Below are 57671 nucleotides of genomic sequence, written 5' to 3'. Positions count from 1 at the left end.
AACCGTGCTCCCTCAAGGTTTTATTGATGTTTTAGCGTTGTTCGCTTAATTTTTAACCAGTCGTAATTGTATTTGCTTGAAAATCAACCGATTTGGTTCATATTAACACGTGTTAAGCGACATAGCTTGCTTGCTTTTTGACCGTATTTATTGGTATTTTACGACATGCTTAAATGTAGTGGGATCATCAATGAATTCGAAGTCTACAAAGAGGTTTTTAAGATCGCTTTTGGGGTCGGTAATAAACACAGCTGTTCCAAGACAGTTTGGTGCTACTAATTGCTCACAACCTTTTTTAAATAAGTCGAATGTTAATACATTAATAACGTCATCCATTTGATTATTTTCAGTTGACGTACCCAGCTCATCAAAATCCATCCAAAGGCGCTGAGCAAGTTGATTTGTATTTGTATCAAAGCTGCTAAATTGCTTTTTTAGAGACGCTTTAAAACTATCGAAAATGGGTTCGAATTCACCAATGTTGCGAACGAATTCTTGCAGCACATCCGTTATTGCCATATACAAATCATGACTAGAATGCGTAGGCGATTGAATATAAACAGCTAAGCCGGGACGTTTATTTACCGGGAAGTAACCACAACCAAGCAGATAACCCAAGTTTCGTTTATTTCTCAATTCATCGAAGAAAATAGGTGACAGAAGCTTCTCGATAGCGATATACAAACCATGGTTTACGGTGTTATTTGACGGAGATTGAAAATATAAAACAATGGCATGTTCTTGCTGTAATTGGCTATGTTGTATACATAATTTCCGATCCGCTATTTGAGCAATATTCCTGCTTGATTTCAACACTTTATCTATACCCTTAACGCACTCAATTACGCTAGCATGAAAGGCTTCAATTTGCGCCATAGTCCAATTGCCAACCGCTAAGCCTTCAATATGTATTTTTTTAAAGTAAGCAATAGCCTGTAAATGTAATTCAGATAACGACAACGTTTCAACTTCTGCCAATATGGACTCTTGGCTAAATGTATTTTCTCGCAATAAAATATTCAGGTTAGCAAAGAGCTGGTTGACGGGTTTGTTTAGTAATGTGTTTTTTAAACTTGAAGCGAGCTTTTCTTTTACGGCAGAAAATATTGCAGACCTTATGTTGAGTTGTTGTATAAAACCCAGTATCTCCTCACATAAGACGAGTTGCTGGTCAGAAAATCCACTAGTATGCAGGGTCATGCCACCCTGATGGCCATATAGTCTGAAGTATATTCCGGCCATTTCAGCACCACTGTATACTTCATTTAGCTCCTCGTTCAAACATGCAATCCACAGTCTTTTGATAGCAACATTACGCGCACTTCCAATCATATTTGGGTTTTCTAAAGAAAGATAACAATCGCCTTTTGGTGTTTTAAATCGATGATTTTGCGAAAACTTTAATAAAAAATCAAAATTCTTAAATGTTTTTATCTCGGTTGTTCGTAGTTCTTGTTTTACCAACCCAAAGTTACCGCTCATAAAGGGATTTTTAGGAGGCAGTTGAAGTGACAATAATGTATTTTTTTTGATCTCGAAATTTAACTTCCGCAAACTGAATGGCACTTTATATTGCGTTGTTTGTGCATCACAAAATGCGTATGGATTGATACAAAATACGCGTAAATTTTGAAGTGTGAAATAAGCAAGAAATTGCTCAAAAACGGCGGTATCAAAATTATCCATAACAACATCATATTCCAGTGCTTGTTGTAATGTCAGCTTATGCAATTTGGATGAAAGCATAACTGCCACGTCAATACCCGATGGCAGCATCGCATACTCGACTTGCAAGGCTAATTGCTGTGCTTTTTCTTCAAATCGCCATTTTTCGATACCGTTTCGTCTCAAATAGTCAAACCATTGCATAATCAATTGCATGATTTCTTTGGTGTTTGCTAACCCATGTTCCGTTAATTGCAAGTTAATATTGATGTCTTGAAAGTTGTCACCTTTGATGCCGTCGCTAGCGCTCAAATCATGAATAAACCCCATACGTTTTAAGTCGTGTTGTAGAGTATTTTCTGAAGCATCTTCAATCAAATGTGTGACCAATAAAATCGGCTTACTACGATAGTAATGAGAAACATTAGGTAGGCAAAATGTGAGCATCAAATTTTGTGCGGATTTGTAAGGTTTAACCTCAATCAAACATCCTTTTTGCTGCGGTAAATACAGACTTGGATATTTTTTGGGGATAGTAGTGACAATGCTTGGTTTGAAATTACCAAGCTTTGATTCGATGAAAGTCATGAGCTCAACGTTTGCCAATGTTTGAGGCAAAACGAAGCATGCTTTTATCTTTTTTGTATTAAAATAGCACTGATGATGCTTGCGCAACTTCTGTTGTAATTCTGCTTTTGTAAATTGAGTAAATATTGCTTTGTTACCCACGCTAAATCGACTAAAGGGATGGTTAGGATTACAAGTCTGTTTATGCACGTCATAAAGGCGACGGACATCGTCCTGCTTCCTCATCAAAAACTCAGCGTCGATAGCATCAATTTCTTGAGAAATCCCATCTATGCTCAACATAGGTTGTGTCAGCATATCAATCAATACGGCTAACGCTTGTGAAAACTGATTTACTGGGCAATCAAAATGAAAATTACAAGACTCTGCAGAGGTCCAAGCATTAACGAAGCCACCGTGCATGTTAAGGAATTGATTTAAGAAGTTTCCATCAGGGTAGTTTTGACTGCCAGCAAAAAGCATATGTTCCATAAGATGGGACAGGCCTTGGCATTCATCAGGATCACTAAAGTGGCCCATCTCAACTGATATTGAAACCGACGCTTTTTGTGCCTCAGGGCATGTTATTAGCGCGTACTCGAGACCATTTTCAAGTTTTCTTGTTGAATAATCTCGATTTTCTATTCTTGATAGGAGCAATGATTTTCCTCTTAAGTGGCAAACTAATAAAACCTGTAATTAGAATAGTTGTAAAGGAATTTCCACTATTGTGGTTAAATTGATACTAGAACACTATTGTGGACAGGGCTGATAAAGTGTTAGCGTCCCGTCGCGAAAAAACTTCATTAAAAAGATAACTATTTCATGATTATATTTGTAATGCGTCATGGTGAGGCCGAGCCTTATAAACAAGATGATCAGTCCAGACATCTTACAAGGTTTGGGGTTTCACAATCCGAGCATGCGGCAAAATGGATGGCCAAGCAACTAAATGTGCATAGCCCTTTGAAGCAAGTGGATCTGGCGTTGGTGAGCCCATATGTTAGGACGATTGAAACTTTGGCGACTGTTGAGCAGTTTATGTCAATTGGGAAGACCATCCAAACTTCTGCGGTTACCCCTGATGGCAATGCCAATCAGGTTCAAGATCTAATCGATGGTGAGTTGTTGCAAGACAACAATATTAAATGCTTATTAGTGATCAGTCACATGCCGCTGGTGAGTTTATTGAGTGATGTTGTTTGCCATGGATTTAACGCGCGTATTTTCGATACTGCTGATGTTCTTATGATTAATTACGATTTTAAGCGCTCATCAGGCAGTCAGTTAGGATTTTATCAAAGCCTAACTTAACCCTACTGAACGCATTGACTCGTTATTATTATTTTTTGCGAGTTTCCTGTCGAACATTCATTTAGTATTTCCTAATATTACCGATACATACTTATTGGTTATTAATTGAAGATTCTAAATTGTTCACATGTCAAAAAAGTCATTACCATTAACGTTATATCAGACTCTTGAGAAGCATGCTCAAGAGTCTGATATTAGCGATGATGAAGAACTCAAGGACATACTAGACAAATTAGCTTCCCTTAATAAAAAGGTCGAAGCATTTAAACAACGTGCGCGGGAAATGCGAGTAGAAAAGGCTCCGAATGTATTTCTTCTAAAATCACGCAATCCAAATAACACATTATGACTAGCCCGCTTTATTATTGCTTCGTTGCTGCATCTACTTCGATAGGAGAGGTGTAAAAAAGTGGTAAAATTCTAACTGTTTTTATCATATTGCCACTAATATCGACTATTTCCACAGGGTAACCAGCCAGTCGCACACTGATGTTATTTTCAGGTATCGCCTCTAAATACTCTACAATTAAACCGTTGAGCGTTTTTGGACCCTCTGTTGGAAAATACCAATCCATCTCTTTGTTCAATTCTCTGATGTTAGCACTGCCGTCAACCAAGTAGCTTCCGTCTGGTTGCTCTAACGCTTCTTTGCTATAGTCTGGGAGCATAGACGTTGTAAAATCACCAATAATCTCTTCCAATATGTCTTCTAATGTGACCAGCCCTTGAATATCACCATATTCATCAACTACTAAGCCAATCCGTTCTTTGACCGCTTGAAATTTATACATTAATGTATGCAGCGATGTGGAGTCAGGTGTGTAATAAATCTCTTTTACCGCACGTAGTATGGTCGCTTTGGTGAATTGGTCCTTAGATAATAATCTGAGTGCATCGCGAACATGAATAAAACCAACCGCATCATCAATGCTGTCGCGGTATAGTAAAACACGGGTATGCTGTGAATGAGTCAGTTGCTTTTGAATATCTTTCCAATCGTCATTGATATCAATTGCATAGATATCGCTTCGCGCTACCATGATATCTTCTGCCGTGACTTTCTCTAAGTCTAAAATACTCACTAACATATCTTGGTGTTTCTTAGGGATTAGGTTTCCGGCTTCGTACACAACGGTTCGTAATTCCTCACGACTCAATGAATCTCCGTTTTCGCCTCTTGGGTTAATCCGCAAAATAGCTAGAATAACATTAGTAAACCCGTTGACGAGTTTTACAAAGGGTGTAAATAAAAATAATAAAGGTAATAAGATCAGTGAACTAGGATATGCGATTTTTTCAGGATACATTGCAGCTAAGGTTTTTGGCGTTACTTCTGCAAAGACGAGCATGACCAGTGTTAAACCAAATGTAGTTACTATCGTACCGTAAAATTCACCAAAATAACGAGAGGCAATAATACCGGCGATAAGAGAAGCCGCGATATTTGCTAAGTTATTGCCGATCAAAATAAGTCCAATTAACTTGTCCGGTCGATCGATTAATTTTTGAACACGCAGTGCTCTGGGGTCACCCTCATTGGCCAAGTGTTTTAACTTGTATCTGTTAATTGTCATCATGCCTGTTTCAGAGCTTGAAAAATAGGCCGAAACGACAATAAGAACAGCAAGAATGGTAAAGAGAGTTTGGGTGGAAATAGCGTCCAACTATGAGTTTCCTCGTTATAATTTGTGCATAAATAAAAAGTGATTGTTATGTGACTAGTATCTACTATTCAAAAGCGAGTATCTAGTATTAAAAAGCGCGTGGTTAGCGATTGCGTTTTAGCGATATTATAAAATAATCTCGCGAACTAATCGACTGCCGAAGTAGGCGAGTGTTAATAAGGTAACACCTACCAAATTGAATGTGACTAATACACGAGTTTTAAGCCCTGAGAAGTGATGCAGGACCAAGGCCAAGACATAGACGAAAAAGCCAAGACTCGACAAAATAGTTTTGTGGGCAGAGCCATCAGCAAGCATATTTGGTACGAATATAAACCCTGAAACTAACGTAATGGCGAGTAAAACGGTGCCTATTATCATTAATTTCGTTAGGATATTCTCAACACTAAGTAGCGGAGGTAGTTGATTGTTCGCCAATGAAATCTGTTTGTGCTTTAACTGATAGTTAATAAAGCCAAGCTGCAAAGCATACAGAAAACTGATACTCAGCACGCCAAATGCAAATAAACTCAATATAATGTGGATAATGAGGCCAAAACTCATGTCGATATGAATACCCGTGCTTTGGGGAATAAGTATTTGTAAAGTGATGAATAATGCTGAAAATAAACTGACGACGGGTAAGAACACTAAATTTTTAATGTAAGCATTGGCCACCACCATGGTGACAGTGACCAACCATGCGAGTAAAACAGCAACTTGGGTAATGCTCAATTGCTCAGATTGATTATTAAGGGTTGATACTAAGATAAAGCCTAAGTGCCCAATAATTGCGGCGTAGAGTAAATAATGTGGCAATTTACTTACTTTATTATGCGGCGAGAAAAACGCCTTCGACATCACTATTCCTGCCGATAAATATAGGCATAGCGTGGGTGCATAAACAATAAAACTATAATCCATCATTGACCTTAATTAAACTCCTCGCAAGTTTATAACAAAACAGTATCGATATACGCAACATAATTATTGTATACTCTAGGGTAATTACAGAGAAATCAAATTATTAATATGTTTCAGAATTTATCAGACAGATTAGGCCAAACCCTTAAAAACATCAGTGGTAAAGGCAGAATAACCGAAGACAACATTAAAGATACCTTGCGTGAAGTGCGCATGGCCTTGCTTGAGGCGGATGTTGCACTGCCCGTCATTAAAGACTTCGTGGCACGCATAAAAGAACGTTCGGTCGGTATCGAGGTATCTAAAAGTCTCAATCCAGGTCAAATGCTGATTAAAATTGTTCAAGGTGAACTTGAAGCAATTATGGGCTCAGAGAACGAAGGTTTAAATCTCGCGGCAACACCGCCGGCAGTGATTTTGATGGCCGGTTTGCAAGGTGTAGGTAAAACCACCACTGTCGGTAAGCTTTCTAAATATTTGAAAGAACGCGAAAAGAAAAAAGTAATGGTAGTTAGTGCCGATGTTTATAGACCGGCGGCTATAAAACAACTTCAAACCTTGGCGGAAGAAGTTGATGTCGAGTTCTTCCCTTCTTCGGCGCTACAAAGACCCATTGATATTGTTGAAGGTGCGATAGCACAAGCAAAATTAAAGTTCATTGACGTGTTAATTGTGGATACTGCAGGTCGCCTTGCTGTTGATACTGAAATGATGAACGAACTTCAATTGCTACACAAAGCGGTGCAGCCTGTTGAAACACTGTTTGTGGTTGATGCTATGACGGGTCAAGATGCCGCCAATACAGCAAAAGCATTTAACGAAGCGCTGCCATTAACCGGTGTTATTTTAACTAAAGCCGATGGTGATGCGCGCGGCGGTGCTGCATTATCAGTTAAACACATTACGGGTAAACCAATTAAGTTCTTAGGTATGGGTGAAAAGCTAGATGCCTTAGAACCGTTTCATCCACAACGTATCGCCAGTCGTATACTGGGCATGGGCGATGTTCTGAGCCTAATTGAGGACGTTGAACGCAAAGTCGATAAAGATAAGGCGCAACAACTCGCTCAGAAAATGAAGAAGGGTAAAGGGTTCGATCTACAGGATTTTAAAGAGCAGTTAGAACAGATGCGAAACATGGGCGGTATGATGTCGTTGATGGATAAAATGCCAGGCATGGGCAATATGACGGCGAAAATCAAAGACCAAGCGAACGATAAACAGTTCACCCAAATGGAAGCTATTATAAATTCCATGACTCCATCAGAGCGTCAGCGCCCGGATGTTATCAAAGGGTCAAGGAAGCGTCGAATTGCTTCTGGTTCAGGCACCCAAATTCAAGACGTAAATAAATTGCTTAAGCAATTTATGCAGATGCAAAAAATGATGAAGAAAATGTCGGGCGGCGGTATGAAGAAAATGATGCGCGGCATGGGAGGAATGATGCCTCCCGGCGGTGCAGGTGGTGCGGGCGGTATGGGCGGTGGCTTCGGTCCTCGCTAAACGCCATTAATACAAGCACTAAACGGGTCTAATAGGCCTCTTTGCTCAATTTGCCTTTAGAGTGACAAAGCCCTTGCAAAATGAGCCGTGGGGCGTATAATTCCGCAACCTTTTTTCCAGCGTAGCGGGAATTAGGGTATGTTAACGGTAACGCTACAATGAGTTTGAGGCATATATGGTTACTATTCGCTTACAGCGTGGTGGCGCAAAGAAGCGTCCATTTTATCAAGTAGTTGTTGCAGACAGTCGTCGTGCACGCAACGGTAAATTCATCGAAAACTTGGGTTTCTTCAATCCAACTGCACAAGGTCAAGCTGAACGTTTACGTTTAGACCTAGCGCGTGTTGAGTATTGGGTAGGCGTAGGGGCAGGTGTTTCTGACCGTGTAGCTCGCTTGGTAAAAGATTCAAAAGTTGCTGCTTAGTAGCGCTTTTGTATTAGTCATTTGAGGTAAAGATGAGTTCAGCGTCTGACACAATTATTGTTGGCAAAATCGGTGCTCCTTACGGTGTTAAAGGTTGGGTCAAAATAAACAGCTTTACACAAGTGACAAAAGATATATTTGGTTATGCCCCTTGGCGGTTAAACGGCAACGGTTGCGATAACCAAGAGATACAAATTGACGAGTGGCGAGCACACGGTAATGGTCTGGTTGCTAAGTTAGTTGGAATTGAATCAAGAGAAGATGTTGAGCAAATTAAAAATGCTGAGATATCTGTTCCTACTTCAGTTTTGCCTGAGTTAGAGGAAGACTTTTACTGGAGAGATTTAATTGGTATGCAAGTTGTAACCGACAAAGGCTATGATTTGGGTGTCATTAAAGACATGTTCGAAACAGGTGCAAATGATGTCATGCTTATAAAGGCAAAACATAACGATGCATTCGGTCAAAAAGAACGTTTGTTACCATTCTTACACGACCAAGTTGTGTTGAATGTTGATAAACAGGCAAAGTCTATTACAGTGGACTGGGACCCAGGTTTTTAATGCAACCTACCCAACGTTTCGGTGTAGTGACGCTTTTTCCTGAGATGTTTGAACCGTTCTTGAACCAAGGCGTGTTTGGCAGAGCAGTGAGAAACGGCATTATACAAGTGGATATATTTAATCCTCGCGATTATACCACCGATAAACATCGAACCGTTGATGACCGCCCTTACGGTGGTGGCCCCGGAATGCTGATGATGGTACAGCCATTAACGGACGCAATATCTGATGCAAAAATTGCATTAGGTGAAAATAGCTTGGTTGTTTATTTAACACCACAAGGTAAAACACTAAACCAGACTGCGGTTCAGTCTTTTACTCAGCTACCTAATATTATATTAGTGGCTGGGAGATACGAAGGCATCGATGAGCGCGTTATTAATGCATTAGTTGATCAGGAATGGTCAATTGGGGATTACGTTTTAAGTGGCGGCGAGCTACCAGCAATGGTGTTGATGGATTCGGTCTCGAGATTGTTGCCAGATGTACTAGGGCATAGTCAATCAGCGGTGGAAGATTCTTTCACGAATGGTTTACTAGATTGTCCTCATTATACTCGGCCCGACGTGTTAAATGGTGAAGCTGTTCCGAGTGTGTTGCTAAGTGGCAATCATGAAAAAATTAGGCAGTGGCGACTTACAAAGGCTCTAGAAAGAACCTTGGAAAGACGCCCTGATTTACTAAATTACCTAGCTCTGACTGAGGAGCAACAAAAAATTCTATCCCAACTAAAGTCTGGGTAGAAGTTGCAGCAAAATGACAGTTAACTAGGATGAGAGGATCTGATGAGTAAAGTAAGTCAAAATATCATCATGAAAATTGAGCAAGCACAGCTCAAGACTGATGTCCCGGCCTTTGGCCCGGGTGACACTGTAATTGTTAAAGTAAGAGTAAAAGAAGGCGAGAAAGAGCGTCTTCAGGCATACGAAGGCATAGTTATTGCTAAGCGTAACCGTGGTCTACACTCTGCTTTCACTGTACGTAAGATTTCTAGTGGTGAAGGTGTAGAGCGTGTGTTCCAAACTCACAGCCCAGCAATTTCTTCTATTGAAGTGAAACGTCGTGGTGCTGTTCGTCGCGCTAAATTGTATTACTTGCGTGAGCGTTCAGGTAAGTCTGCACGTATCAAAGAAAAACTTAACTAATTTTAATTTGGTGTTATCGTTAACATTCAAAAGCCCGCTTAATTGCGGGCTTTTTGTGTTATGCAGCTTCTGTTTCTGCCGAGTAACTCGCCATAACAATGTGTTTTCTTATTACCTTAAATGCATGTAAATATTTACTATTACGCTGATAACATACACTTTCTATAACGTCACCATCGTTATTAAGTAAGTAGGTAGAAAAGCGAACGCCATTTTTATAAGGTAAATATAAGCGATGAATGACAAACTTTTTTTCAGCATCAGCGCCGGCAATGATCATATACATACAAGGAGGTAAATTTACATAATCTAGTCTTTGATCTTGTCCATAAAGTATCAATGACTTCTGAAAAGTATTGTCTGAAAGTTGATTTTCATTGTTGTTCAAGCAAACGCCGTAGCGCTGAACTAATTGATCAATACCCTTAATTCCGCTCGATATTGTTTTTATTAATTGCCCTACATATAGTTCTGCATTGTTTCTCATACCCTTCGAAAAGCCGGTGTGTGTAGCAATATGTTTACCTAAACAGTTAGATGTATTCATTTGTATCACCTCAATATGATTATACATGTTTATATGTACAGTATATGTCTGGGTGAAAATTAGTCAATAATTTATTTCAAATATCTATAATTTTTAGTCCTAATCGTATTGCACCCCCGATAAATAGGCGCTAGCGATGTTATTTATCTTGTTACTACCTTACTAACAGTATGAATAAATATAGATAGGGCTTAGTCAGCATTTGGTATACCGTATTTCACCTCAAGTAATCTCAGTGTCTAACGTACGTTAGCGGATCATTATGAAAAACTCAGTAGTATACGTAAGCATCATTTGTTCACTCTTTTTGGCATCATGCTCAAAAAATATAAGCTCAATTGAAAGCAAATCAGCTGAACAAATCACAATTGATTACAGCGTAATTAAAGACCCTTCATACGCAGCAGACAGCCTGCAAAAAATGGACATTTATCTTTCGAAAGACGCAAAATCTTTCGGCAAGCATAATTACACCATTATTTTCCTGCACGGTGGAGGTTACTATTTTAGTGACAAAAGCGAGGAAGAACGCTACATCGAGCCGTATCTCAAAAAAGGCCTAAACGTAGTCAATATAAACTATCGATTAAAACAAGGCATTGCGATAGCAACTGCCGATTTAACCAACGCGTTAAACTATCTGGATGCCAATAATGGTGACTATAATTTAAATTTAGAAAATGTCATTGTAACGGGGTTTTCCGCTGGGGCATATTGCAACAAATGTGGGATTATCGCAAAATAATCCAGAATTCCCCAGCACACTAAATCCAACAAGCTGGAATCAAAATTGCTTTCGTTTATTTTATCAATTTCTCGTTTGTTAATAATCCGCCGCAGACAGTTTTATACATCGTCAGGTTGTCACTTAATTGTTTTTCAGCTTTTTCTAAGGCAATATAAGCATAAGCCTCATTTGCGGGCTAACAACAGACATTTATTTGCTTAATTTTACCAACGACTTAAGACTGCAAGAGCGAACACTTTAATTAATAATGGCTTGTTGAATAATTATAATGTAGCTTTATTCTCTTGCTTCCTTTTATCTTTATACCCTTGAGCTATAGAAAAATCATGAAAAATTAATTCTGACTCTTTTTACTCCTGATCCTCTTTACTCTTATGTCTTTTTTACTCGTGTCATGCACTGCAAGTAAAAGCGATGTATCAACTGACCAAGATAAAGAAACTATAAAAGATGAATGAAGAATATTTTGACGTATTATTTTGACGTATTAGAGAGTCAAACATATACTCACGATGTAGTAATGTTTACATTTGTTTATAGAAACACGGTTATCTTAACGTATGGCGGCTCGGCACTTACTACTTTAAAATGTCAGCAACAACTGACAATAGATCCTTTTGCTGCAACATTAGTTTTTAGAAAAATGGACTCTTCTTGGAAAATAATTTATTCTCACGAATCTGCAGTATTGATGCCGGTAGTAATTGACTCAACTGCCACTCAATAAATACCTAGCCGATAACAGCGTAAAACGTTAATTGCTAGTAACAACCTATTTACGAACGTCCTCGCGGACTCTTTATCTGTGCTGTATTGACTCACTTCAGTGCTAAAACCACACAACTGACATGTGCCTAATGTGCATGTGTAATATATGCTAAGCGTGAGACTACGTAAAAAGTGTCAACCAATTAATCCTCTAGACCTAAAAAGCGATATCATGACAAGAAAAATATTATCTTTGAATCTGAAAAAGAAGAATGACTCTCAACAAGCAGACGGGGAGGCCAAGGATGTAACTCATGGTGACCCACAAAAGCGTTTCTTAAACGGCGTAGCAGTAAATCCCTCCCAGTGTATTCGGATGGAATTAGGTTCTCAGGAACTTAGTATGCGAGCAATGGATTTAATCACACCAATAGGAATGGGCCAGCGTGGGTTGATTGTTGCTCCTCCCGGTTGTGGCAAAACCACCTTGTTAAAACACATTTGTCAGGCAGTTGGGACGGCTTATCCTGAGATAAAACTTTACGCGTTACTAGTCGATGAACGACCGGAAGAAGTAACTGATTTTAAGCGCAGCGTTCCGGCTGAAGTTCACGCCTCATCTACTGATGAAACCTACGACCATCATGTGCGGATTGCTAATAACCTGCTTCAAAAAGCCCGTAAGGAAGCAGGCGAGGGTCATGATGTTATGATCCTCATTGATTCTCTCACTAGGCTGACGCGAGTGCACAATGCAGAGCGAAAAAGCAGCGGTCGCACAATGTCAGGCGGGCTTGACGCTAGGGCGATGGAAATTCCACGAAAACTGTTTGGCGCAGCTAGAAAGATTGAGAATGGCGGGTCGCTTACCATTTTGGCGACTATACTGGTGGATACCGGCAGCCGAATGGACCAGGTCATATTTGAGGAATTTAAAGGCACGGGTAATATGGAAATCGTGTTATCACAAGAGATTGCCAATCAGCGTATTTTCCCTGCGCTGGATGTTGCCAAAAGCAGCACGCGCCGCGAAGAGCTTCTTCTTAATCCCAAAGACGTTGAAAACATAAGACTGTTGCGCAGAGGACTTAGTAATCTTAAACCAATAGACAGCGCAAAGAAAATGGTTGAGCTATTGGAAAAGCACCCAACAAATGAAGGGCTTCTAAATCGGTTTCTTAAACCTGAAGAGTTAATTAAGGAGTGAATTTTTATAACTAAACGCCATCAGGCAAGCTAATGACGAGTAGTTTATATAAATCCTTTTTGATTAGTTACTATTATCTCGTAATTCCTGACGTTCTTGCTGTTCGCGCTCAGCGAGTGCTTGTAATTTTGGGAGCGTTTTTTGCGCCATTGCTTGGCCAAGCTTCATCGATTCCTGCATAACAACTGGCATTGTTCGCAATACCGATTGCCCGGTAGATGACTTATAGAAAATGATCATGTCAGCTATTTCATTTTCGGTAAAATTTTGCAGATAAATTTGTTTTAAATCGACTTTCATCGCCTGCCAACTCATTTCTTTTTTCATGATATTGGTCATTTGCTCTCGATACTTCTGATTAATAGCTAACTCTTCGGATGAAATATCGACATCTTTTTCAACTTCAATGTAAATACTTTGCATTTGGTCGTACATGGTTTCGACCATCGAGTCCATGTTCATTAGTTCGAATAACTCATCGAGGTTATCTGACCCTTTACTCTCTTGCGCGCTCACTGTGAATGCGAAAACTAGGGTTAAAGCGAGTAATATTTTTTTCATCATTTATATCCTTATATTGATTTTTGACACGGCGTTCAACAGACATGCTGCACCGTGCGGATATCCTAGCTCGGATTACAACCGATAATCAAGTTGAATAAATGGTTGCTTAGTTTCAGGAATTAAAAAAACAATTAAAAAACAATTAAAAAACGTTTAGTATACTTATTAATTAGTTAAATTTGAAAATTCAAGGATCGAATCTACATGAAGCACTTCAAGATAATTATGTATAAAATACTGTCTTCTACTTTTTCATGCGGCGCCAATGCAAAAATATAGCCTCAGTTGTGGCCACCCAGCACAGTGGCTATTGCGCTGAATACGCCGTACTGCTGACTGCGCTTGCTAGGCCTGTGAGACTGCCCGCAATAGTCGAGGTTTGGCAAAGGCGACCACTTTGTTACCTAATAAAATAAGAGGACTTCGGAATGCCAACTGATAAACGGTTGCGTATCCGAGTAAACCTCAGATGACTTAAATCGCCGAAAACATAAATAACTGGCGGAAATTATGTGATGTGCGTATAAAACTGCGCGCATAAATTTGATAGTAGGCTAACTTGGTAGCTGATTGGACACTACCATAATACAATAATAATGGAGACACCTATGCAACAAGTATCCTCTAGTTGGGTTACCCGCGCACTTGATAAAGTTGAGCGAGTAGGTAATAAGTTACCGGACCCAGCTATCATTTTCTTTATTTGTTTAGTGGTTATTTGGGTATGTTCGGCCATATTTTCTCAAATGACCTTCGATGCTTTAGACCCGCGCACGGGTGAAGCAATTGAAGTGAAAAACTTATTAACGGGTGCGGCGATAGCTGATTTTTTAAGTCGTATGGTTAGCATCTTTACGGGTTTTGCACCATTGGGTGTGGTACTTGTTGCTATGCTGGGTGTTGGCGTTGCAGAGCACAGTGGCTTTATCAGCGCAGGCTTAAAACGCATGCTAGATTCAACCCCTAAAACACTCCTAACGCCGATGGTTGTGCTGATCGCTATTGTCAGTCACACAGCCACAGACGCGGGTTATGTGCTGGTGATCCCATTAGCTGGCGTCATCTTTTATGCCATGGGCAGACATCCGCTTGCCGGTATTGCAGCTGCATTCGCCGGTGTGAGTGGTGGTTTTTGTGCTAACTTTATCCCATCAGCAATAGACCCCTTGCTACAATCATTTACCCAAGCGGCTGCGCAAATCATCGATCCAGACATTCAAATAAATCCATTAAACAATTGGTTTTTTAATTCTGCATCAACACTGCTAATTGTCGGTATCGGTTGGTATATAACAGATAAGGTTGTTGAGCCACGTTTACAAAATGTAGAAGTGGATGGCGATCCTAACGAAATTCCTCGATTTGATGAACTATCTGTTAAACAAACTAAAGCGCTTCGCGTAGCAAGCTTGGTTATGTTACTTGGCATCATTACATTAGTTCTGGTGCTTATACCAGAGACATCGCCAATGCGCGACGTTGATGGCCAGCTGACAACCTTTTCAGCACCCATTATGCAATCAATTGTGCCGTTAATTTTCCTGCTGTTCTTATTACCTGGTGTGGTGTATGGCTTTATGTCCGGTACCTACACTTCGACCAAAGATATGATTGATAGCATGACCAAAGCAATGCAAGGAATGAGTTATTATATCGTTATGGCTTTTTTCTGCGCGTTATTTATTGATGCTTTTGGTAAGTCAAACTTGGGTGCGTTGATGGCGATCAATGGCGCTGAGTTTCTTAAAGGAATGGCGTTACCACCAATGATAACCATTGTAGGTATTATATTATTAACTGCTTTTGTGAATTTATTCGTTGGTTCATCATCTGCCAAATGGGCATTGTTAGGGCCGATTTTTGTACCCATGTTAATGCAATTAGGAATTTCGCCTGACTTAACTCAAGCAGCCTATCGTTTAGGCGATTCATCTTCGAATATTATTACCCCGCTTATGCCTTACTTTCCATTGGTAGTGGTGTACTGCCAACGTTATGTAAAATCAACCGGTATTGGTACCTTACTCTCATTAATGTTGCCATTTAGTATTACCATACTCATCGCTTGGACTATTTTCTTGCTAATATACTGGGCATTAGGTATTCCATTAGGTATTCAATCTAGTTATGTTTACCCTGCAGGATAACCGCTATATATGAAGTCATAAGGTGGTTATGGCTTCATATATTTGATTTTGCAAAGACGACAACTGCTTATCGTATTAAAGTTTAAAACTGAATACCACTTTTTACCTTACTTCGGTTTCTAAGTAAAAAATGTCCACATATTTAGGTGAAGATCAGTGCTGTGATTTACATTTTCATGTTGGCTAACGCCAATTTATCTGCATCTTTAACTTCTTGATAATCCGAAATTAAAGGAGGTAGGTGTTTACCTGAAGGCGGCTCTCCATTCTTTCGCATTTTCCAGAAGAACCAGACAGCGAATGGTAGGTGTAAGCATAGGTTGAAGATCCCCCAGTTTTGTAAAACGGTTTCGTTTGCCCAACTGCTTGAATCCATAACTGGAGTGAATATATCGCCGTTGGCGCGCAAAAAAAGATGAAAACATAAGGTGTAAACACGGGCAATAATGTAGAGCTCGGGTCGTCCTTTAATTAAAGGATAAAGCTCTGCGGCAATTAAAATGCAGCATGAGCTTGCAAAATAACTTGGATGTTCGCCGTAAACAAACGCCATGTTCCATGTTGTGTACAGGAAGTTCCACATGGCTGTTGAAAAGAAGAGAAAACAAGGGTTTTTTTCTTTTATTCCTACCGCCCAGAAAAAACGTTTACTTTTTTTGTAGCGAGGAAATGGAATTGTCATTGCGAGCAGTAAGCCAGCAGCGAAGTTGAAATAGTTACCTGTGGTCAAATCTTTAAATGTTGCTTCCAAGATATTTAGAGAAAGGAAAAACCAAAAAATGTAAAGCGGCCAGTTGCCCCTGAAAAAAATAGCAACTCGGCTTTTATTTTCTTTGTAGTACCAAGAAAGGTGTGTGCCACCAATGACTAACGCTACTGGTACCAGCATACTCAAGGTTTTTGACCACCGAAACCAACCATGTAAATTTTCTGACCAAAATGGAATGGTCAGTAAAACCAAGAACCACCAGATCATAGTTAATTTTAAATGTTTGCACATAAATGCAACCATCAGCACCAAAAAGACGGTATAGCCGGTCATTGATGCCACGTATGTCCAAATTGGAATATCCATATTATGCTCCATTATTTCACTTAGTCTGTTAAACCCAGGGCAGTGTTGTGACTCAATAATTACTTTTTTCGGATACTGCTAGTAAGCTTGGAATTAAGCATTTGTCTATTGCCGACTAAACGTTCTCGGCAATAGCATTCTGGTATGCTTTGGTTTCTTTATAGATTTCATCTTTCAATGGATTGAATTTATGTTTGCGAATTTTGTTGAATTGATAAGCTACCAGGGCAATGTTGGCTAACAGCGCAACTAAACTAACAATGAAAAAAGCGTTGGGATTATGAGTAGTTGGCACCGGAGCAATGTGACTAGCGAAGGTCGGGATTGTCATAATAAACATTATCCATAAAGCCAATGTCGATGCGCGGTGTTGCAGCCAAGCGCCTTTTTTAATTAAGAACGCGGGGATGGTACAAGCGAATAGCAGCACAAAACCTGCATAGAAGGAGTGATCGGGGATACAGTTGTAAGTGTAAGCAAAATTCCATAAATCATAGGCAATGATCCAAGGCCAGATCATGTCAGGCCAGATCATATCTTTTGATTTGTCTTTGGAAATGACAATACCTGCCCAGCCGCAAATAGCGATGATATTTAATAGGCCGGCGATACCATTCATGATATTCCAAGATCCTGACATCAACCAGAGATGATTGATCACCTCACCGTCCCATGCACCGTACGAATATACTTGAAAATCACGAAAGCAAGCTTCAAAAATATTAATAGCTAAAATGGCCGCTGGGAATGCCAGCGCCCATTTATTTTTGACCAATCCGGGAATAAATCGAATTGCCATAAAACCAAGCACACCGGCAAGGGCTGAGTAGGTTTTGACCCAATTAAACCAGTTTCCAGTTCCGTATTCATTGCCGGGAGCTGCGGTGGTTGGCCAAACAAAGATAGTCAGAAAAATAGGTAATACCAAAAATATTGCGAGTCCACCCCACTTTGTGCTGCGAGAGAATTCATTGAATGCCATTAGCGTAAAGAGAACAGCAAGACCGATAGCCCACCCTTCAGAACTTGGCATGTTGTATAGATACCCCATAATTTTTTGCTCCCTCTGTCGATTTTGTGTATTGGTTTACAGTTAAGTCCTAACTTGCCGCTGACTATAGGTCTTATGCTCAAGCCAAACTATTCGGTTTACCCCTTAGTCGAATGTGGACAACCCTAGGTGCCAGGATGTTTAGTCACCTTATCGGTAAGGATGTCGGACGTTTTGAACAAGTATTTGTGTTTATTGACAGTTGTGTGGATCGGTTCCTCGGCACTCACGCGAATTGGGATCTTCGCTCTTAATTAGAACCTCTTTGTCGGCAAACACTTAGCTTGTTGTGGTCACTCCGGATAACGCGCTCGAAAATATTTCGATAGAATTTGTATCTGTTCTGACAGCAAACAATATAAGGAATCTGCAATGACACAAATGCGTGCGATACAAACTTCAACCTTCAATCTTAGTTTGCGCAAACACCAACATGATGAATGCTCAGTTTTCGCGTTCATTGAGTGTCATCACGAGGTAAATCCGAAATGAACAAAATACTTACTGCCATAGCAATGCTTGCGATGGTAATGACTCAGGTCGTTAATGCTGCGAGTGATGATGCTACTTTTTTAGAAACGGTTAAACACGGATACGCGGACTCAAACGGTGTAAAAATTCATTATGTTGAGCTTGGCAAAGGCCCCTTGGTTTTAATGATCCATGGTTTTCCAGACTTTTGGTATACATGGCGACATCAGATGCAGGCACTTGCGAGCGACTATCGGGTTGTAGCCATTGATCAACGTGGTTACAACAAAAGTGATGCTCCTATGCTCGTCGAAGACTACGCATTTCCTGCACTCCTGGGCGATGTCGCTGCAGTGATCCGACATTTAGGTGAAGATAAGGCGACCATTGTTGGTCACGACTGGGGCGCTTCAGTTGCTTGGCAATTTGCCATTCATATGCCGCAGATGACAGAGAAGTTAGTCATTTTGAATGTACCACACCCGAACGGCTTTCTGCGCGAATTGGCGCAAAACCATTCACAGCAGGAGGCGAGTAGCTACGCAAGACAATTTATTGCTGGCAAACCGACTGACCCAAAGATATTGTTTGGCGAGCCAATGAATCCCAAGACACTTGCGTCTTGGGTAAAAGATAATGTAGCTCAGCGCCACTATGTTGAAGCATTTGGCCGTTCCAGCTTTACGGCAATGCTTAACTATTACAAGGCAAACTATCCGCGCAAGCCCTACAAAGACGCTTGGGAACACGCTAAGACAAAGCCTTTACCAAAGCTCCAAATGCCAGTTTTAATGTTTCACGGATTGGATGACTGGGCACTTAAGGCGCACGGGCTTAATGGCACTTGGGATTGGATTGACAAGGACTTTACACTAGTTACCGTTCCTGGTGCCGGCCATTTCGTTCAACATGATGCTGCCGAGCTTGTGTCAACGACAATAAAATCGTGGCTGCTAGCCAGACCTAATAATCAACCTCAACTATCAAGTCCACAAACTAACGTGGATGTATCGGAGAATACGAAATGAAAACCCAACAGATTTTAATTTGGGCACTAACATTCGGCGCTGCAATGGCTTCTGGCTCGTTAAGCGCTGAGGAAGTAAAAAATGCAATCAGCTCGGAAAAAAGCAATATCGACATGTCGGACCCCACGGACGTATATACTTACCTTGGTGCCTCTTATGGTTCGGAAGGCATGAACATTAAAGGGCAGTTGATGCTATCGGGAGATACGGCTGGTCATGGACAAAAGTCTGGGATTATATTTGAAATGAGAAACGTCTTCAATGAGGGCGATAAAGATCCGCAGTTTACCGGTATCGGCTCGACTGGCGCCACTTTTAACGATGAAGCCGACAACAGCTCTTATCGTTTGCGTTATGGCACTATCAATACGACCACGGGCGTCGGTTGGTCGATTGACGCAGTACTTGCCGACCACCCATTTTTCGGCGACGTTGCGGTTGTTCAGGCAGGTCCCGTTATGACTATCCCGGTAGCAAAAAACTTCTATGTCTGGCCTATACTTTACGCCGGATTGGTCTTGACAGACGACAACATACAAGACCTCAATCCATTGGCGCCCGCTGAATTAAGCAGTGGTGTAGATATTGCCTCTACTGTGCTAACTATGACTGTGTATGCACGCTATACCATTTCAGAACACTGGTGGATTTTGGCCAACACGTCGTATACCTCTGATATCGGTGGTAAATCTTGGGATGATGATGTCAGCACTGGGGGTCTGCAATTAGAGTCTTCCACGACCGAACTTTCGCTTGGCTATCAAAAGAATCAGAAACAAAACGTCCGTTTGTATGCAAGCACCGCTGACGACGATTCATTTTGGGTCGAATACAACCACGCGTTTTAAATTAAGCCTTTACAGGGAAAGCTAATTGAAATCTTCTTGCGTTACAGAATCTGTTTGAGATGCACGCATAGGTGGTAGTAAACTGATTTATATTGCTGATATGGGTACTTTTGGTCAAGATGTATCAGTGTTTTTATGATTTTTCTGCCACTTGCGGTCAAAAAGAGTTAGTACTTAAAACGTTTTGGATTAGATTCAGTATCGATCATAATATGCTGTGAGGAAACGTTGTAGTAAAAGAGAAAAACATTCTATAGGAATGCTTCTTACCTTCTGCCAGACTTTCATCCAAGTAGGTCAATCAAGGATGAGAGCTGTGCTCGCATTTCAGTAAACGGTATAATACAAACGCCACCGACCGCAAAATACATTGCTGTATCAACTTGTCGAGAGACATTACCCTGAATTCAAAGAAACCCTATCTGAACAAGGTAAATAATTACCAAAATTTGTTGAGCGTGAGTTTGACCAGTTTCTGCGTTGTGGTCGCCTGGAGCACGGTTCTTTGCGGGGCATAAGATATCTACTCGACACAATACTAGGAAATACATTTTCTCGTGTCGTCTTACGTTGCATCAGTGGCGAAGCGCGATAGATTTTATCAACTTCGCTTCCAGTAAAGCGATAACTAAAACCTGCTGTATGGGTAAATAAGTCAATAATACGTAGGGGTAATTTTGCGTCTTCGACTACAATAGTCTCGCCGCTACCACTGACATATATTTTTAAATCAGCCAGTTCAGGCGGGTACATTGCAACGGGATCATTCATATGAAATTTCCCCTGCTCCCAAAGTGTTAACGCTGCAACAGCAGCTATGTCTTGTATGCCCTGTGCCGCGACTTACTCAACGCGATCATTTCGATCATATGCCTTTATTATGGTTATATAATTGTTTAGTTTGTATCGTTGGGTCGCTGGACCAGAACTAATGGGATAAGATAAAAAATGCTGCAATCATAATAAATGATGCAGCATTTTGACTATAAATATACTGATTAACGAGTTAATACAGGTTTAATAGAAAGCCTGTATTCAAAGATTATTATCTATCAGCGTTCATGACTTTTACCCACGCGGCAACGAAGTCGTTCACAAATTTCTGCTTGGATGTATCAAAGGCATATACTTCGGAAACAGCACGTAACTCGGAGTTTGAACCAAAGATTAAATCAACAGATGTTGCTGTCCACTTTGCTTCTCCTGTGCTGCGATCAAGACCTTGGTAAACACCGTCTTCATCAGATTTTTGCCAAACTGTCGACATATCTAATAAATTAACGAAGAAATCATTGCTTAATGTTCCTGGGTTAGTGGTTAACACGCCGTGCTTGGAGCCAGCATAGTTTGCATCAAGGGCGCGGAGTCCACCGATTAATACAGTCATTTCAGGAACGGATAGATCCAGCTTGTCTGCTTTATCAACTAACATTTCCGTCGGCGACTTATAACTTTCTTCTACGTCAAAGTAGTTACGAAAGCCGTCAGCCCTGAGTTCTAACAATGAAAATGAGTTAACGCCAGTTTGCTCTTGTGTTGCATCCCCACGTCCAGCATTAAAGGGAACTTGTATGTCATACCCAGCATTTTTTGCCGCTTTTTCGATTGCAGCAGCTCCGCTCAGCACGATTAAGTCTGCAAGTGATACTTTATCACTATTAAACCAACCACTATTTGCTTCGCTTTGAATGCTTTTCAAGACAGTCAGCACTTTCTCTACTTCTGCGGGATTATTAACAGCCCAATCTTTTTGCGGAGATAAAGCTAAACGAGCACCATTCGCACCGCCGCGCATATCCGTGTCGCGATAGCTTGCAGCAGACGCCCATGCTGTTCTGACTAGTTCTGGAACAGTGAGGCCTGAATCAAGTATTTTAGACTTCAATTTAGCTACGTCATCAACATCAATCGTTGATTGCGTATCATCAGAAATAGGGTCTTGCCAAACTTGAATATCTTCAGGCACTTCACTACCTAAAAAATTTCTTCTTGGTCCCATATCGCGATGCGTTAACTTATACCAAGCTTTTGCGAAAGCGAGTTGATACTCTTTTGGGTCTGCTAAAAACCGTTCAGCGATCTTCCTATACTCAGGGTCAAATTTAAACGCCAAGTCTGCAGTAGTCATTACCGGCGGATTAAACTTTCCTTTTATATGCGCATCAGGGACTATTTTATGTAACGATTCGTCAGTAGGGATCCACTGAATTGCGCCTGCAGGGCTGCGTGTCTGCTTCCATTCAAAATTCAAAAGGTTGCTCAGATATAACGAAGTCCAGCGTGTTGGTGCTTGTGTCCAGGCCCCTTCTAAGCCACTTGATATGGTGTCTTCAGAATGTCCTTTACCACATTTGTTTTTCCAGCCTAGGCCTTGTTCTTCAACACCTGCTGCAGCAGGTTCAGGGCCTAAACAATCAGCAGGTTTATGCGCACCGTGCATTTTACCAAAGGTGTGTCCACCAGCGGTTAAGGCTAACGTCTCTTCATCGTTCATTGCCATACGAGCAAACGTGGTACGAATGTTCTTGGCTGAACCAATAGGGTCAGGAACACCTTTTGGACCTTCAGGGTTTACATAAATGATACCCATGTGAGTTGCGCCTAATGGCCGCTGCAATTTGCCATCGCGGTCTTCACGATCACTTGCTAACATTTCGAGTTCTGGGCCCCAATAAACTAAATCGGGCTCCCAATCGTCTGCACGACCGCCGGCAAATCCATAGGTTTCAAAGCCCATGTTTTCTAAAGATACGTTACCCGTTAATACGATTAAGTCAGACCAGGAAAGAGACTCGCCGTACTTCATTTTGATTGGCCAAAGTAATCTTTTTGCTTTGTCTAAGTTGGCGTTATCCGGCCAGCTGTTTAATGGTTCAAAACGTTGCTGTGCACCAGCAGAGCCCCCACGACCGTCTAATGTTCGGTAAGTACCAGTGCTGTGCCATGTCATACGAATAAAGAAGGGACCATAGTTACCAAAGTCGGAAGGCCACCAATCTTGTGAAGTTGTCAGTAGAGTGTCTATGTCTTTCTTAACCGCAGCAAGATTTAGTTTACTAAAAGCCTCACCATAATTAAAATCTGCACCGTATGGGTTTGAACGACTGTCGTGATCACGAAGGGCAGATAGGTTGAGTTGGTCAGGCCACCAAAACTGATTAGTCTTTGCTTCGTATGCTTTAGTAACACCGTTACCCACGGCACCTTTGGGTTTACTCATTTCAGCAGTTTCTGCTAAAACAGCACCTGACATAAACAACAGGCTGATAACGCCTGCAATGCGTGTAGTCGAAAATAATTTTGTTCTATTCATATTCTAAATCCAAAGTTTAACAAAAAAAACGAAGTGCAAACTACATAGACATAATACAAAATTATTAACGCTATGCTTGCTCGCAGCCAAGACGATCGTCGCCCTAGTGTGAAAAGTATAGATCTCAAATGTTGAAAGCGGCGCTTAATAAAACCGATTGATCCAATCGGAAAATTTGTGGAGAGTAGTATTATATACATTTACGATACAGAGAAAATCCGCGACTGACATGCTGCTGCTGACTTAAATGCAATTGTGTGAGTGCAGAAAATAAAAGCCGTTTTGACATAAAGCGGCCTTGGTGGTTGATTACTTTGTTATGGTATCCGGCGTATAATCGTACAATGATGCCGCCTTATCAATCAGTAGCACGATACTTAGCGGCACTAATAACTAACCAAATATGCGCAATTGCACCCACAGCCCACATGAAAATAAGAATAACGGTTAGGGATAGAGTGTAACTGTCGATCGCGAGAGTAAATAATGCTAAATCTCCTGTGTTTATGGAGATCTAAGTTTAATCGAATTAGGTGCGGCCGGCCGCTGTCGGCTATCTTAATAGTTGCTCAATTTTGTATTAGGAAAAGAGTAAGTGTTCTTGTATCTGGTCTATTTCTGTCAATCGCAATTAATGCATCACATTTGAATTTAAGGATGGCAATGCTTTCATCCTAAACTATGAGGATCACCACTAATGAATATGCATAATCCCCCACATCCTAGTGAGTTTATAGACGACGTCTATATACAACCATATAACCTGAGTCGCAGAGCTTTAGCGACTCACTTGAACGCAGCAGCCTCGACATTAAGCCGTATTGTGAAGGGTCAAAGTGCAATAAGCCCTGAGATGGCATTACGACTTTCTATAGTCTTAGGCAGAACGCCTGAGAGTTGGTTAAGTATGCAGGACAACTGTGAATTGTGGCAGGCTTTACAGACGTAAGATTTGAATGGGATACAACCGCTGAAGATAAACGTTGCCTAGCTAAAAATACCATCATTAATAATTGCTGCGGGGCTGCCATTAAAGGTAAAATTCATTTACACCGAGGAGTAATTGTTGTTTTACCTGATTCAATTGGTCTAGAAAAAGTTGTCAAACATTATCTGGATAATAAATAAAACATATCATTCTGATTTTAAGCGTATTTTCTATCTCAAATGTATCTGATCGACAGACCGTCAGGATCCTTTACAATAAAAAAGGGTGAATTCCAACGATCGTTAACTATCGGTCATAAAATATTGGTTAGTAGACTAAAGTAGTAGTAAATCCGCATTAGCCAGTTTTTTTATATTGAGCTTTCTGTAACACTCATCGCTCTTAGTTTGAGCCACCATACCTTTGAATTAACTGTGTTTTATGGTGTAAACATCAAATTAGCTGACTTACTGTTTCGTCTCACAGGTAATTCGCAAAACTCATTGAGTTTCGAGGTCCCTCCTCAATACTTAGCTATTTTTATTGTCAACTTATTTTACAATGTAGAATTATAAAATATTAAAATATTAAAATCAACTAAACCCTTGAAGTAATTGATTTTAATTTGTTGGCATAACAAATGCAAATGTCATTGAATTCTATTGAGCTGAAAAAATCTTTTACGAATTCGGGAGTAGATATTAAGTATAATCAATCAATAAGGATATTTCATGAAATTTAATGTAAAAAAAATAATGCTCGTCGGCGTTATTTTGACTGCGAGTAGCATCGTTAATATTGCAAAAGCTGATATAATTTTTCAGCAGTTTGGACAATTCAATGCTTACACCGGCGGTGGCACAGGCATATCAAACGATGCCGTCGCAACAACAAACTACTCATTTGGTGGAGAAAACTTTACTATTGGCTTAACAGCAACCGAACGTTTTAATAACGAAGATGTTACTAACGATGGTGCTGGAACTTTTTTTGCAAAAGCAGGATCAAATACCCCACCCAGTGCTTCAGCCGCAGGAGCGACATGGGGTTTCGGCTTTTTCCTTGGGATGGAAGGCATTAAATTTGCTGACTTCAGCGCTTTACAAGCAGCAGCAGATAGTTATATGCAGACTATTGCGGTAGATATTTATTATGATGTTGACCCAACATCAGCCGTCGACTATGGAATTATAAGCTTATGGGATTTGATTAATGGTCTTGCAGTTAAAGAAGCCCAAGGTACCCAAAACTTGCTTTTCAGCTTTTTGAATGGGCCTAACTTACCTGCGATTACAACACCGACTCTTGATTTTAATCCAAATATTAGTGGAGAATATTCGTTTAAAATAGCCTCAACAATGTCAGGTCCATTAGGAGATAGGCCTGAAAGTAATCCACTTGCTAAAGTCGGAATTAATGTTGTGGTAGTCCCTGAGCCTTCAACCTTGGCTCTCTTTGGATTAGGTTTAATGGCTTTAGCATCACGTCGATTTAAGAAGCGTTCTTAACAAATACGTTTTTTCAAAACTAGCCATACACTACGTTATGCCTGAATGAACTTATGTATGTGCGTGTTGTACATAATCATCAAGAAGTGCTTACTTTTTCGGTAGGCATTTTTTGATCACAAAGCTGCTTTATTCGACGCAGGTGAGTTTGGGATGTCCGTTTCACTATAGAGCGTATGTCTCATTCAACTATAACCCTCCTATCTATTGTCATTTCTATCGGTCTTGCACTTAGCCAGTTTCGTACTTTTTAACTCAGTAGCGAACTACCCAAATAGGTTTATACGTTATTTAACAACGACAATTTGCATATCAACATTCATTCATTTCCAATCTTTAATGCCTAGTTTCAAACTTTAATATATCCGGACAACAACAGGGGTAGGTGGAATCGCATTAAAAGGGTAACATATAGCAGTTGCGCTAGTTCATTCCTTAAATTGGCGCTTTATTGTGATTATTGCAAATTAATCCATATTCAACTTGAAGCTAAGCCGATAGTTTGTTAAAAAGTCAAACAGTACTATATTTTATGTGATTTCTTTATGTAAATAAAAGTTTACATATTGGTTTGGTAGCAAAGTTCTCGATAGTTTTATTCCTTTTCTTGCTGTTGTGGTCTCACGTTTAACATCTCATCCGTTTTCTTATAAAGAGTAAAAAATGCAAAAAGACACAGTTAATAATATTCATGTTTCATCTGAAGAAGTTTTAGTCACTCCCGATGAACTTGGTCAAGAGCTTCCAGTGAGTGAAAAAGCGTTGCAAGGCGTTATTGCATCTAGAAAAGTTATTTCAGATATTATTCATGGTGAAGATCATCGCTTATTAGTCGTCTGTGGACCCTGTTCAATTCACGATATAGACGCGGCAAAAGAATATGCGTTGAAACTAAAGAACTTGCATGAGTCCTCGATAGACACGCTTTATATTGTTATGCGTGTTTATTTTGAAAAGCCGCGCACAACAACTGGCTGGAAAGGCTTAATCAACGATCCGCATTTAAATGATACTTTTGACATTGAAACAGGTTTACGCAGAGCAAGAAAATTGCTTATTTGGTTAGCTGAATTAGGCCTTCCTGTAGCAACCGAAGCATTAGACCCAATTAGCCCGCAATATTTAGGCGAATTGTTTAGTTGGGCCGCAATTGGTGCAAGAACCGCAGAGTCGCAAACTCACCGTGAGATGGCGAGCGGATTATCGATGCCAGTCGGATTTAAAAATGGAACTGATGGTTCATTAAGTATCGCTATCAATGCGCTTCAATCTGCGGCATCAGGACACCGCTTTATGGGGATCAATAAGCAAGGACAGGTGAGTGTAATAAAAACTCAAGGTAACCCTGATGGTCACATTATTTTGCGCGGCGGTAAGCAACCTAACTATGACTCAGTGTGTGTTGCCGATTGCGAAGCCGAGTTGAGCAACGAAAATATTGTTTCAAGTTTAGTGGTTGACTGCAGCCATGCAAATAGTGCTAAAGACTACCGCAGACAGCCTTTGGTTGCCCAAAACGTGGTTAATCAAATATTAGAAGGTAATCAATCAATCATTGGCATCATGCTAGAAAGCCATTTAAATGAGGGTAAGCAAAGTTCAACGGGCAAGACCCTTAAAGATTTGGACTATGGCGTGTCTATTACTGACGGTTGTATTAATTGGCAACAAACTCATGATCTTATTTTGCAGACTCGTGACAGGCTCATCACCGTGCTGCCTATGCGTCAAACAAAGCGCTTAAACGCGTAAAACGGGTATGTTAAAAACTGATAAAACCCTTGCTCAACTGCGTGATCATATTGATGATGTTGACGGCCAACTGATTCAGCTATTAAAGCTCAGAAATGAGCTGACTAGCCAGGTGGGCGAGGTTAAAAGCCAAACAGGTATGCCGATATATGTGCCAAGCAGAGAATCTGAAATGATTGCTGCGCGGCGTGAACAAGCAGAATCTATTGGCCTGTCACCTGATTTGGCTGAAGACGTCCTGCGCAGAGTCATACGCGACTCTTATCGGAGTCAACATACGAATTATCGCTGTATTAATCCAAGTATCAATAAAGTGGTTATTATTGGTGGTGCCGGCGCCTTAGGTAAGGTGTTTGTGACGCTCTTTGAGCAAAGTGACTACTCGGTCACAAGCTTAGAAAAGAATGATTGGGCAAGGGCTGACGAGATATTTACGGGTGCCGATTTAGTCATTGTTGCGGTACCAATAAAATTAACTGTATCAGTTATTGAAGGTTTATCGACTTTGCCAAAAGAGTGTATTTTAGCCGATATTACCAGTGTAAAAGATCAGCCTTTACAAGCCATGTTGAAAGTGCATCAGGGTCCCGTTGTTGGTTTGCATCCGATGTTTGGCCCTGACAGCCCCGGTATGATAAAGCAGGTAGTTGTTGTATGTCATGGTCGAGAGCCTGATAAATACGAATGGCTGCTTGAACAAATGCGAACTTGGGGAGCGGTGCTGCATGAATCCTCAAGTAAAGAACATGACAGTGCGATGGCGTTTATTCAAGTAATGCGACATTTCAGTACTTTTGTATACGGTCAGCACCTCAAAGAAGAAGATCCCAGTTTGGCATCCTTGTTGATGTTCAGTTCGCCAATCTACCGTTTAGAATTAGCAATGGTTGGTAGACTTTTTGCTCAAGCGCCAGAGCTTTATGCGGATATTATTTTCAATAATGCCGAAAGTTTAGCTCTTCTGAAACGTTTTCATGCCCGATTTGGAGAAGCTCTGAAACTGATCGAGGAAGTCGATAAAGCATCATTTGTAAATCAGTTCAATGAAACTAAGCAATGGTTTGGCGACTATGCCGAGCAATGTTTAATAGACAGCAAACAATTACTGCTGAAGGCCGACGATAGCCAGTTGTTAAGGAAAACACAACGCAAGTGAGGCAGCTGGTTTAAATGACGCTTAAATAGCTAAAAAGTGGAATAGCCAAAAAGCTATTCCATTAACGCGTTTACTGCCGCTATTTTAGTCGGGCTGATTTCCTCAATCGGATAACAACCTAGTACTTTAAAGTAGCGTGTCATTCCACGTAGGGCTTCCATCGCATTTTGCATTGGTCCATCAGCGATATTACCTTCAACATCCAAGTAAAACATTTCCTCCCATGGGTTACCTGTAATAGGTCGTGACTCCAGTTTAGTCATGTTGATTTGATTTTCTCTCAACACTAATAATGCCTCTACTAAGGCACCGGGTTTTTGCACGGTAGACATAATTAATGTGGTTTTTGCAGGCACTTGTAAAGGCACTTTCACCGAATCACTTGCCACTACAATAAATCGACTGTGGTTTTCTTTTTGATTCGCTAAGTTTGACTTAATCGCTTTCAAACCATATAAACTTCCGCCAGCCTCGCTGCCAATGGCTGCAACTTCACCTGAACGTAATTCATTCACAACAATCATTGCGGCAGAAGTGCTGTCACAAGGTTTTACTTCGACATTGCCTAGTTCAGCTAAAAAATGACTGCATTGAGCAAACACTTGCGGATGCGCATACAGTGTTTTGATTTTACTGATTTCAACGCCATCTGAGACCAAAAGGGCATGCTTAATTGGGTGAGTCAGTTCACCAACGATACTCAAACGCGTATGTTGTAATTGGTCATATACTTCATTAATACTGCCAGATGACGTATTTTCAATCGGCAGCACTGCAAAGTCTGCTTCACCTGATTCGACTTTATTGATAATTTCAACAAAGCTTTGACAGCCTATTTCTAGTAATTCTCCAGGGCGTCTTGAAAAGTACTTTTGCGTAGCAAGGTAACTGTAAGAACCTTTGTCACCTAAAAATGCCACACGATTAAGTGGTTTTTCGCTACCCGGATTGGCCCAGCGCGCCAACATAGCTTGTTGGTTTAATACTGAATCTTCAATGATGACATGAAATAATTGGGTTACGTAGTGAGGGTCTAAACCTGCTTTTTGTCCTTGCTTAATCAGACGAATAAGAAGTTGCTCTTCTCTCGCCTGATCACGCACAGGGATCTGATTTTTGACTTTTGTTTCTGCAACTTGGTTAGTTAGTCCTTGACGAGTAGCCAATAGAGAAAGTAAATCGGAATCAAGTGACGTAATCTTTTTGCGTATTTCTTCAAGTTCTTGTTTGGGCACTTCATATCCTTTGTGTAAACGGTGAATACCAAACTGCTGACGGGCGCTATTTGGTATAATATAGAGAGATGCGAATAACCGCCCCACAATGAAATGTAAGTAAGTGGTCGCGCAGTGTCAATGGATAAAAGGAGAAAATTCCTAAATATTTATATTCAAGATACTAATTATCCTACTTTATAGGTCAGAATCCAACAATCTTACTAACATTGCTTTTACTTCATCCGATTCAAACGGTTTATCACAAAGCGCATTAACACCGGTTTGTTGAATATTAGCCATATGTGGACTTGACGATGACTCAGACGTAACCATGATGATCGGGATATGAGTTGTCGCTGGATTGAATCTAATGAACTCCGAGAGCTCTCTGCCATCCATCTCAGGCATATTATAATCGGTAATAACTAAATCGAATTCGTTATCTTTTAATAAGGTCAGAGCATGAGCGCCGTTTTCGGCTTCCATTACCTTGCTTAATCCCATGCCCTCGAGCACTCTGCGAATATGATTTCGCGCTAATCGGCTGTCATCCACAAGAAGCACTCGCACGTCTTGCGCATCAAAATAGTTTAAGTCAATTTCGTCGGTATTGATGAGTTGCAAACTCGCGTTTAAGCCACGAGATAAGTGAATAGGCTCAAACGGTTTTGGAAGAATTGCAGCAACACCCGCTTGCTTAAATTCGTCAAGTTTGCTGATGCTATTTTCGCTACTCACCAGCATAAAGGGGATCGATGCATTAGCGTCATCGTCTTTAATGAATCTTAAAATATCTAAGCCATTACCATCTGCCAAATACATGGTGCTCACCACCATATCTGCGCCATGGGCCCTTATAGACGCTTTGGCCTGCTCGACGTTTTGCACAACATCAACTGTTTGTACATTCTCTGCGAGCAGTAACGTTTTAATGATCTTGCTTTGCGTATCGGACGGTTCGACCAATAATATGTGCAGATCAGATATCGAAAGTTTATGCATTACTTAGTTATCTCTCAAAAATTTCAGCCGCCTGCTAACTTGACGCGCTTTCCTTTGATCTCTAAAATTTGTTTAAGTTTATCGCGCACATCGCCTTGGATTTCGATGCTGAATCCTTTTACTGCGCCTCCGCAACCACATTGTTTTTTTAATTCTTTGCATAGCATCTTGAGGTCAGCATCGCTCATTTCTAGACCGTCGATTATACTCATGCCTTTGCCTTTGCGGCCTTTAGTTTCTTTTCGTATCCTTACAATACCATCGCCCTTTGGGGCATTTTGTAAGCTAGCGGTCTTCTCTTTTATTCTACCTGTATCGGTCGAATAAACTAATCTTGAATCATTCATTCGATAAAAAGCATATATTCAGCCCAAATAATAGAACCAAGTATATCCTATGGACCTAATCAAAGCTATTTTGGGCATTTTAAACGATTTAAGTGATCCCTAGTTGCAATTGAGAACTATTATCAACTACCATACGGCCACATGATTTATAAAGTTTAAAGGGATGGAAAAAAAGTGACCATAAGCATTTCTCGTTTATTCGTTTTATTCTCGTTAGTAATTTTCTCTGCACACAGCGTCAGTGCTGAAGTTAACGTGTACTCTGCACGTAAAGAAGCGCTGATTAAACCGATTTTAGATGATTTCAGCAACCAAACTGGCATTAAAGTGAACTTGATTACGGGTGACGCTGATGCACTTATCTCAAGGATCAAATCAGAAGGACAGTTTAGTCCTGCAGATGTGCTTATATCCGCTGATGTTGGTCGTTTGGTGAGGGCAAAGCAACTCGGAATAACGCAAGCTAACGCCGATGAGGTTATTATAACCAATGTGCCGGCTTATTTGCGGGATGAGGAATTACATTGGACGGCACTAACATTGCGTGCACGTCCGATTATGTATGCTAAAGACCGCGTTGACCCTGCGTCATTGTCAACCATGCAGGCATTAACAAACAAAGAATGGAAAAATCGAATTTGTATTCGTTCATCCAATAATATTTATAACCAATCCATGATTTCAGGCATGATCCAAACGCAAGGTGAAGCAAAAACACTAGATTGGGCCAAAGGCCTAGTGGCAAATTTTGCGCGCACGCCGAAGGGGGGCGATCGTGACCAAATTAAGGCCGTTGTTGCTGGGGAGTGTGATGTTGCTATTGCTAATACGTATTATTTAGCCGGCATGCTAAACGCCGATGACGAAGCGACTCGAAAAACAGCTCAGCAAGTCGCTGTATTTTGGCCGGACCAAGACACCATTGGTACGCATGTTAATATTTCAGGTGTTAGCATTGCGAAATATGCTAGCAATTTAGACGCCGCGAAAACGCTTATCCGTTTTATGTTAACCGATGAGGCTCAGGTTTGGTACGCTGAAACAAATCATGAATACCCAGTAAAGGCAGGTATAAAATGGAGCCAAACCCTCCAAGATATGGGCACATTTAAAGCGCAAGAAGTATCATTAGCGAAAGTGGGCGAGACTAACGCAAAAGCGCTTATGTTGATGGATAAAGCAGGTTGGCGCTAGTCGATTGATAAAAACTGCATTGAAAGGTTCAGCCTTTACAATATATTCGGTATTGGCAGGTCTGTTATTAGGCTTGCCTCTTTTCGTAATATTTTTCAGCTTCTTTTCTTGGGACACGGCTATTTGGCAGCATCTTGCTGCAACGGTGCTGCCCAAATATATAAGCAATAGCCTAATGCTTGCCTTTGGTGTTGGTTTTGGTGCAACGATACTAGGTACATGCTTAGCTTGGCTTATTGTTAATTACAATTTTTATGGGCGGCGCTTAATTCAGTGGATGGTATTATTACCACTCGCTATGCCAGCTTATATCATTGCCTACACGTACACCGGTTTACTTGATTTTGCTGGCCCACTACAAACCTTTATCCGCGGTACATTTGATTTGGGCGCTCAAGACTATTGGTTTCCTGAAGTCAGATCGTTATCCGGTGCAATCATTCTGATGTCGCTAGTGCTTTACCCCTATGTTTATATACTGGCAAGAACCGCCTTTTCTGAGCAATCGCAAAAGTACCGTGAAGTGAGTGAACTGGCTGGGGTATCGCCATTAAAGCACTTTTTTAAAGTTGCTTTACCACTCGCTCGTCCTGCAATTATGACTGGAGCTGCTCTAGCAATGATGGAAGCATTAGCCGACTTTGGCACGGTTGAATACTTTGGTGTTAGCACGTTTACCACCGGAATCTATAGAACGTGGTTTGGTATGGGCGATATTAAGGCTGCGTCTCAGCTTTCAGGTTTTCTATGTTTATTTGTTTTTATTTTGATCATGGTAGAAAAAATGAGCCGACGTGACTCTCAGAATTATTCGTCTAGACAAGGCAAGTCGGCTCAGGCTAAACAAGTGAACGGCATCAATGGCATTCTAATATTTGTGCTTTGTAGTTTACCTGTCGCATTTGGCTTTATTATCCCATTTGTACAATTAGCCACTTGGGCGCTCAGTTTCTCCGATCTCTCGAACTTGGCAGACTACCCCGAATACGCTATGAATTCGGCGATGTTGGCTAGCATAGGTGCCATTGTTGTGGTTGCTATGGCATTGTTGTTTAGTTATGCTAAACGCCTGCATCCCTCTAAAACAGTGAGCGGCTTCATACAATTAGTATCGTTAGGATATGCGCTACCGGGCACAGTTATCGCGATAGGGGTGTTAGTTCCGCTAGGATGGTTAGATATAAAACTGAATGTGATGACCAATGTGTGGTTTGATTTTCAGCCCGGTTTGGTGTTCTCCGGTACTGTGTTCGCGCTTATTTTTGCCTACGCGATCCGCTTTATGAGTGTTGCCTTAAACAATACCGAAGCTGGCATTCAACGCATAAAACCTAGTATGGATGAGGCTTCAAAAGTATTGGGTGACTCACCAACGCAGCGACTATTGAGAATTCATATTCCATTGTTAAAGGCGAGCTTGTTAAGTGCTACTTTACTGGTTTTCGTCGACATACTTAAAGAATTACCTGCTACTCTAGTGCTGCGCCCTTTTAATTTCAATACATTGGCTGTTAAAGCCTTTGAATTAGCCTCAGATGAACGCTTGATTGACGCGGCACTACCTTCAATCACAATTGTCTTGGTTGGCATTTTGCCGGTAATAATACTCACTAAAACGCTTGATGGAATAGAACGAAAATATGCTTGATATTAACAATCTATCGTTGAGTTTTGGTACACAAAAAGTGCTACAAAAGCTAACGATTTCATTGCAACAGGGCGAAATAGGCTGCATTCTAGGGCCATCCGGTTGCGGTAAAACGACCTTACTGCGAGCCATTGCAGGATTTAAGTCTGTGCAGGCCGGAAGCATTAGCGTCAATGACATTATAGTTAGCGATGCTGGATATAAAATGCCGGTAGCAAAACGTAAGATTGGCGTGGTGTTTCAGGACTTTGCTTTATTTCCACACATGAATGTGCTTAAAAATGTTGCCTACGGTTTAAGTAAATTATCCAAGTCTGAGGCCCTCAAACTCGCTCAAGAAGCGATTGAGCTGGTAGGCTTGAATGATGCTAAAAGTAAATATCCGCATGAACTATCCGGTGGACAACAACAACGCGTCGCCATTGCAAGAGCGATTGCTCCTAAACCTGATTTGTTATTACTGGATGAGCCATTTTCGAGTCTAGATCCAGACTTAAGAGAGCGCCTGTCGAGCGAAATTCGCAGCATTATTAAGCAGCAAAATATCACAGCACTATTGATTACTCACGATCAAACCGAAGCGTTTGCAATGGCAGATAAGATAGGTGTCCTGCATCATCAACAATGCCAACAATGGGGCACCGCTTACGACTTGTATCACGAGCCAGCGACAGAATTCATTGCAGATTTTGTTGGCGAAGGTGTGTTTATTCCAGTGCAAGTGGTGGCGTATGAAAATGACAGCGAGAGTAAAATTGAAGCCAGTGACGACAAACTTCTGTGGCTTGAAACGCAACTAGGTCGTTTTCTTCTGCCGCAAGAATATATAGATAACGCCGCGTTTAAGGTCGGTGATATCGCAAAAATGTTAGTCAGGCCAGACGATTTAAGACATCAGGACGAAAGTGTCTTAAAAGCGAAGGTGGTAGGGCGTTCTTTTCGCGGCGCCCATATATTGTATCGATTGTCGTTAAACCAAGGTGAACCATTGCTTTGCTTAGCGCCCAGTCACCATGACCATCAAATAGGGGAGTCGTTTGGTATTCACTTAGAAGTTGAGCACGTGATCTGCTTTCCTTATTGATTTTTAGCCGGTTATTTACGATAACCTGCAATTACCTAAGATGACGTCTGTCGCCTTGCCCAAAAAAGCCTATGAGTTGCAAAATTGTGCTTGATGATTTAGCTGCCGGCTAAATTGGCTAACCGTGCTCAATTGCTGAGCGCCTTGCTACCTATTTACACCTGATCCGATACATTCCCACAATTAGTTACCGAATATATTGATTCAGTCGTTTAGAATCCGCATTGTTTAGTTTATAATTTCGCACTTTCGGTGGCTTTAAAATAGAAGCCTGACACAATTCAGATTAGCGTTTGTTTTGCCTGCCTTATAGCCAAAGTGGCCAGGAAACCTGAAGCGGCGCTAGTATTATGCAAGTATTAAAAAATACAAAACAAAAACAGCACTATTGGGATTAAGTTTATGCGCACAGATTACTGTGGAAATATTGATGTAAGTTATGCCGGTAAAGAAGTCACACTTTATGGTTGGGTAAACAAAAGACGTGATTTAGGCGGCGTGATTTTTATTGACTTACGAGATCGTGAAGGCATTGTGCAGGTTGTTATTGACCCAGACGCTGCTGAGACATTCGAACTTGCTTCCACTCTACGTAATGAATTCTGTGTCGCAATTACTGGTTTAGTCTGTATGCGACCGGATACGCAAATAAACAAAGAAATGAAAACCGGTGAAATTGAGATACTTGGCAAACAGTTATCTATTTTTAATAGTGCACCAGCATTACCACTTGATTTCAACCAAGATAACTCAGAAGAGCAGCGTTTAAAATATCGCTACCTAGATTTGCGCCGTCCTTTGATGACGCAGCGTTTAGTTTTTCGCTCTAAAGTAACGGCGGCGGTTAGACGCTTCCTTGAAGATGGCGGTTTTCTTGATATCGAAACGCCTATTTTGACCAAAGCTACACCGGAAGGGGCGCGTGATTATTTAGTGCCAAGTCGAACACATAAAGGTCAGTTTTTCGCATTGCCACAGTCACCACAGCTGTTTAAACAGTTGTTGATGATGTCGGGTATGGACAAATATTATCAAATTGTAAAGTGCTTCCGTGATGAAGATTTACGTGCTGATCGCCAGCCTGAATTTACCCAGATAGATATCGAGACCACTTTCTTGGACGCCGAAGATGTCATGGCAATCACAGAAAAAATGATGCGTTCACTTTTTACTCAGTTGTTAAATGTGGATTTAGGCGACTTCCCAACTATAAGCTATGCAGAGGCTATGCAGCGCTATGGTAGCGATAAGCCTGATTTACGTAATCCACTTGAATTAGTCGACGTTGATGACATTGTAAAAGACAGCGATTTTAAAGTTTTTAGTGGCCCAGCGAATGATGAAAAAGGCCGTGTAGCAGCTATCCGAGTGCCTGGTGGCGCCACGTTATCGCGCAAGCAAATAGACGATTACGGAAAGTTTGTTGGTATTTACGGAGCCAAAGGCCTGGCATGGCTCAAAGTCAATGACCTCAGTAAAGGCGTTGAAGGCTTACAATCACCTATTCTTAAGTTTTTTGATGAAATTAGCATTACGGCACTACTTGAAAAAACTGGTGCACAAACCGGTGATATTCTTTTGTTTGGTGCAGATACTAAAACCATAGCTACCGATGCAATGGGTGCCTTACGCCTAAAATTAGGCGAAGATTTCGACTTGTTAGAGGGCGAGTGGTGTCCTTTATGGGTTGTCGATTTCCCAATGTTCGAAGAAGCTGATGGACATCTATATGCGCTGCACCATCCGTTTACTGCACCTCGTGACAGCAACATTGAAGCCTTAAAAGCGAATCCGGCTGACGCCTTGTCAAATGCTTATGACATGGTGCTTAATGGCGTTGAATTAGGGGGTGGTTCGGTGCGTATTCACAACATGGATATGCAAGCGACCGTGTTCAAACTTCTGGGTATCACAGATGAAGAAGCCAATGAAAAGTTCGGTTTCCTGCTTGAAGCATTGCGTTATGGAGCTCCTCCTCACGCGGGTTTAGCCTTTGGTTTGGATAGAATGGTTATGTTGATGACTGGTGCCGAGTCAATTCGTGACGTAATGGCATTTCCAAAAACCACAACAGCCGCTTGTCCATTGACTAATGCGCCAGGGTTTGCAAGCCCTGAACAATTGGCTGAGCTGTCAATTGCAACGGTGATTAAAGCGGATACTAAAGACTCAGAAAAGGGCGCTGAATAAAAACATGCAACTGAAACGCGCAGAATCAGTGTTGGTTGTGATCAGAGATGAACGCAAGCAAGTGCTGATTATGCAGCGTGATGACGATGCTAACTTTTGGCAATCGGTAACCGGTACCATTGAGGTGGGGGAAATACCGCTCAATGCTGCCTATCGCGAGTTAGCTGAAGAGACCGGCATTGCAATGCCTAAATCGACTCATCCCATATTGGATTGTCGACTAATGAATCAATACAAAATTCGACCAATTTGGTTGTACCGATATCCCCCGGGCACTGAATTTAATAACGAATATGTTTTTTGCGTAAAAGTACCCGCTGGTTTGCCTATCGTGTTGACAGAACACACCGACTTTAATTGGACAAGCAAACAAGAAGCAATACAACGAGTTTGGTCAAAAACCAATCGCGATGCGATTGCGCAATTTGTTCCGGATTAGCTCATGAGCATTATTTTAGGTATTGATCCAGGTTCAAGAATTACAGGCTACGGCGTTATTAAAGTCGTGGGTGGTAAGGCGAGCTATTTGGGTAGTGGATGTATTCGTTTAACGCATGACGAACTCTCCATTCGTTTGAAACGTATTTTTGACAGCGTCAGTGAAATTATTACCCAGTTTGCTCCTACTGAATTTGCAATAGAACAAGTGTTTATGGCTAAAAATCCCGATTCAGCGCTTAAACTCGGGCAAGCTCGCGGGGCAGCTATCGTAGCTGCTACTAACTTTGACTTGCCGGTCGCTGAATATTCAGCACGCCAAATTAAACAATCTGTAGTGGGTTCGGGTGGGGCAGACAAAACCCAAGTTCAGCATATGGTAATGACCTTGTTAAAGTTGAACGCAACACCACAGGCCGACGCAGCTGATGCATTGGCTGTTGCTTTATGTCATATTCACACGTCGCAGAGCCTGATTAAAATGTCAGGTAAAAGCGCAGGCAAAATTTCGAAGATCGTGCGCGGTCGCTTAAGAAGATAAATAAGGCAGGACAACAATCCGATGATTGGCAGAATTAAAGGCACGTTAATTGATAAAACGCCACCCGATGTTTTGGTCGACGTGAATGGTGTGGGTTATGAGATCCAATTGCCGATGACCAGTTTCTATCAGCTTCCCGATATCGGTGAAGTGGCGACTATTTATACTCACTTTGTTGTACGTGAAGATGCGCAATTATTATTTGGTTTTTCAGATACCTCAGAGCGCGCGCTGTTTCGCGAACTCATAAAAGCCAACGGTGTCGGCCCCAAACTCGCCTGTACTATATTGTCTGGTATGTCGGCACAAGATTTCGTGCAATGTGTCATTCATGAAGATATCTCAAATTTAGTCAAGCTTCCCGGTGTAGGCAAAAAAACCGCCGAGCGTTTAGTTGTAGAATTAAAAGACAAATTAGAAAAACTATCACGCAGCGATACGCATTTTGATGGGGCGGGTCCTGCTGCGCCGAATAGTCCGATTCAACGTCCCTCATTAAGAGGCGACGCACATGCTAAAAATGAGGCCTTAAGTGCTTTGCTCGCCTTGGGTTATAAACCGGTGCAAGCAGAGAGAGTCATAAAACAAGTTTATACTGAAGGTATGACAAGTGAGCAGGCAATCAGAGTGTCACTTAAGGCAATGGTTTAGGAGTATGGGGTTAAATTTATATCCTGATTATTTTACGACGCGTATTCACATTATGCTTAATCCTAAAAGATTACAAAAAGGTAGGGAGTCGTTATGATTGAAGCTGATCGCTTAATACAAGCCATTGCTGACCCGGAAGATGAAGTTATTGACCGCGCAATTCGACCGAAAATGCTCAGTGATTACACCGGTCAAGATCATGTCTGTGAACAAATGGAAATTTTCATTCAAGCAGCCAGAAAGCGCAACGATGCGCTTGATCATCTGCTTATATTTGGTCCTCCAGGTTTAGGTAAAACCACACTGGCTAATATTGTCGCTAATGAAATGGGAGTGAATATAAAAACCACCTCGGGTCCGGTGCTGGAAAAAGCCGGTGATCTCGCTGCATTGCTGACGAATCTTGAAGAAAACGATGTCTTGTTTATTGATGAAATTCACCGCTTAAGCCCGGTCGTTGAAGAAATCCTGTATCCAGCGATGGAAGACTATCAATTGGATATCATGATTGGTGAGGGGCCAGCGGCGCGCAGTATCAAACTCGATCTCCCGCCGTTTACATTAATTGGTGCTACTACCAGAGCTGGATCATTAACCTCTCCGCTACGAGATCGTTTTGGTATTGTGCAACGTTTAGAATTTTATAACGTCGCCGATTTAACCGATATTATTCAGCGTAGTGCCGCTTATTTAAAATTAAGTATGGAGAAAGAAGGGGCGTTTGAGATGGCAAAGCGTTCACGTGGTACGCCTCGAATAGCTAACCGTTTATTGCGTAGAGTAAGAGACTACGCTGAAATTAAAGCCGACGGCAAGATAAATGCCGACGTTGCAGGTAGAGCGCTGAATATGCTTGACGTTGACAACAAAGGCTTTGATTTTATGGACAGAAAGTTGTTACTCGCGATCATTGAAAAGTTCATGGGTGGGCCTGTCGGCTTAGATAATATAGCAGCAGCAATAGGTGAAGAAAAAGAAACTATAGAGGACGTTATAGAGCCGTATTTAATTCAGCAAGGCTTTTTACAGCGGACTCCGCGCGGACGAATTGCAACTCAGCACGCATATTTGCATTTTGGTTTAATTATGCCAAAGGTTGACTAGATACTAATCACATATATTAGGCAAAAAAAAGCCCACGCAATGCATGGGCAAAACAACAAGTAAAACGGAAGGAAAACTGTTGTCAGGGAACATCAAAAGCAATACAACTAAGTTGTGGCAGCTATTCAATGCGATCTAGCATAAACCCATCCGATGAGATATCAAACGAGAAATATTCTTATTATAGATTAGTTTTTCTAATCCAATTTATGTGTTGTATTTTATGCCTTTAAATCCGATAATATTCTTATCCCACTTATGTTTATATTCATAGTAACGATGACCTATATAAATTAGTGATAATGGATAGTTTGCTATATGAAATCTAACCTGAAAGGAGTCGTTTTTGCTCAATAATGAACCTTTTTCGATACCGATACGCATATATTACGAAGACACTGACGCTGGTGGACTTGTCTACCACTCTAATTATTTGAATTTTATGGAGCGCTCGCGTACCGAGTGGTTAAGGCACTTGGGTATAGAACAAAAAACTTTATTGGAACAATCAATCGGTTTTGTCGTCAAAGAACTTACTATGAAAAATAGTAAAGCGGCTGCTTTCAATGATATGTTGAGCATTAGTTGTCAGGTAGTAGAATTGAAGAAGGCAAGTATGGTTTTTCGGCAACACGCTTATCGTGTCAAAGATTCTGCTAATACGCATAACAACAATAACAATGTTACGAGTACTGAAAAAGAACTACTCGTTAGCGCTGAGGTCAGAGTAGCCTGTGTCGATTTGGAAAAGATGAAACCAATCGCTATACCTGGCTTTATATTAAGGGAAATTAAACGTGACGTCTGAAATGTCTATCCTCAACTTGCTGTTAGAAGCAAGTATTGTTGTGCAATTTATTATGCTGTTGTTATTAACCATGTCGGTTGTTTCATGGGCATTTATTTTTCAAAGAAATGCTGTATTGAGCGCAGCAACAAAAGAAATGAAAACCTTTGAAGACAAGTTTTGGTCAGGTGCTGATTTGAACAAGCTTTATCAAGAACTTTCTGCCCGAGCTCAATTAACCGGTTTGCCCCTTATATTCTGTGCTGGATTTAAAGAATATGTGCGCTTACGTAAAACATCCGGTGCCGTTAATGATGCTATTATGGACGGTACCTATCGTTCAATGCGCGTGACTATGTCACGCGAAGTTGACGAGCTTGAAGCGCGCCTACCATTCTTAGCTACCGTCGGTTCAATTTCACCTTATATTGGTTTATTAGGCACAGTATGGGGGATCATGAATTCATTCATTGCCCTGGGTCAAGCAAAGCAAGCCACGTTAGCCATGGTTGCTCCTGGTATAGCGGAAGCGCTTATTGCGACCGCTATTGGACTGTTTGCGGCTATTCCAGCCGTAGTCGCATATAACCGCTTTAGTCATAGTGTTGAGAAGTTAGAAAATGCCTATGGTAACTTTATGGAAGAGTTTTCAGCTATATTAAATCGTCAGAATATGGCGTCCTCCAGTCAACAGTCTCAATAACTTATAGTAAATTTATTGACCTGAATTAGGAGAGTTAACATGTATGTGAGAAAACGCAGAAAGCCAGTATCAGAAATTAACGTCGTACCATATATCGACGTTATGTTGGTTCTTTTGGTTATTTTTATGGCAACAGCAACCGCAGTAATGCAAGGCGTGAAAGTTGATCTGCCAAAATCTGATGCAAAAACCATTGAGACTGACGAAGACGACATGTTAATTGTGTCGATAAATGCACAAGGGCAGTACTTTTTGAATATCGGCGATAATCCTGACGAGGAACTCACCGCGGTGGATGTTGCTACACTAGTACAAGCTAAGCTAGCACAAACGCCAACTATTCCAGTCGTAGTGAATGGCGATGGTAGAGTTAATTACGAAAAAGTGGTTGAGTTGATGGTGTTGTTGCAAAATGCGGGTGCGCCATCGGTAGGTTTAATGACTGACCCAAATAAAGCGTAATTGATGAGTGCACAAAACCAACCTAAGCCAAGCGACACGAAAGAGAAAAAATCGCTAACCTTGCAGCAAAAATCATTTTTGATTTCTGGCGCTGGGCACCTGTTTATTGTCCTGTCTTTATTGGTGAGTTTTAAGTTTTCAGCAGCACCGGTCGATCTGGCGACAGGTGATAAAGATACTCAAGCGCCAAATATTATCGAAGCAACCTTCATCGACAGTAATGTAATAGAACAAAATAAGCGTGAAAAACAACAATCTGAAGCTGAAGCAAAAAGAAAACAAGATCAAGAAGCTGCAAATAAACGTAAAGAAGTAGAACGCAAGAGACAAGAGAGCGACACTGCTGATAAAGTTAAGCGTAAAAAAGCGGCTGATGCCAAAAAGCAGAAGGAAGAACAGTTAAGCAAAGAGCGAGAACTACAGCAAAAAGCGAGGTTAGCGCAAGAAAAAGCGCAAAAACAAGAGATAGAAAAGGCGCGCCAAGATAAGGCAGATCAAGAACGTGCGGTACGAGACAATGCAATGCAGGAAAAAATGCAGCTTGAACAAGCGGATCGTAATGAGCGCAGGCAGCGTCAGATATTGTCTGAGTTGCAAATTGCCAATAGCAAAATTAAAGCACGGATTGAACAGAATTTGATACAAACAGGCAGTATAGTGGGCAAGTCTTGCCGACTTCGACTGCGAATTGCTTCTAACGGTTTAGTTTTAGATGCAGTCGGGACAGGCGATGAGTCTTTGTGTTTAGCGCTGCGGACAGCCGCGATGAAAGCAGGAACATTACCGATGCCAAGTAATAAAGACGTTAATGAAAAATTAAGAGATACGACGCTAGTTTATGAGAACTAATTAGCTAACACTATGTCCTATCTAAAAAGATGCACTACTTATGGTTTATTTTTGATTAATTTGAGTAAACAGCGTTAACACTATTTTTTATAATTGCCAACAAGCAGTTATTTAAATCAATAATACCAACTAGAGGATTATCTAAATTCATGGCAACTTGGATATTAAAATTTAGCAGCAAACAAGTAACGATAATGGCAGCTGCTGTACTATTATTTTTTAACTTTCAATTAAACGCTGCTACTAATGAAATAATCATTACCGGTGGTATTGAGTCTGCGCGCCCAATTGGCGTTGTGCCGTTTAAATATTTAGGCAATACATCCTTGCCAGAAAATTTAAGCGAAGTTGTTGCTTCTGACCTCCAGCGCAGTGGCAAGTTTAGTCCCTTGAAGTTGTCATTAATGCCCCAGTTTCCAACCACAGATACTGAAATAAACTATGCTGCGTGGGCACAAAAAGGCATTGATATGGTGCTAGTCGGAAGTGTTGAATCGACAGGTTTGAACCAGTATTTAGTGACTTTTGAGCTGGTTGATGTTCTGCGTGCGCAAGCAACAGGCGGACAAGCTAAAACGCTTGAGAACGGAAAATTGGTGATGACACGTGACCACGTTATTGAAAAACGCACGAAAACAATTAATGGCGGTGATTTTCGTCAATATGCCCATATTATCAGTGACATTGTGTATGAAAAGTTAACCGGTCAGAGAGGCGCTTTCTTAACACGCATCGCTTATATCAAAGTGTTGGATCGTGATACCAACCCAAAACCATATCGTTTAGTCATAGCCGACTACGATAATGTAAACCCAACAACGTTATTGTCATCTCCCGAGCCTTTAATGTCGCCAACATGGTCGCCAGATGGCAACACTTTGGCTTACGTGAGTTTTGAAAATAAACGCTCACAAATTTATTTACAGGACATTTACACGACAAGTCGCACCAGATTGACCGATTTTCCGGGCATAAATGGCGCGCCAAATTTTTCACCTGATGGCAAGAAGCTAGCAATGGTGCTGTCTAAGGACGGTAATCCAGAAATTTACATAATGGATTTACAAACTCGAAATTTAACCAGAATTACGCGAAACAGAGCAATTGATACAGAGCCTTCTTGGACGCCAGATGGAAAAAGCTTGATATTTACGTCGGAACGGGGTGGTAAACCGCAGATTTATCAAGTAAATTTAGCAACTAATCGAAAAAGTAGGCTAACCTTTGAAGGTGAGATGAATTTAGGCGGTGCTATAACCCCTGATAATTCGCAATTAGTTATCGTAAATCGCACCAGGGGTGATTATCATATAGCTAAGCAAGATTTAAAAAACGGTGACATGTTGGTGCTGACAAATACTTATCTGGACGAGTCGCCCAGTATTTCGCCGAATGGAAGTATGATAATATATAGTGTGCTAGAGTATGGAAAACCGGCATTAGCATGGGTTTCACTTGATGGACGCTTCTCGTTTAAAGAACCAGTTGCTGATGGGGAGGTTAAATCTCCTAGTTGGTCGCCGTTTTTACTGTAAATTGAATTTTAAAATATAATAAGGATCTAGTATGTTGAACAAAAATGCACTTAAAACGCTTTTGATTGTTGTGCCTTTAGTAACCCTAGCGGCATGTAAGTCTGGCCCAACAGATGCAGAACTTGAAGCTGAAGCGAATAGCCAAGCAGAAGCAGCTGCACAACAAGTTGCTGAAGCTGAAGCGGCTGCTGATGCTGAAGCTAAGCGTGTTGATGTTGCTAAGGCTGATGCTCTTCAAAAAGCCAAAGATATGTTCGAAAATGAAAAAGCCACGTTGGTTGCTCAAAACGTCGTTTATTTTGACTTCGACCAAGCATCAGTTAAATCTGACTTTCATGCAGTATTAGATATGCACGCTGCGTTTTTAGTTAAGAATCCAGGACAGTCAATTGTAGTCGAGGGTCACTGTGATAACCGCGGTACACCAGAGTACAACATTGCATTAGGCGAGCGTCGTGCGCAATCTGTCGAGACATATTTGATGAATGCAGGCGTAAGCTCTGCACAAGTATCAGTTGTTTCTTACGGTGAAGAAAAACCAGCAGTTCAAGGCGGATCTGAGTATGCATTTGCTCAAAACCGTCGCGGTATTGTGGTTTATCAGTAAGCAATTATGATTAAACCAATTATTATAGTTGGTCTTATTAGTTTCACAGGCGCTTGGGCTTTTGCTCAAGCGCCTGTTGTCGATTTAAATGATCCAAAACAAACTAATCAGCCACAACCTGTTACCGCTCAAAATGACACCGCTCAAAATGACACCGCTCAAAATGACACCGCTCAAAATGACAAGGTGCAAAACACGCCTCCGGTTATCACTAACCCGACGGACGTTGCCACTCGCTTGCTGATACTAGAACGCAAAGACCAAAGCCGTGTTGAGGCTCAACAGCGCGTTCAGCAACAACTTGACATGTTACAAGGCGACGTTGATGAGATAAGAGGATCTATTGAGCTTCACAATCATCAATTAGGACAAATATTAGAGCGCCAAAGAGAGCTCTATCTTGAGTTGCAAAATCGTTTTTCTAACTTATCGGAACAGACAATATCAGCAGGAAATTCAGTCGGAGTTGTTGCGCCAAGCGCGCAAGCTACTCGACCAGCAGGGCAATCTGAAGAGCAGGCTTATCAGTCAGCAGTTAATCTGATACTCAAAGAACGCAATTACGATGACGCTATTCCTGCGTTTCAAGTTTTTTTATCTACTTTTCCAAGCTCGAGCTACACCGATAATGCACATTATTGGCTAGGTCAGTTGTTGTTTAATAAACAAGATTGGGATGGTGCAAGGCAGCAATTTGAAAGCGTAGTGAATAAATTTGCTGATTCCCCCAAGCGTGCAGACGCGATTTTGAAGCTTGGTATGGTTGCAAAATCAGTCGGTAACAAGGCAAAAGCAAAGCGATTGTTCGAACAAGTGGTTACAGAGTACCCTGACGCAACACCAAGCCGTTTGGCAAATGAACAATTAAAAAGCTTGTAGTTTTTAAACTATGAGCTTTTTGTTTACTTTACACACAGTTTTAAAGTTAAATCAAATAAATCGTATTTAAAGGTTGCACCGAGTTTCGATTTCAGTATTATATGCCGCCGTTGAGGTAGATAAGCAACGCAGGAAAAGCACATTGGGTCGTTAGCTCAGCTGGTAGAGCAGTTGACTTTTAATCAATTGGTCGCTGGTTCGAACCCAGCACGACCCACCAATTATCTACACCAACCATCCTTTGAAAGTGGGTCGTTAGCTCAGCTGGTAGAGCAGTTGACTTTTAATCAATTGGTCGCTGGTTCGAACCCAGCACGACCCACCACTTCTTTCTTACAAGCGAAAAAATACAAACCGCCATCTAGGTTTACAAAAAACCAATTCAAGCTGGTAAATTTGTTACCATCAATCTGTGAATTCTTGGACGCACTGAGTTATACTACCCGGACCATAACAAATTACACACTTTGCATATGATCCACGCAGTACAATCACAACGCATATCCTATCCTTTTCCAGCTATGCCTATACCGATAACCTCGGATTATGTTGAGCAACTCAAGTCAGAGATCAAAATACTTCTCAAGCAAAAAAATGCGGTGTTAGTTGCGCATTATTATACCGACCCAGTTATTCAAGCCTTAGCAGAAGAAACCGGCGGCTGTATTTCAGACTCACTTGAAATGGCGCGGTTTGGCCGTGATGCACAAGAAAAAACCTTGTTAGTTGCTGGCGTAAAATTTATGGGTGAAACTGCTAAAATTTTAAGTCCAGAAAAAACTGTCATTATGCCAACCCTCGAAGCAACCTGTTCGCTCGACTTAGGTTGCCCAGTTAAGGAATTCTCTGCATTTTGCGACGCACACCCAGATCATACCGTTGTGGTTTATGCAAATACCTCAGCTGCAGTGAAGGCTAGGGCGGATTGGGTGGTGACATCAAGCATCGCACTTGAAATTGTTGAACACCTTGATAGCCAAGGTAAAAAGATTATTTGGGGGCCAGATAAACATTTAGGTGCTTACATTCAAAAAGAAACTGGCGCAGAAATGCTTATGTGGAACGGCGAATGTATTGTGCATGATGAGTTTTCAGCGCAAGCACTGCTCAAAGCAAAGCACTTACATCCCGACGCAGCGGTGCTAGTGCACCCTGAGTCGCCTGCTAGCGTGGTTGAAATGGCAGACGCTGTTGGTTCTACATCTCAGCTAATAAAGGCTTCCACAGAGCTCCCCAATCAGAAGTTTATTGTCGCCACCGACAAAGGCATTTTTTATAAAATGCAGCAGTTGTCACCAAACAAAGAGTTTATTGCAGCACCAACTGCTGGTAATGGCGCGACGTGTCGCAGCTGCGCACTTTGTCCATGGATGGCAATGAATGGCTTAGAGGCTATGAGAGATGCATTGGTGGATCACCAAGGTAAAGAAATCTTTGTAGAGGAAGCATTGCGGCAGCGCGCATTAGTACCACTAAACAGAATGCTTGGGTTTGCCGCTGAATTAAACATGACATTAAAAGGAAATGCGTAAATCAGTACTTGAAAGCTGTCAAGGTTTTCCTTACTATACGCGCCAATTGGAGAGGTGGCTGAGTGGCTGAAGGCGCACGCCTGGAAAGTGTGTTTAGGGTTAAACCTAACGAGGGTTCGAATCCCTCTCTCTCCGCCAGATAATGTTGAAGCCCTTATGTAGTAAGGGCTGCAGCGACGCAGGTTCAGGGTCTATTCAGACTCTGTCACAGAACTCTGTCACAAAATGACAGGTTGCGCATGAAAAACTCTTCTCCAACACACTTATATCGCTATCAAGATTCCCAGAATTACTTTATTCGCTTCAGAATGAATTTTTTTAAAAATATCGACTATATTAAGCCTGACGGTTACTTTGTTGCGTCGTTGCGTACTTCGTCGTACGACGACGCCAAATGGTTAGCGTTTTACATTAAACGGAATTTAATGAAGGAGATAAGCATGGAGTGCTTTTCAAACAACACTGTAAAGTCTGTGGTCTCGCTGGGCGATACACTTAACTCGGTTGAACACGAGCTTCAACACGAGCCCTCAAACTCAAATGCACAGTTCAAGGCCTTGCTTAGACAAAGGTTCGCTGAGTTATTAAAAGTGGGTAAGCTAATGTTAGAGCATGGCTTAGATCAGTCTGACAACTTGCAAAAGCCTCTGTCTGAAGAAGACATGCAAACTTTGAAAACGCATTCGGAGCAACTGGTAACGCCAAGTGAGCAATTGGCCATGCTTGAAACGGTCTCTAATGATCGAGTTGATGTGAACATCGATTTAGAGCACAAGTATTTAGACTACCGTGACATGGTCAATGCGCTTACTCATCAGTTAGATGAACTTAAGACGCAACTTGCTGATTATCGACTCGAGGCTACTGGCTCCGTGCAGTCGTGTACTAGTGAAGAGCTGCATAATTTTACAATCGCAATGGCGGACCAAAATCAAGTAAAGGTGCGTCTTGATCAGCACGAAGCCAATAAGCAGCCTGACGGCATCAATTTTCACAGTATCGGCAATCAATTATCCCTGTTTCTTCAGGAGAAGAGCAGAACAATTGATGAAGATACGATTGAAGGTTATCGGTCTAAATTCAGTGTGTTCTTCGAAACAGTACCCCCTGAAAGCGACTGCAGGAGTATTACTAAGCAACATGTACAACACATCAAGACAGCACTACTAGCGCGCAAGTCAAATGCTTCAAAAGGCTGCAGCGACAAGTTTCTGAATCCTAAAACAATTAATGGTTATCTATCAAATTACAGTACGTTTTTCTCATATCTAGAGAAGAATGTAGATGGAATAGATAAAAATCCTTTTGCTGGTGTATCGATTGCTAAAAATGAGATGGACTCGATAAAACGCAGGCCATTTACAGAAAGCGAAATTAAGCGATTGTTAGCATATAAACCACTGCACGGCTCAGAGGCGCGCGTTTTTCGACAAGATGCTAAATGGTTCGTTCCAATCGCAGTGTACAGTGGAATGCGGTTAAACGAGATATCAGAAATCACACTAGATAGCGTTAAGCAAGTTGACGGTATCTGGTGCTTTGACTTGACGTCTAGCGATGTGAAAAACATGGATTCAAGGCGACTGGTTCCGATTGCACAGGTTATTTTAGACATGGGCTTGTTGAGGTATGTCGATAAACTGCGGTCTCAAGGCAAAAGCTTACTGTTTCCTCAAATACGAGTAGGTAAGAAAAAGGCAGGTAAGGCTGGGTGGGGTGATTCAATCAGCCGCTGGTTTAATCGAACGGTCCTTAAAAATATAGGTATTGATTGTGACAAAGAGGAGAAAGAGAAGAAGTCAGTTGTTTTTCACTCGTTGCGACATACCTTTGTGTCGACTTGTGTGAAGAAAGGCGAGCAGAAGCATTTGATCAAAAGGATTGTAGGTCATGCGCAAGATGATGAAATTACCCTGGGCACATACTCTGACGTGAATGAAATCGACTTGAAACTACTAAAAGAGCTGATTGATCGGGCTATCGTGTGGTGATGAGGTTATTTTGTTAAGTCGTCATGAAAAACTACTTAGCACAGAAATTACGACAATTAATTGGTACGTTTTATAACTAACTAACTAACTAACTTTGAGAGTTTGGTTAAATTTAACTATAAATCAGTTGCTTATATTTTAATTGTGTTTTTTACAACTATTTGTATTTCGTCGTCTCTTTCCAAAAAAGTCTGTCATCATTAAGTTGGTTAAAGAGTTTGATTGGAAGCCTATACCTCTAATCCATTGCTCTTTAGCTAAGACTAGTACAGTTGAATCTAATCTCATTACTTAATGGAGAAATATTATGGGAAAAGCAATTGCAGAACCGCATGAAGTGACCTTGGTGGCTAAATCAATGATTAGAGATGGTGCATTACCGTCTGCTCATAAACTTAAGATTCATTACAATGGGGGCCAAATTGTCAGATACCAAAAAATTCTCGATGATTTTATGAGTTCACCTGAGGGTATTGACTACATTGAAAAATATAAGCCACACAATAAATTACCTAGCGAGCTCGTCAAATTTATTGAGCCACACGTGAACGTTGTTCATGCTGAATTGCTTAAATTTAGTCAGTTTCTTGTAAACCAGCATGAAAAAGAACGCGAGCAACTTTGTAAGGTGTATCGAGATGAAGCAGCCGAGGTGAAGGAGCAAAGCGATCTTTTGAATTGTGGCTTGATGGACGAGATTTCATTATTAAAAGCTGAGCTTAAGAGCAAAGATGATTTAATCGCTGAACAAAAAGAGCAATTTACAGAGTTAAAGCAAAAACTGTCACAAGAGCAAAGTGAAATGCTTACGCTCTTGCGGGCTCTGTCAGAGAAAGACAGTGAGAGCGAGGCTTAATTAGAGAATGAAGTAGGGCGAGCGTGATGGTGTTATTGCTTTTGCACTTTTAGCGCTCGTTATTTTCGTGTTTTGCACAATTCGAATATAGATTGAATTAATCTTTCAACGGGGTCATCGAAGTATATGCTGAGGATGGTTGAGTCTGATAGGCGGCTTAGTGCCAAAACCCGCCATACGATGTTTACAACTGAACTATGAGGTCTGGCTCTAAAGCAGTCATTTGATACCCCTTAACGTTGCTGTGTCATCATCCTATCCTTCAGTGAGATATAGTCACATCAACCGAATAGAGGCTTCCTAATCCCATGCTGATGGTGTAACTTTCATTATTATGATGAACGAATTAGCAAACTCAGACTTAGTTGACGAAGCCTATAACTGGTTATGTCAACAGCGAAAACACTTTCCGGTGAACAGTGATGTCTGGGATGTGCGGTTTCATTGGGTAGAAGTCAAAGCCAAACTAATAGCTGAGTTAACCTCAGACACCTTTACTTTCAAACCGCTGCAAAAGGTAACCAAATCAACAGGTGAAGTCATACATGTATGGACATCAATCGATAGCCTAGTGTTAAAACTGTTATCCCTTGTGTTATCAAGGTACTTACCGTCATCTAAGCTGTGTACCCATTTAAAAGGTAATGGTGGCAGTAAACACACGGTCACTGGAATACACAATCAAGTATCAAGCCATACCTTTGTGTTTCGTACTGATGTGAAATCTTATTATGAGTCAATTAACCACGAAATTTTATTAGATAAACTCTCTGTGTTTGTAAAAGATAAACAGGTTATGAATTTATTAGCACAGTATGCAAAGCGCAGCGTGGAATATGGCGGTTTGTTTACCGATTTCACTCAAGGTATTTCATCAGGCTGTTCATTAAGTTCTCTGATATCGAGTTTTTATCTGTATGAGCTTGATAAAGAAATGGAAGGTAAACCTGTTTTTTACAGGCGGTACATGGATGATGTGATTGTATTATCAACAACAAGATGTAAATTAAGAAAGGCCATTAAAACGGTTAATCAACACTTTGCAAAACTAAAGTTAAAACAACACCCTGATAAAACAACCATAGGTCGAATTAAAGCGGGGTTCGACTTTTTGGGTTATCAGTTTGGTGAAGAAAAAATAACCGTTTCAAAACGAACACTAGAAAATCATATACGTCGATTATCGCAGCTTTATGAGCAAAAAAAACGCTTACCGAATTGGCAAGCGTTTCTTGATGATTATCGACAACATTGGGTTACATGGGTTTGTTCAGGCATACCATCGTCGATAATTAGAAATAATGGTACAACCGTAAAATTTAAGCGCACTTCTTACGACGCAAACTTAAACCTAACACCCCTAAGGCAAAAAGAGCGATTGTAGAGGGTTCTGGTACCGGGTTGGCTAAAGGTGACGGTAAAGTGCCTCTCATAACAAATTTTGAATCATAACCTATATCGCGCGAACCACCCCCTCTGCCTCCATCATCTCCAATACTCGGCCCGTTCGCGTTCGCGGACATGCTATATCTCAGATCATAATCAACACCCGCCCAAAATGCCTCATCTCCTATGGGTTCCATCCAAATTTTATACTTCTTGACTTCTGATACTTGACAGAATGCCAACACAACCCCCAGATCAGGGTTAACACAATAAGTATAAATAAAGTCTAATGCTTTCCATTCCATGAAGTCCCCCTTATATGTAAATGCATGGGCGTCAAAAGTCAATGTAGATGTAACAACTACACTATCGCCTAACACGGTCAAGGCTTTAGATACATCAACTCCCTCAGAAAATCCTAATGCCTCGAATTTATGTAGTATCGATGACCCATTATAAACAAATGAAACAAATTCGAACTGAGCAAGAAGGGGGTCAATGTCCGGGTCATAATTTAGCTTAAGTAAACCTGATACGTCCTGAGTGTAACCATCTTTCATATTAGTCCCTGGGACATCTATAGCACCATTAGGGCCTTGGCAATCGTCGCATTGTCCAGTCCAATCAAACGTCAGTAGAATGGGTGCCGCATATGCTAAATTCATACCAAAAACTAAGGTCATTAAGCATACGCTGGTAAGTTTAAAAAACTTATATTTCATTTGTTATTTCCATATCACGTTAACAGTAAGGCCCATTGCCGGGCAGTATATTCCTGAGGTAAGGACTTCAGATTAGAAAAGCGCAACACGGAAGTGCTAAGAATTAGTTAATAGGAAGAGACTGTTGTCTACAAAGGTTTAAACGCAAAATTTATGCCTATATTAAATTATTCATATAATACAAAATGTTAGTTGATTTTACATTTATTCCATAAGAGAAAATGTAAAGAAACCTGACACCTCCTAATTCATGACAAAACCCCTCCGCAAGGGTTATCGCTGTTAGAACTTCATTATCTTGCGCTGATAAACTCCTTGGGAGTGTAAAGAAAGCAGTCATATTAAAAATGTAGCGGTACAACTTAAAACTTATAGGCCAGTGTGTTTGAGTTTTTTTGCACTAATTACGCAGACATTCATTGGGGAAAATCGGCGAGCTGTTGCTATTGGGTCAGCTATACTAACTCAACAGTGAGGGTCTGCAATTCGCTCATTCCTGCCCGTCGCACTATGTAATCTTGCCATCCGGACGACTTAATTTACCTATTACTCGTTAATATTTTTGCGTTCAATGGCCAATAGCCTCAAGAACCTTAAATATTTAACTTTCAGCCAATTCCCCCTTGCACTCAAACCAATTTGTATTCAAAGCCCTAACTAACTAAAGCCGAGTCACTATGGTAAGTCAGCTAAGTTTTTGTAAGTAATGTTTTGATAGCGATGGGGGGCTAAGGATACCTTTTCCGTCGCTTGAAATTTGAAGGACTTATGTTTAAAAAAAATCATAGCAAAGCCACTCTAATTCAACATTTTCTTGGCCATTGAAGCAAAAATACTTCACCTCGGTACTCAAAAACAATGCTTTGGCGTACTTTATTTGACCACCAAATTAGCTTTAAACAATATGGTAATTCTGTTTAGTCAAGTGAACGGTCGGTTGGATTGACATCAATGCTTTGACACAATGAAGGTTGGGGGCTAAGTATCGTGGTTAGCCGAATGCAGTCAATGGCCATAGTTGTTGCTGCTGTAATACTCCTCTTTTGCCATCAAATCACTTTGCTTGCAAAGTACAAATCGAGCCCCGGTGAGACTGCTGTGCCTTTTCAGCAATCTTTTGGTGGCCAAATTTTATACTTTTTAGTTAGATTTTGAAAAGAGACGAATGATAACATTTACAATACTACTAACCTGTGGGCAAAAGAACTTTGCCACAACATTCATTAGCCAAATAACAATAGGATGTACAACTTAAGTCGAAAAAACTTACAGTAATCAACTATATGAGTGTTTTATAACTCGGTATTTTAATCATATCTCAATATCGAATTCGTTAATTAAATCACCGATCTCTTCAGATTTTCCGATATACAACGCTCTGATTAGTTGTATATGCGAGTATTCTATTTTATGGCCCGCTCGCAGTAATTCTCTTGTAAACCAAGGAAACGATTGGTCTTCACCATATTTGCTAAGTGCCATATCAAGTGCATCCATTCCCCCTCGAGCGTGCTTAAGTGACGCATTATTAGCAATCAGAACTTTGAAAGAATCTATCGCTTTGTAATTTACGGCAAAGAAGATGAGAAGTGAACCGGAGGCATCTTCAGAGTTAGGATTAAGGCCAGCATTAAACAATTCATTTAACGCAAGATCGTGGTCACGAACTATTGCAGTTATTGCGTGGTCGATATCAACTTTAACTGGTTGATTCAATATAGTTTTGATTTCGCTAATCGGTCGCATTGCATTAATTGCAACAAGCAATTTAGCTGAGTTCTTATCGATAGAAGACAAGTCATCAATTTCATCAAGAAGAAGTTCAGCGCTTTCCCAATTCTCTGCGCTTTCTAACTTCGCAGCACCGATAGCGTTTTTTGTTTTTACCGATCTTTTATCTCCAGCCAATTTGTCTTGCAGATTTTGCATCTGAATTTTAAAGAAGAGCTTATCAAATGATAATTTTGATACCAATGTATCTAAGTCATTTAAACTCTCTAAGGCTGTCTCCAGAGTAATTAAACCTCCTAGATAAGATTTGTATATGTTGAAGGCTTCGTTTGAGCCCTCTTTCAAATTATTATTTTCGCTCAAACCACTTTCTTTAGTATCAGTGTTGTTCCTAATTTTCTCAATATTTCTAAAAAACGCCAGAGCGCAGTCGTAATCGATCCCCTTAGCATTTATTGAGTGCTGCACAAGCAACAATTCGGCTTGTTTGATGATAATATTTTCAAGCAGTTCACGGTTAGTGAACGACGGCGCGATATCATATTCTTCAAGATTACTTAACGGATAGTTATTATCCTTGTTGTATTTCAGGAATGAGCTATAAGTTGACTCCATCATCGGGCGTATACCTATCGCCAGCGCATTTTCAACTCCAACCCAATGTTGATTATTCGCGTCGTTGTCAAACAATGCCATTAGGTCAAGCGGTCCCCCTACTTTAGCGTTTGCATAAGGGTTTACACCATTTTCAAACCAAAAATTTACTAAGCGAATATTGTTTGTTAGCCCAGCATAAAGTACGAGGTTTATACTTTTTAAACCTGCATCAAATTCAAAATTTAACGAACCAGCATAGTTGTTGAGCAGTGACCTCATTTTCATATCACTTAAGCCCATTCTAGTTGCTGCAATCAAGTCGTATTCAGAAACTTTATAGTTTTTCTCTATGAACGCGGCAATGACTTGATTGGCTATGCTTGATTTAGCTATTTTCAAAAATGAAATTAGTAAACTACCAGTAGTATTTTCTTGTTTAAAGTACTTGGTAAATTTGTCAGAATCCAGAACAGACATAATCGTTGAGTCAATATCTTTATCTGATGTATTATTCAACGCAGCAATTACATTTGAGTCAATTTTAATTGGTGAATAAGTAAATTTTTCATTAAATTTAAAGTCGAAGCGAGCGGAAAATACGTCGTTGTTAACATCAACATTTAGCGCATTATTCAAGTCGTTGATATCACTTGGAGTTAATTCAATCAAACGCTTTAGATCATCATTCAAATTTGCAGTTATCACATTGCGAATTATTTTCGGCTTGATATCTAAGGATAAAAACGCTTTTGAGTAGGCCTCACAATCGAGCTTTACAATTTGGTTTTGAGAAACTTCTATTTTTTGAATATTTTCTACTTCATTTTTTTGCTGCGGTTTGATGTTAGAAAGTTCGATCTGGCCTGAAACATGGGTAGTTGAATTTGATATTATAACTGCAACAGATCCGATAAGAATTATGCAAACTACGGTTACTAGCGTTGAATATTTTTTCACATTGTGGTCCCTTCAATGTTTTACAAACGCCTGCCAACGAATCTCTCTGTTTTGGCAGGCATAAGCCTACGTAAAATAAACTAAAGACTAGCTGAAAAATAGAAATTCTACAGCCTCAACGCCTCGTTAAGAGGCTAAATAAAAAGAGGCTAAATAAAAGTGGTGGGCTAAAATGGAGCGGCGCAAATAGCCCGCTGTTTTTAGTCCTGCTTTAATGACTTGTTAGTTTTACACTGGCACCCGTGCTTTGTTTATTACCATTGATTATTTCTCGTTCTTTTTTATATTGCTCGTAAGTTATTCTATTTCTAGCATTGATTAAACATGAATCTCTTTCTTGAGGTCGTTTAAACTGACATTGATTTTCTGAAGGTGACTGCGCTAATACATAAACAAATTCCTTAGCGAGGTTACTTGAACAACCCATAGATAACATTATAAAAACGATTAAGAAAACAAATTTGTTAATCGGGGATTTCATACGATTCGCATTCCGTCTGTCTAATATAATAGTATTCGGATTATACTCACATTCTACGTAAGACTAACAGTGTATTTCCCTGACTTCTCGATAAACCCTGAACGTATATCTAGTTTTCATAATTAACTCGAAGAAACTTAATTAATAATATCAGTAATTTAGCATTATGATCGAAAGAAATAGGTATAGCTAAAAAAATAACAGCCCTATATTTAAACGTTTATTACTAAAAGAGCACACTGTTATTTCAATACTTAGATTCTCCTAATGTCGGATAACCTCTTATTAAGTTCCCGACAGTCAGGATCAAATAGCTAAAGATATACATATTAATTGAATGACGATACCTTGCCCAAAGCATCGTAAGAACCCTCCATAAAGCACTTCCGTTAATTAGACTAAAATTAGAATTCCATAAATATTGGAGATTCAAAATACGCGAATTAACAATCTATCATTCTAAAGAGCCGTGGAATAAAAATAACCTTGTTGAACAGAAGTTACCATTGAGGCGTGTATGTTTAGTGATAACCTAAAACTGCATATTTCTTAATTGCTTACGTAATATGCTCACCATTGTTATTAGCTGATTGTTTCACATACTTACGTATTGACGCCAATAACCAACCCTGAAGTAATATTTGTACAATTGACTGTCAGAAAGAAGCAAACACTGTTGTTTGCGTGAATATAAAAACAAAATAAATCGGAAATAAAAGTGTATGCCTAATTGTAAATATCAAAAGGGTTTCACCTTAATCGAATTGATAATAGTTATCGTGATTTTGGGTGTTTTGGCAGTAACTGTCGCACCAAGGTTCATAAACATCGGCAGCGATGCGCGGATAGCCGCCGTAAAATCATTGGAACAGGCAATTAATTCTGCAATTAAATTAAGTCAGTTAAAATGCAGGGTAGACAGTGCCTGCTACCCATCAATTATGTCCACTGGCTCTTACATGCTGAAATATAATGACAATGTCGACGTACTCATGGTGCGAATTCGCGCCGGCATGCCCATTGAAGTAATCCGCCCGGCACGTCCATCTCATCCTGGTCATAAAAATACGATAGCAGATGTTGTAGACATGTCAGGCTTTACCGCTAGTTACCATGCTAACACGGATTTTTTTCTTAGGCGTAGTTGCACTGTCCTGTATAATGATTACTCAGCTAATGTTCAGGCTATTACATCAGGCTGTTGAACAGCAAAGCTAAACAAGACATTGATGGGGGCATAGGACAAATTAACGCTATACAGGGTATAAGACAAATTAACACTATACACTACCCTTTGTTACAGCTGTCTCTCAGGGTGGTTTTGAGTTTACTAAAAAGAGTTTTTAGTGGTTTTCGAGGA

Annotated in this window: 51 protein-coding genes, 3 tRNA genes and 1 pseudogene; 40 read left to right on the top strand and 15 right to left on the bottom strand. The window is 40.7% G+C overall.

The features are described from left to right. Positions 1-147: 147 nt before the first annotated feature. Complete coding sequence (locus G399_RS0106600; protein WP_006010623.1) at positions 148-2892, bottom strand: insulinase family protein; 2745 nt, start codon at positions 2890-2892, stop codon at positions 148-150. A 165-nt stretch (positions 2893-3057) separates the two neighbouring features. Between G399_RS0106600 and sixA the strand changes: the two genes are divergently transcribed. After that, positions 3058-3546, top strand: a complete 489-nt coding sequence (gene sixA / locus G399_RS0106595) for a phosphohistidine phosphatase SixA (protein ID WP_006010619.1) — start codon at positions 3058-3060, stop codon at positions 3544-3546. Positions 3547-3908: 362 nt separating this feature from the next. Here sixA and G399_RS0106585 read toward each other — a convergent pair whose 3' ends face one another. Together G399_RS0106585 and G399_RS0106580 are read right to left on the bottom strand one after the other, a co-directional pair. Next, complete coding sequence (locus G399_RS0106585) at positions 3909-5210, bottom strand: HlyC/CorC family transporter (RefSeq protein WP_006010615.1); 1302 nt, start codon at positions 5208-5210, stop codon at positions 3909-3911. Positions 5211-5336: 126 nt separating this feature from the next. Then, positions 5337-6071 carry a cytochrome C assembly family protein gene (locus tag G399_RS0106580; protein ID WP_006010613.1) on the bottom strand — a complete coding sequence of 245 codons (735 nt, stop codon included), beginning with the start codon at positions 6069-6071 and terminating at the stop codon, positions 5337-5339. A gap of 171 nt (positions 6072-6242) precedes the next feature. Here G399_RS0106580 and ffh point away from each other — a divergent pair, with 171 nt between their 5' ends. From ffh to rplS, 5 genes are all read left to right on the top strand, one after another. After that, entirely contained in the window at positions 6243-7637 is a 1395-nt protein-coding gene (gene ffh / locus G399_RS0106575; protein WP_006010611.1) for a signal recognition particle protein, read from the top strand. 175 nt (positions 7638-7812) lie between these two features. Then, complete coding sequence (rpsP, locus tag G399_RS0106570) at positions 7813-8061, top strand: 30S ribosomal protein S16 (RefSeq protein WP_006010610.1); 249 nt, start codon at positions 7813-7815, stop codon at positions 8059-8061. A gap of 32 nt (positions 8062-8093) precedes the next feature. After that, a complete protein-coding gene (gene rimM / locus G399_RS0106565; protein ID WP_006010609.1) occupies positions 8094-8624 on the top strand; it encodes a ribosome maturation factor RimM in 531 nt (176 codons plus the stop codon). Beyond that, positions 8624-9367 (top strand): tRNA (guanosine(37)-N1)-methyltransferase TrmD, encoded by a 744-nt coding sequence (gene trmD, locus G399_RS0106560; RefSeq protein WP_006010608.1) that lies wholly within the window; start codon positions 8624-8626, stop codon positions 9365-9367. The genes rimM and trmD overlap by 1 nt, the downstream gene beginning before the upstream one ends. 42 nt (positions 9368-9409) lie before the next feature. Next, complete coding sequence (gene rplS, locus G399_RS0106555) at positions 9410-9769, top strand: 50S ribosomal protein L19 (protein ID WP_006010607.1); 360 nt, start codon at positions 9410-9412, stop codon at positions 9767-9769. A 58-nt stretch (positions 9770-9827) separates the two neighbouring features. Here the strand turns inward: rplS and G399_RS0106550 are convergent, their stop codons facing one another. Then, positions 9828-10316 carry a hypothetical protein gene (locus G399_RS0106550; protein ID WP_006010606.1) on the bottom strand — a complete coding sequence of 163 codons (489 nt, stop codon included), beginning with the start codon at positions 10314-10316 and terminating at the stop codon, positions 9828-9830. Positions 10317-10578: 262 nt separating this feature from the next. Here G399_RS0106550 and G399_RS0106545 point away from each other — a divergent pair, with 262 nt between their 5' ends. The 3 genes from G399_RS0106545 (at position 10579) to rho (ending at position 12979) form a co-directional block, all read left to right on the top strand. Further along, positions 10579-11061, top strand: a complete 483-nt coding sequence (locus G399_RS0106545) for an alpha/beta hydrolase (protein WP_006010605.1) — start codon at positions 10579-10581, stop codon at positions 11059-11061. A 457-nt stretch (positions 11062-11518) separates the two neighbouring features. Further along, on the top strand, positions 11519-11791 hold the full coding sequence (locus G399_RS22940) for a nuclear transport factor 2 family protein (protein ID WP_026843532.1): 273 nt from the start codon (positions 11519-11521) through the stop codon (positions 11789-11791). Positions 11792-12004: 213 nt separating this feature from the next. Beyond that, positions 12005-12979 (top strand): transcription termination factor Rho, encoded by a 975-nt coding sequence (gene rho / locus G399_RS20270; protein WP_051288501.1) that lies wholly within the window; start codon positions 12005-12007, stop codon positions 12977-12979. Between the two features lie 63 nt (positions 12980-13042). Here rho and G399_RS0106530 read toward each other — a convergent pair whose 3' ends face one another. Next, complete coding sequence (locus G399_RS0106530) at positions 13043-13543, bottom strand: DUF2059 domain-containing protein (protein ID WP_006010599.1); 501 nt, start codon at positions 13541-13543, stop codon at positions 13043-13045. A gap of 608 nt (positions 13544-14151) precedes the next feature. On the opposite strand from G399_RS0106530, the gene G399_RS0106525 reads away from it, so the two are divergent. Then, entirely contained in the window at positions 14152-15690 is a 1539-nt protein-coding gene (locus G399_RS0106525; protein ID WP_006010597.1) for an AbgT family transporter, read from the top strand. Between the two features lie 166 nt (positions 15691-15856). On the opposite strand, the gene G399_RS20265 is transcribed toward G399_RS0106525, so the two are convergent. Together G399_RS20265 and G399_RS0106515 are read right to left on the bottom strand one after the other, a co-directional pair. Beyond that, a complete protein-coding gene (locus tag G399_RS20265) occupies positions 15857-16765 on the bottom strand; it encodes a hypothetical protein (RefSeq protein ID WP_006010595.1) in 909 nt (302 codons plus the stop codon). Between the two features lie 115 nt (positions 16766-16880). Beyond that, complete coding sequence (locus G399_RS0106515; protein ID WP_211229857.1) at positions 16881-17798, bottom strand: DUF5692 family protein; 918 nt, start codon at positions 17796-17798, stop codon at positions 16881-16883. A gap of 506 nt (positions 17799-18304) precedes the next feature. Between G399_RS0106515 and G399_RS0106505 the strand changes: the two genes are divergently transcribed. Together G399_RS0106505 and G399_RS0106500 are read left to right on the top strand one after the other, a co-directional pair. Further along, positions 18305-19315, top strand: coding sequence for an alpha/beta fold hydrolase (locus tag G399_RS0106505; RefSeq protein WP_006010591.1), 1011 nt, complete (start codon positions 18305-18307; stop codon positions 19313-19315). After that, entirely contained in the window at positions 19312-20163 is an 852-nt protein-coding gene (locus tag G399_RS0106500) for a hypothetical protein (RefSeq protein ID WP_006010589.1), read from the top strand. The genes G399_RS0106505 and G399_RS0106500 overlap by 4 nt, the downstream gene beginning before the upstream one ends. A gap of 651 nt (positions 20164-20814) precedes the next feature. Here the strand turns inward: G399_RS0106500 and G399_RS22935 are convergent. Together G399_RS22935 and katG are read right to left on the bottom strand one after the other, a co-directional pair. Next, positions 20815-20934, bottom strand: a pseudogene (locus G399_RS22935) (serine hydrolase domain-containing protein); the annotation flags it as partial. A 274-nt stretch (positions 20935-21208) separates the two neighbouring features. Beyond that, positions 21209-23476 carry a catalase/peroxidase HPI gene (katG, locus tag G399_RS0106490; RefSeq protein ID WP_006010587.1) on the bottom strand — a complete coding sequence of 756 codons (2268 nt, stop codon included), beginning with the start codon at positions 23474-23476 and terminating at the stop codon, positions 21209-21211. A gap of 697 nt (positions 23477-24173) precedes the next feature. On the opposite strand from katG, the gene G399_RS21525 reads away from it, so the two are divergent. The 5 genes from G399_RS21525 (at position 24174) to tyrA (ending at position 28820) form a co-directional block, all read left to right on the top strand. Then, a complete protein-coding gene (locus G399_RS21525; RefSeq protein ID WP_081585766.1) occupies positions 24174-24425 on the top strand; it encodes a HigA family addiction module antitoxin in 252 nt (83 codons plus the stop codon). Beyond that, entirely contained in the window at positions 24404-24604 is a 201-nt protein-coding gene (locus G399_RS0106485) for a hypothetical protein (RefSeq protein WP_006010586.1), read from the top strand. The genes G399_RS21525 and G399_RS0106485 overlap by 22 nt, the downstream gene beginning before the upstream one ends. Before the next feature lie 531 nt (positions 24605-25135). Beyond that, entirely contained in the window at positions 25136-25912 is a 777-nt protein-coding gene (locus G399_RS22485) for a PEP-CTERM sorting domain-containing protein (protein ID WP_006010585.1), read from the top strand. Between the two features lie 663 nt (positions 25913-26575). Then, positions 26576-27664 (top strand): 3-deoxy-7-phosphoheptulonate synthase, encoded by a 1089-nt coding sequence (locus G399_RS0106475; RefSeq protein WP_006010584.1) that lies wholly within the window; start codon positions 26576-26578, stop codon positions 27662-27664. Between the two features lie 7 nt (positions 27665-27671). Continuing rightward, entirely contained in the window at positions 27672-28820 is a 1149-nt protein-coding gene (gene tyrA, locus G399_RS0106470; protein ID WP_006010583.1) for a bifunctional chorismate mutase/prephenate dehydrogenase, read from the top strand. 53 nt (positions 28821-28873) lie between these two features. Here the strand turns inward: tyrA and pheA are convergent, their stop codons facing one another. The 3 genes from pheA to yciH form a co-directional block, all read right to left on the bottom strand. Beyond that, a complete protein-coding gene (gene pheA / locus G399_RS0106465) occupies positions 28874-30055 on the bottom strand; it encodes a prephenate dehydratase (RefSeq protein WP_006010582.1) in 1182 nt (393 codons plus the stop codon). A gap of 177 nt (positions 30056-30232) precedes the next feature. After that, positions 30233-31039, bottom strand: coding sequence for a response regulator (locus G399_RS0106460; RefSeq protein ID WP_006010580.1), 807 nt, complete (start codon positions 31037-31039; stop codon positions 30233-30235). A 23-nt stretch (positions 31040-31062) separates the two neighbouring features. Beyond that, entirely contained in the window at positions 31063-31386 is a 324-nt protein-coding gene (gene yciH, locus G399_RS0106455; RefSeq protein ID WP_006010578.1) for a stress response translation initiation inhibitor YciH, read from the bottom strand. Between the two features lie 174 nt (positions 31387-31560). Between yciH and G399_RS0106450 the strand changes: the two genes are divergently transcribed. The 22 genes from G399_RS0106450 to G399_RS0106345 all read left to right on the top strand — a co-directional run bounded on the left by G399_RS0106450 (position 31561) and on the right by G399_RS0106345 (position 51821). Continuing rightward, positions 31561-32580: a Fe(3+) ABC transporter substrate-binding protein gene (locus G399_RS0106450; RefSeq protein WP_006010576.1), complete on the top strand. Its 1020-nt coding sequence runs from the start codon at positions 31561-31563 to the stop codon at positions 32578-32580. A 4-nt stretch (positions 32581-32584) separates the two neighbouring features. Beyond that, entirely contained in the window at positions 32585-34228 is a 1644-nt protein-coding gene (locus G399_RS0106445; protein WP_006010574.1) for an ABC transporter permease, read from the top strand. Next, positions 34221-35312 (top strand): ABC transporter ATP-binding protein, encoded by a 1092-nt coding sequence (locus tag G399_RS0106440; protein ID WP_006010572.1) that lies wholly within the window; start codon positions 34221-34223, stop codon positions 35310-35312. The genes G399_RS0106445 and G399_RS0106440 overlap by 8 nt, the downstream gene beginning before the upstream one ends. Positions 35313-35714: 402 nt before the next feature. Then, positions 35715-37502 carry an aspartate--tRNA ligase gene (gene aspS, locus G399_RS0106435; RefSeq protein ID WP_006010570.1) on the top strand — a complete coding sequence of 596 codons (1788 nt, stop codon included), beginning with the start codon at positions 35715-35717 and terminating at the stop codon, positions 37500-37502. A 4-nt stretch (positions 37503-37506) separates the two neighbouring features. Then, the gene (nudB, locus tag G399_RS0106430) at positions 37507-37941 is read left to right on the top strand and encodes a dihydroneopterin triphosphate diphosphatase (protein ID WP_006010568.1); all 435 of its coding nucleotides are present in this window, start codon (positions 37507-37509) and stop codon (positions 37939-37941) included. 3 nt (positions 37942-37944) lie between these two features. Continuing rightward, positions 37945-38481: a crossover junction endodeoxyribonuclease RuvC gene (gene ruvC / locus G399_RS0106425; protein ID WP_006010566.1), complete on the top strand. Its 537-nt coding sequence runs from the start codon at positions 37945-37947 to the stop codon at positions 38479-38481. 21 nt (positions 38482-38502) lie between these two features. Continuing rightward, entirely contained in the window at positions 38503-39132 is a 630-nt protein-coding gene (gene ruvA / locus G399_RS0106420) for a Holliday junction branch migration protein RuvA (RefSeq protein WP_006010564.1), read from the top strand. 93 nt (positions 39133-39225) lie between these two features. Beyond that, entirely contained in the window at positions 39226-40236 is a 1011-nt protein-coding gene (ruvB, locus tag G399_RS0106415) for a Holliday junction branch migration DNA helicase RuvB (RefSeq protein ID WP_006010563.1), read from the top strand. Positions 40237-40582: 346 nt separating this feature from the next. Continuing rightward, a complete protein-coding gene (locus G399_RS0106410) occupies positions 40583-41044 on the top strand; it encodes a tol-pal system-associated acyl-CoA thioesterase (RefSeq protein WP_026843529.1) in 462 nt (153 codons plus the stop codon). Next, positions 41034-41726 (top strand): protein TolQ, encoded by a 693-nt coding sequence (gene tolQ / locus G399_RS0106405; RefSeq protein WP_006010559.1) that lies wholly within the window; start codon positions 41034-41036, stop codon positions 41724-41726. The genes G399_RS0106410 and tolQ overlap by 11 nt, the downstream gene beginning before the upstream one ends. A gap of 39 nt (positions 41727-41765) precedes the next feature. Continuing rightward, positions 41766-42188: a protein TolR gene (tolR, locus tag G399_RS0106400; RefSeq protein WP_006010557.1), complete on the top strand. Its 423-nt coding sequence runs from the start codon at positions 41766-41768 to the stop codon at positions 42186-42188. A gap of 3 nt (positions 42189-42191) precedes the next feature. Beyond that, positions 42192-43037 (top strand): cell envelope integrity protein TolA, encoded by an 846-nt coding sequence (gene tolA / locus G399_RS0106395; protein ID WP_006010555.1) that lies wholly within the window; start codon positions 42192-42194, stop codon positions 43035-43037. Positions 43038-43186: 149 nt separating this feature from the next. Beyond that, positions 43187-44572: a Tol-Pal system beta propeller repeat protein TolB gene (gene tolB / locus G399_RS0106390; protein WP_006010545.1), complete on the top strand. Its 1386-nt coding sequence runs from the start codon at positions 43187-43189 to the stop codon at positions 44570-44572. Between the two features lie 31 nt (positions 44573-44603). Beyond that, on the top strand, positions 44604-45179 hold the full coding sequence (pal, locus tag G399_RS0106385; protein WP_006010544.1) for a peptidoglycan-associated lipoprotein Pal: 576 nt from the start codon (positions 44604-44606) through the stop codon (positions 45177-45179). Positions 45180-45185: 6 nt separating this feature from the next. Then, on the top strand, positions 45186-46058 hold the full coding sequence (gene ybgF, locus G399_RS0106380) for a tol-pal system protein YbgF (protein WP_006010543.1): 873 nt from the start codon (positions 45186-45188) through the stop codon (positions 46056-46058). A gap of 144 nt (positions 46059-46202) precedes the next feature. Next, positions 46203-46278, top strand: a tRNA-Lys gene (locus G399_RS0106375). A gap of 29 nt (positions 46279-46307) precedes the next feature. Then, positions 46308-46383, top strand: a tRNA-Lys gene (locus tag G399_RS0106370). Positions 46384-46531: 148 nt separating this feature from the next. Continuing rightward, positions 46532-47590: a quinolinate synthase NadA gene (nadA, locus tag G399_RS0106365; RefSeq protein WP_026843527.1), complete on the top strand. Its 1059-nt coding sequence runs from the start codon at positions 46532-46534 to the stop codon at positions 47588-47590. A gap of 48 nt (positions 47591-47638) precedes the next feature. Next, positions 47639-47728: transfer RNA gene (locus tag G399_RS0106360), tRNA-Ser, on the top strand. Positions 47729-47829: 101 nt separating this feature from the next. Continuing rightward, positions 47830-49581 carry a site-specific integrase gene (locus tag G399_RS0106355; protein WP_006010541.1) on the top strand — a complete coding sequence of 584 codons (1752 nt, stop codon included), beginning with the start codon at positions 47830-47832 and terminating at the stop codon, positions 49579-49581. 307 nt (positions 49582-49888) lie between these two features. Then, positions 49889-50437 (top strand): hypothetical protein, encoded by a 549-nt coding sequence (locus G399_RS0106350; RefSeq protein ID WP_006010540.1) that lies wholly within the window; start codon positions 49889-49891, stop codon positions 50435-50437. Between the two features lie 334 nt (positions 50438-50771). Continuing rightward, entirely contained in the window at positions 50772-51821 is a 1050-nt protein-coding gene (locus tag G399_RS0106345) for a reverse transcriptase/maturase family protein (protein WP_006010539.1), read from the top strand. Here the strand turns inward: G399_RS0106345 and G399_RS0106340 are convergent. From G399_RS0106340 to G399_RS0106330, 3 genes are all read right to left on the bottom strand, one after another. Further along, positions 51757-52545, bottom strand: coding sequence for a PEP-CTERM sorting domain-containing protein (locus G399_RS0106340; RefSeq protein WP_026843525.1), 789 nt, complete (start codon positions 52543-52545; stop codon positions 51757-51759). The two genes, G399_RS0106345 and G399_RS0106340, sit on opposite strands and share 65 nt — an antisense overlap. A 1311-nt stretch (positions 52546-53856) precedes the next feature. Then, complete coding sequence (locus tag G399_RS0106335; protein ID WP_006010537.1) at positions 53857-55830, bottom strand: hypothetical protein; 1974 nt, start codon at positions 55828-55830, stop codon at positions 53857-53859. 211 nt (positions 55831-56041) lie between these two features. Further along, complete coding sequence (locus tag G399_RS0106330) at positions 56042-56311, bottom strand: hypothetical protein (protein ID WP_006010536.1); 270 nt, start codon at positions 56309-56311, stop codon at positions 56042-56044. 722 nt (positions 56312-57033) lie between these two features. Here G399_RS0106330 and G399_RS22735 point away from each other — a divergent pair. Next, a complete protein-coding gene (locus G399_RS22735) occupies positions 57034-57516 on the top strand; it encodes a prepilin-type N-terminal cleavage/methylation domain-containing protein (RefSeq protein ID WP_006010534.1) in 483 nt (160 codons plus the stop codon). Positions 57517-57671 lie beyond the last annotated feature (155 nt).

This window comes from Brumicola pallidula DSM 14239 = ACAM 615 (assembly GCF_000428905.1).
Taxonomy (GTDB): Bacteria; Pseudomonadota; Gammaproteobacteria; order Enterobacterales; family Alteromonadaceae; genus Glaciecola; species Glaciecola pallidula.
The sequence above is the reverse complement of the archived record's forward strand: the minus strand, read 5'-3'. Positions and strand labels throughout refer to the sequence as shown.

Bases quoted from the DNA above. Each gene is read 5' to 3' on its own strand.
- G399_RS0106475 (WP_006010584.1), top strand. From the start codon at position 26,576: ATGCAAAAAGACACAGTTAATAATATTCATGTTTCATCTGAAGAAGTT.
- G399_RS0106345 (WP_006010539.1), top strand. From the start codon at position 50,772: ATGATGAACGAATTAGCAAACTCAGACTTAGTTGACGAAGCCTATAAC.
- G399_RS0106580 (WP_006010613.1), bottom strand. From the start codon at position 6,071: ATGTCGAAGGCGTTTTTCTCGCCGCATAATAAAGTAAGTAAATTGCCA.
- trmD (WP_006010608.1), top strand. From the start codon at position 8,624: ATGCAACCTACCCAACGTTTCGGTGTAGTGACGCTTTTTCCTGAGATG.
- rho (WP_051288501.1), top strand. From the start codon at position 12,005: ATGACAAGAAAAATATTATCTTTGAATCTGAAAAAGAAGAATGACTCT.
- rplS (WP_006010607.1), top strand. From the start codon at position 9,410: ATGAGTAAAGTAAGTCAAAATATCATCATGAAAATTGAGCAAGCACAG.
- rimM (WP_006010609.1), top strand. From the start codon at position 8,094: ATGAGTTCAGCGTCTGACACAATTATTGTTGGCAAAATCGGTGCTCCT.
- G399_RS20265 (WP_006010595.1), bottom strand. From the start codon at position 16,765: ATGGATATTCCAATTTGGACATACGTGGCATCAATGACCGGCTATACC.
- G399_RS0106530 (WP_006010599.1), bottom strand. From the start codon at position 13,543: ATGATGAAAAAAATATTACTCGCTTTAACCCTAGTTTTCGCATTCACA.
- aspS (WP_006010570.1), top strand. From the start codon at position 35,715: ATGCGCACAGATTACTGTGGAAATATTGATGTAAGTTATGCCGGTAAA.
- ruvC (WP_006010566.1), top strand. From the start codon at position 37,945: ATGAGCATTATTTTAGGTATTGATCCAGGTTCAAGAATTACAGGCTAC.
- G399_RS0106330 (WP_006010536.1), bottom strand. From the start codon at position 56,311: ATGAAATCCCCGATTAACAAATTTGTTTTCTTAATCGTTTTTATAATG.
- nadA (WP_026843527.1), top strand. From the start codon at position 46,532: ATGATCCACGCAGTACAATCACAACGCATATCCTATCCTTTTCCAGCT.
- nudB (WP_006010568.1), top strand. From the start codon at position 37,507: ATGCAACTGAAACGCGCAGAATCAGTGTTGGTTGTGATCAGAGATGAA.
- G399_RS0106515 (WP_211229857.1), bottom strand. From the start codon at position 17,798: ATGCCAAGTTCTGAAGGGTGGGCTATCGGTCTTGCTGTTCTCTTTACG.
- G399_RS0106500 (WP_006010589.1), top strand. From the start codon at position 19,312: ATGAAAACCCAACAGATTTTAATTTGGGCACTAACATTCGGCGCTGCA.
- G399_RS0106440 (WP_006010572.1), top strand. From the start codon at position 34,221: ATGCTTGATATTAACAATCTATCGTTGAGTTTTGGTACACAAAAAGTG.
- G399_RS0106355 (WP_006010541.1), top strand. From the start codon at position 47,830: ATGAAAAACTCTTCTCCAACACACTTATATCGCTATCAAGATTCCCAG.
- G399_RS0106340 (WP_026843525.1), bottom strand. From the start codon at position 52,545: ATGAAATATAAGTTTTTTAAACTTACCAGCGTATGCTTAATGACCTTA.
- G399_RS22735 (WP_006010534.1), top strand. From the start codon at position 57,034: ATGCCTAATTGTAAATATCAAAAGGGTTTCACCTTAATCGAATTGATA.
- tyrA (WP_006010583.1), top strand. From the start codon at position 27,672: ATGTTAAAAACTGATAAAACCCTTGCTCAACTGCGTGATCATATTGAT.
- ruvA (WP_006010564.1), top strand. From the start codon at position 38,503: ATGATTGGCAGAATTAAAGGCACGTTAATTGATAAAACGCCACCCGAT.
- ffh (WP_006010611.1), top strand. From the start codon at position 6,243: ATGTTTCAGAATTTATCAGACAGATTAGGCCAAACCCTTAAAAACATC.
- G399_RS0106505 (WP_006010591.1), top strand. From the start codon at position 18,305: ATGAACAAAATACTTACTGCCATAGCAATGCTTGCGATGGTAATGACT.
- G399_RS21525 (WP_081585766.1), top strand. From the start codon at position 24,174: ATGAATATGCATAATCCCCCACATCCTAGTGAGTTTATAGACGACGTC.
- G399_RS0106350 (WP_006010540.1), top strand. From the start codon at position 49,889: ATGGGAAAAGCAATTGCAGAACCGCATGAAGTGACCTTGGTGGCTAAA.
- tolA (WP_006010555.1), top strand. From the start codon at position 42,192: ATGAGTGCACAAAACCAACCTAAGCCAAGCGACACGAAAGAGAAAAAA.
- pal (WP_006010544.1), top strand. From the start codon at position 44,604: ATGTTGAACAAAAATGCACTTAAAACGCTTTTGATTGTTGTGCCTTTA.
- G399_RS0106460 (WP_006010580.1), bottom strand. From the start codon at position 31,039: ATGCATAAACTTTCGATATCTGATCTGCACATATTATTGGTCGAACCG.
- rpsP (WP_006010610.1), top strand. From the start codon at position 7,813: ATGGTTACTATTCGCTTACAGCGTGGTGGCGCAAAGAAGCGTCCATTT.
- G399_RS0106550 (WP_006010606.1), bottom strand. From the start codon at position 10,316: ATGAATACATCTAACTGTTTAGGTAAACATATTGCTACACACACCGGC.
- G399_RS0106545 (WP_006010605.1), top strand. From the start codon at position 10,579: ATGAAAAACTCAGTAGTATACGTAAGCATCATTTGTTCACTCTTTTTG.
- sixA (WP_006010619.1), top strand. From the start codon at position 3,058: ATGATTATATTTGTAATGCGTCATGGTGAGGCCGAGCCTTATAAACAA.
- tolB (WP_006010545.1), top strand. From the start codon at position 43,187: ATGGCAACTTGGATATTAAAATTTAGCAGCAAACAAGTAACGATAATG.
- katG (WP_006010587.1), bottom strand. From the start codon at position 23,476: ATGAATAGAACAAAATTATTTTCGACTACACGCATTGCAGGCGTTATC.
- ruvB (WP_006010563.1), top strand. From the start codon at position 39,226: ATGATTGAAGCTGATCGCTTAATACAAGCCATTGCTGACCCGGAAGAT.
- G399_RS0106525 (WP_006010597.1), top strand. From the start codon at position 14,152: ATGCAACAAGTATCCTCTAGTTGGGTTACCCGCGCACTTGATAAAGTT.
- G399_RS22940 (WP_026843532.1), top strand. From the start codon at position 11,519: ATGAAGAATATTTTGACGTATTATTTTGACGTATTAGAGAGTCAAACA.
- G399_RS22485 (WP_006010585.1), top strand. From the start codon at position 25,136: ATGAAATTTAATGTAAAAAAAATAATGCTCGTCGGCGTTATTTTGACT.
- ybgF (WP_006010543.1), top strand. From the start codon at position 45,186: ATGATTAAACCAATTATTATAGTTGGTCTTATTAGTTTCACAGGCGCT.
- tolR (WP_006010557.1), top strand. From the start codon at position 41,766: ATGTATGTGAGAAAACGCAGAAAGCCAGTATCAGAAATTAACGTCGTA.
- yciH (WP_006010578.1), bottom strand. From the start codon at position 31,386: ATGAATGATTCAAGATTAGTTTATTCGACCGATACAGGTAGAATAAAA.